46 protein-coding genes, 2 tRNA genes, 3 rRNA genes, 1 pseudogene and 1 riboswitch (2 of these 53 running past the window's edge) are annotated in these 57,671 nt (G+C 43.3%); of the genes and pseudogenes, 5 read left to right on the top strand and 47 right to left on the bottom strand.

All coding sequences use genetic code 11. The annotated features are described in order from the left end of the window. From thrC to ruvB, 5 genes are all read right to left on the bottom strand, one after another. Positions 1-1,372 carry the 5' portion of a threonine synthase gene (gene thrC, locus ACZ49W_RS00820; RefSeq protein WP_464814936.1) on the bottom strand. It extends 125 nt beyond the left edge of the window, so the window shows 1,372 of its 1,497 coding nt (coding positions 1-1,372); the start codon lies at positions 1,370-1,372; its stop codon lies off the left edge, out of view. Positions 1,373-1,488: 116 nt separating this feature from the next. Further along, on the bottom strand, positions 1,489-3,267 hold the full coding sequence (locus tag ACZ49W_RS00815; protein ID WP_464813458.1) for an acyltransferase family protein: 1,779 nt from the start codon (positions 3,265-3,267) through the stop codon (positions 1,489-1,491). Then, entirely contained in the window at positions 3,264-3,644 is a 381-nt protein-coding gene (locus tag ACZ49W_RS00810; RefSeq protein WP_464813457.1) for an MORN repeat-containing protein, read from the bottom strand. The genes ACZ49W_RS00815 and ACZ49W_RS00810 overlap by 4 nt, the downstream gene beginning before the upstream one ends. A gap of 56 nt (positions 3,645-3,700) precedes the next feature. Next, positions 3,701-4,126, bottom strand: coding sequence for a low molecular weight protein-tyrosine-phosphatase (locus ACZ49W_RS00805; RefSeq protein ID WP_464813456.1), 426 nt, complete (start codon positions 4,124-4,126; stop codon positions 3,701-3,703). Between the two features lie 3 nt (positions 4,127-4,129). Beyond that, positions 4,130-5,131: a Holliday junction branch migration DNA helicase RuvB gene (gene ruvB, locus ACZ49W_RS00800; RefSeq protein WP_464813455.1), complete on the bottom strand. Its 1,002-nt coding sequence runs from the start codon at positions 5,129-5,131 to the stop codon at positions 4,130-4,132. 285 nt (positions 5,132-5,416) lie between these two features. Between ruvB and ACZ49W_RS00795 the strand changes: the two genes are divergently transcribed. Next, the gene (locus tag ACZ49W_RS00795; RefSeq protein ID WP_464813454.1) at positions 5,417-6,340 is read left to right on the top strand and encodes a helix-turn-helix domain-containing protein; all 924 of its coding nucleotides are present in this window, start codon (positions 5,417-5,419) and stop codon (positions 6,338-6,340) included. 295 nt (positions 6,341-6,635) lie between these two features. Here ACZ49W_RS00795 and ACZ49W_RS00790 read toward each other — a convergent pair whose 3' ends face one another. From ACZ49W_RS00790 to ACZ49W_RS00770, 5 genes are all read right to left on the bottom strand, one after another. Next, complete coding sequence (locus tag ACZ49W_RS00790; protein ID WP_464813453.1) at positions 6,636-7,547, bottom strand: helix-turn-helix domain-containing protein; 912 nt, start codon at positions 7,545-7,547, stop codon at positions 6,636-6,638. A gap of 581 nt (positions 7,548-8,128) precedes the next feature. Continuing rightward, positions 8,129-9,478: a glucose-6-phosphate isomerase gene (locus tag ACZ49W_RS00785; protein WP_464813452.1), complete on the bottom strand. Its 1,350-nt coding sequence runs from the start codon at positions 9,476-9,478 to the stop codon at positions 8,129-8,131. Positions 9,479-9,742: 264 nt separating this feature from the next. Next, positions 9,743-9,976: a hypothetical protein gene (locus tag ACZ49W_RS00780; RefSeq protein WP_464813451.1), complete on the bottom strand. Its 234-nt coding sequence runs from the start codon at positions 9,974-9,976 to the stop codon at positions 9,743-9,745. Between the two features lies 1 nt (position 9,977). Beyond that, positions 9,978-10,916 carry a DNA cytosine methyltransferase gene (locus ACZ49W_RS00775; RefSeq protein ID WP_464813450.1) on the bottom strand — a complete coding sequence of 313 codons (939 nt, stop codon included), beginning with the start codon at positions 10,914-10,916 and terminating at the stop codon, positions 9,978-9,980. Between the two features lie 101 nt (positions 10,917-11,017). Next, positions 11,018-15,418 (bottom strand): PolC-type DNA polymerase III, encoded by a 4,401-nt coding sequence (locus ACZ49W_RS00770; protein ID WP_464813449.1) that lies wholly within the window; start codon positions 15,416-15,418, stop codon positions 11,018-11,020. A gap of 102 nt (positions 15,419-15,520) precedes the next feature. Here ACZ49W_RS00770 and yaaA point away from each other — a divergent pair, with 102 nt between their 5' ends. After that, on the top strand, positions 15,521-16,255 hold the full coding sequence (gene yaaA, locus ACZ49W_RS00765; RefSeq protein WP_464813448.1) for a peroxide stress protein YaaA: 735 nt from the start codon (positions 15,521-15,523) through the stop codon (positions 16,253-16,255). Between the two features lie 12 nt (positions 16,256-16,267). Here the strand turns inward: yaaA and ACZ49W_RS00760 are convergent, their stop codons facing one another. From ACZ49W_RS00760 to mutS, 26 genes and pseudogenes are all read right to left on the bottom strand, one after another. Next, positions 16,268-17,983 carry an ABC transporter ATP-binding protein gene (locus ACZ49W_RS00760; protein WP_464813447.1) on the bottom strand — a complete coding sequence of 572 codons (1,716 nt, stop codon included), beginning with the start codon at positions 17,981-17,983 and terminating at the stop codon, positions 16,268-16,270. Beyond that, entirely contained in the window at positions 17,984-18,757 is a 774-nt protein-coding gene (locus ACZ49W_RS00755) for a hypothetical protein (protein WP_464813446.1), read from the bottom strand. 3 nt (positions 18,758-18,760) lie between these two features. Then, positions 18,761-19,642 carry an ABC transporter ATP-binding protein gene (locus ACZ49W_RS00750; RefSeq protein ID WP_464813445.1) on the bottom strand — a complete coding sequence of 294 codons (882 nt, stop codon included), beginning with the start codon at positions 19,640-19,642 and terminating at the stop codon, positions 18,761-18,763. Further along, complete coding sequence (locus ACZ49W_RS00745) at positions 19,635-20,060, bottom strand: Msa family membrane protein (RefSeq protein ID WP_464813444.1); 426 nt, start codon at positions 20,058-20,060, stop codon at positions 19,635-19,637. The genes ACZ49W_RS00750 and ACZ49W_RS00745 overlap by 8 nt, the downstream gene beginning before the upstream one ends. Positions 20,061-20,070: 10 nt before the next feature. After that, complete coding sequence (locus ACZ49W_RS00740) at positions 20,071-20,640, bottom strand: CPBP family intramembrane glutamic endopeptidase (RefSeq protein ID WP_464813443.1); 570 nt, start codon at positions 20,638-20,640, stop codon at positions 20,071-20,073. Between the two features lie 11 nt (positions 20,641-20,651). After that, positions 20,652-21,392, bottom strand: coding sequence for an amino acid transporter (locus ACZ49W_RS00735; protein WP_464813442.1), 741 nt, complete (start codon positions 21,390-21,392; stop codon positions 20,652-20,654). A 173-nt stretch (positions 21,393-21,565) separates the two neighbouring features. After that, positions 21,566-22,816: an MFS transporter gene (locus ACZ49W_RS00730; RefSeq protein WP_464813441.1), complete on the bottom strand. Its 1,251-nt coding sequence runs from the start codon at positions 22,814-22,816 to the stop codon at positions 21,566-21,568. 668 nt (positions 22,817-23,484) lie between these two features. Next, a complete protein-coding gene (locus tag ACZ49W_RS00725; RefSeq protein ID WP_464813440.1) occupies positions 23,485-24,120 on the bottom strand; it encodes an NAD(P)-dependent oxidoreductase in 636 nt (211 codons plus the stop codon). 143 nt (positions 24,121-24,263) lie between these two features. Then, a complete protein-coding gene (locus tag ACZ49W_RS00720; protein ID WP_464813439.1) occupies positions 24,264-24,698 on the bottom strand; it encodes an Rrf2 family transcriptional regulator in 435 nt (144 codons plus the stop codon). Positions 24,699-24,771: 73 nt separating this feature from the next. Next, on the bottom strand, positions 24,772-25,335 hold the full coding sequence (gene nrdG, locus ACZ49W_RS00715) for an anaerobic ribonucleoside-triphosphate reductase activating protein (protein WP_464813438.1): 564 nt from the start codon (positions 25,333-25,335) through the stop codon (positions 24,772-24,774). Between the two features lie 13 nt (positions 25,336-25,348). Beyond that, positions 25,349-25,852: a GNAT family N-acetyltransferase gene (locus tag ACZ49W_RS00710; RefSeq protein ID WP_464813437.1), complete on the bottom strand. Its 504-nt coding sequence runs from the start codon at positions 25,850-25,852 to the stop codon at positions 25,349-25,351. Between the two features lies 1 nt (position 25,853). Then, positions 25,854-25,988, bottom strand: a complete 135-nt coding sequence (locus tag ACZ49W_RS00705) for a hypothetical protein (protein WP_464813436.1) — start codon at positions 25,986-25,988, stop codon at positions 25,854-25,856. Between the two features lie 22 nt (positions 25,989-26,010). Further along, the gene (gene nrdD / locus ACZ49W_RS00700; RefSeq protein WP_464813435.1) at positions 26,011-27,897 is read right to left on the bottom strand and encodes an anaerobic ribonucleoside-triphosphate reductase; all 1,887 of its coding nucleotides are present in this window, start codon (positions 27,895-27,897) and stop codon (positions 26,011-26,013) included. Positions 27,898-28,019: 122 nt separating this feature from the next. Then, the gene (locus ACZ49W_RS00695) at positions 28,020-29,609 is read right to left on the bottom strand and encodes a glycosyltransferase family protein (protein WP_464813434.1); all 1,590 of its coding nucleotides are present in this window, start codon (positions 29,607-29,609) and stop codon (positions 28,020-28,022) included. 288 nt (positions 29,610-29,897) lie between these two features. After that, the gene (locus ACZ49W_RS00690; RefSeq protein WP_464813433.1) at positions 29,898-30,200 is read right to left on the bottom strand and encodes a DUF1292 domain-containing protein; all 303 of its coding nucleotides are present in this window, start codon (positions 30,198-30,200) and stop codon (positions 29,898-29,900) included. A gap of 101 nt (positions 30,201-30,301) precedes the next feature. Continuing rightward, positions 30,302-30,721, bottom strand: coding sequence for a Holliday junction resolvase RuvX (gene ruvX / locus ACZ49W_RS00685; protein WP_464813432.1), 420 nt, complete (start codon positions 30,719-30,721; stop codon positions 30,302-30,304). Beyond that, positions 30,718-30,987, bottom strand: coding sequence for an IreB family regulatory phosphoprotein (locus ACZ49W_RS00680; protein WP_464813431.1), 270 nt, complete (start codon positions 30,985-30,987; stop codon positions 30,718-30,720). Before ACZ49W_RS00680 ends, ruvX begins: the two co-directional genes overlap by 4 nt. Positions 30,988-31,128: 141 nt before the next feature. Continuing rightward, positions 31,129-31,527 (bottom strand): transcriptional regulator Spx, encoded by a 399-nt coding sequence (gene spx, locus ACZ49W_RS00675; RefSeq protein ID WP_464813430.1) that lies wholly within the window; start codon positions 31,525-31,527, stop codon positions 31,129-31,131. Positions 31,528-31,830: 303 nt separating this feature from the next. Beyond that, a pseudogene (gene recA, locus ACZ49W_RS00670) lies at positions 31,831-32,872 on the bottom strand (recombinase RecA); the annotation flags it as partial. A 36-nt stretch (positions 32,873-32,908) separates the two neighbouring features. Then, the gene (locus tag ACZ49W_RS00665) at positions 32,909-34,159 is read right to left on the bottom strand and encodes a competence/damage-inducible protein A (RefSeq protein ID WP_464813429.1); all 1,251 of its coding nucleotides are present in this window, start codon (positions 34,157-34,159) and stop codon (positions 32,909-32,911) included. A gap of 29 nt (positions 34,160-34,188) precedes the next feature. Next, on the bottom strand, positions 34,189-34,728 hold the full coding sequence (locus tag ACZ49W_RS00660; protein ID WP_464813428.1) for a DNA-3-methyladenine glycosylase I: 540 nt from the start codon (positions 34,726-34,728) through the stop codon (positions 34,189-34,191). 10 nt (positions 34,729-34,738) lie between these two features. Then, positions 34,739-35,329, bottom strand: coding sequence for a Holliday junction branch migration protein RuvA (gene ruvA, locus ACZ49W_RS00655; protein ID WP_464813427.1), 591 nt, complete (start codon positions 35,327-35,329; stop codon positions 34,739-34,741). Between the two features lie 2 nt (positions 35,330-35,331). Next, a complete protein-coding gene (locus tag ACZ49W_RS00650; RefSeq protein ID WP_464813426.1) occupies positions 35,332-36,558 on the bottom strand; it encodes an MDR family MFS transporter in 1,227 nt (408 codons plus the stop codon). A gap of 21 nt (positions 36,559-36,579) precedes the next feature. Continuing rightward, entirely contained in the window at positions 36,580-37,800 is a 1,221-nt protein-coding gene (locus ACZ49W_RS00645) for an MDR family MFS transporter (RefSeq protein WP_464813425.1), read from the bottom strand. 9 nt (positions 37,801-37,809) lie between these two features. Next, a complete protein-coding gene (gene mutL, locus ACZ49W_RS00640) occupies positions 37,810-39,732 on the bottom strand; it encodes a DNA mismatch repair endonuclease MutL (protein WP_464813424.1) in 1,923 nt (640 codons plus the stop codon). A gap of 97 nt (positions 39,733-39,829) precedes the next feature. Further along, the gene (mutS, locus tag ACZ49W_RS00635) at positions 39,830-42,364 is read right to left on the bottom strand and encodes a DNA mismatch repair protein MutS (protein WP_464813423.1); all 2,535 of its coding nucleotides are present in this window, start codon (positions 42,362-42,364) and stop codon (positions 39,830-39,832) included. Positions 42,365-42,547: 183 nt separating this feature from the next. Between mutS and argS the strand changes: the two genes are divergently transcribed. Further along, complete coding sequence (gene argS, locus ACZ49W_RS00630; RefSeq protein WP_464813422.1) at positions 42,548-44,239, top strand: arginine--tRNA ligase; 1,692 nt, start codon at positions 42,548-42,550, stop codon at positions 44,237-44,239. 101 nt (positions 44,240-44,340) lie between these two features. Here the strand turns inward: argS and ACZ49W_RS00625 are convergent, their stop codons facing one another. The 5 genes from ACZ49W_RS00625 to hisS form a co-directional block, all read right to left on the bottom strand. Further along, complete coding sequence (locus ACZ49W_RS00625; RefSeq protein ID WP_464813421.1) at positions 44,341-44,985, bottom strand: SDR family oxidoreductase; 645 nt, start codon at positions 44,983-44,985, stop codon at positions 44,341-44,343. Between the two features lie 126 nt (positions 44,986-45,111). Next, positions 45,112-45,993, bottom strand: coding sequence for a YitT family protein (locus tag ACZ49W_RS00620; RefSeq protein WP_464813420.1), 882 nt, complete (start codon positions 45,991-45,993; stop codon positions 45,112-45,114). A 15-nt stretch (positions 45,994-46,008) separates the two neighbouring features. Further along, on the bottom strand, positions 46,009-46,956 hold the full coding sequence (locus ACZ49W_RS00615) for a YitT family protein (RefSeq protein WP_464813419.1): 948 nt from the start codon (positions 46,954-46,956) through the stop codon (positions 46,009-46,011). Then, positions 46,946-48,697: an aspartate--tRNA ligase gene (aspS, locus tag ACZ49W_RS00610; protein ID WP_464813418.1), complete on the bottom strand. Its 1,752-nt coding sequence runs from the start codon at positions 48,695-48,697 to the stop codon at positions 46,946-46,948. The genes ACZ49W_RS00615 and aspS overlap by 11 nt, the downstream gene beginning before the upstream one ends. A gap of 136 nt (positions 48,698-48,833) precedes the next feature. Next, complete coding sequence (hisS, locus tag ACZ49W_RS00605; protein ID WP_464813417.1) at positions 48,834-50,114, bottom strand: histidine--tRNA ligase; 1,281 nt, start codon at positions 50,112-50,114, stop codon at positions 48,834-48,836. 118 nt (positions 50,115-50,232) lie between these two features. After that, positions 50,233-50,277: riboswitch (PreQ1 riboswitch) on the top strand. 114 nt (positions 50,278-50,391) lie between these two features. On the opposite strand from hisS, the gene ACZ49W_RS00600 reads away from it, so the two are divergent. Beyond that, positions 50,392-51,378 (top strand): nucleoside hydrolase, encoded by a 987-nt coding sequence (locus tag ACZ49W_RS00600; RefSeq protein WP_464813416.1) that lies wholly within the window; start codon positions 50,392-50,394, stop codon positions 51,376-51,378. A gap of 3 nt (positions 51,379-51,381) precedes the next feature. After that, a complete protein-coding gene (locus tag ACZ49W_RS00595; RefSeq protein WP_464813415.1) occupies positions 51,382-51,927 on the top strand; it encodes an ECF transporter S component in 546 nt (181 codons plus the stop codon). Between the two features lie 275 nt (positions 51,928-52,202). On the opposite strand, the gene ACZ49W_RS00590 is transcribed toward ACZ49W_RS00595, so the two are convergent. The 6 genes from ACZ49W_RS00590 to comGG all read right to left on the bottom strand — a co-directional run. After that, positions 52,203-52,276, bottom strand: a tRNA-Asn gene (locus ACZ49W_RS00590). Positions 52,277-52,281: 5 nt separating this feature from the next. After that, positions 52,282-52,397, bottom strand: a 5S ribosomal RNA gene (gene rrf, locus ACZ49W_RS00585). Between the two features lie 93 nt (positions 52,398-52,490). After that, positions 52,491-55,389: ribosomal RNA gene (locus ACZ49W_RS00580) — 23S ribosomal RNA — on the bottom strand. 120 nt (positions 55,390-55,509) lie between these two features. Then, positions 55,510-55,582, bottom strand: a tRNA-Ala gene (locus tag ACZ49W_RS00575). Between the two features lie 65 nt (positions 55,583-55,647). After that, positions 55,648-57,195: ribosomal RNA gene (locus ACZ49W_RS00570) — 16S ribosomal RNA — on the bottom strand. The 16S, 23S and 5S rRNA genes sit together here with 2 tRNA genes alongside, the layout of an rRNA operon. Before the next feature lie 273 nt (positions 57,196-57,468). Further along, a protein-coding gene (gene comGG, locus ACZ49W_RS00565) for a competence type IV pilus minor pilin ComGG (RefSeq protein WP_464813414.1) crosses the window boundary here: on the bottom strand, positions 57,469-57,671 show its 3' portion. 103 nt of this gene lie beyond the right edge of the window; the window shows 203 of its 306 coding nt (coding positions 104-306); its start codon lies beyond the right edge, outside the window — the gene reads right to left on this strand; it ends in the stop codon at positions 57,469-57,471.

Here is a 57,671-nt window from a genome sequence, read left to right as displayed (position 1 = left end):
AATCATGCAGTTGAAGAACTGCCTTAAAGTCGTCGCTGACTGCTTCTTTTGTCACGCTCTCAACCACCACTCTAGGAAACTTATAAGGGCTAGCGGTTGAAACAATCACAGCAGGTGTTTTATCGCTAGTGCGTTTGACATAATCCTGATAAACAGCTGAAGCTACTGCTGTGTGGGGGTCTTCCACATAGCGGTTTTCTTGATAAACACGATGAATATCGCTAGCTGTTTCCTCCTCAGTTGCAAACCCTGCTAGGAAATCCATTAAAATGGAAAGATTGACTTCTTGCTTGCTCACTGTATAGCTGCCGTTTGCGCTCAATTCTTCCATCAATTCTCTAGTTCTCTCAGCTTGATTGCCTAAGAGGTGAAAAATCAACCGCTCTAAATTAGAAGAAACCAAGATATCCATAGACGGGCTAGATGTTAAATGAAAGGGTCTATTTTTATCATAAATCCCTGTTTGAAAGAAGTCTGTCAACACCTTATTTTCATTAGAAGCACAGACCAACTTGCCGATAGGGACACCGATTTCTTTGGCATAATAGGCAGCCAAGATATTCCCAAAATTCCCTGTTGGAACGCTGACATTGATGACTTGACCATTTTTAATGGCTTTTTGAGCAAGGAGTTGGGCATAAGCATAGACATAATAGACAATCTGTGGCACTAAGCGTCCAATATTCATGGAATTTGCTGAAGATAAACGCATCCCATTTTCCTTGAGGTAGTGGCGCAGCTCTTGATTGTTAAACATTTCTTTGACCTTGGTTTGGGCATCGTCAAAGTTACCTTCTATCCCAATCACATGGGTGTTTTGACCTTTTTGTGTCACCATTTGGAGTTCTTGGATGCGACTAACCCCGCCCTTAGGATAAAAAACGATGATCTCTGTTCCAGGAACATCTGAAAAGCCCGCCATAGCAGCTTTTCCCGTATCCCCAGAAGTCGCCGTTAAAATAACAATCTTATCACTAACCCCCTGCTTTTTAGCTGCTGTGGTTAAAAGATGAGGCAAAATGGATAAGGCCATGTCTTTAAAAGCAATGGTTGAGCCGTGAAAAAGCTCTAAATGATAGGTCTTGCCCACCTTGACCACCGGTGCAATTACTGGCGTATCAAACTTATCATCATAGGCTTTTTGAACGCAGTCGCTAATCTCCTCTTCCGTAAAATCATCAAAAAAAGCAGATAAAATCAACTGGGCCACTTCTTGATAAGAAGCTTCTTTCAACTGATGAAAGTCTAGATGAATCTGAGGAAGGCTAGTGTGGGTGTAAAGTCCGCCGTCACTGGCCAGACCTTCCAAGATGGCTTGACTCGCCTTCACACGATGGTTGCTGTTTCTAGTCGATTGGTAATATTGCACGATCATTCTCTCCTTCAATTTCTAAAACTTTTTCTATTATAGCATAATAATCAGACAATTTTAGTGAAATGAACCACTTTCTGCAAAAAAAATCTGGTTTGACACCAGATTTTATCTTATTATTTCTTGGCTGGTTGTTTGGCGACCTGTCTAATCGCCTTTTCAATAGTCGAAACATAGAGATTGGCACCTGTACTATTGGCATCGGAGTAGTGAACCCCATCTGTTCCTCCCCAAATACTTGGGTGATCCAAGGCTTCTTGATACCAGTCGGCAACAGCGACATAGCTGTATTTCTTAGCGAGGCTAACCTCGTAGTCCCTCATCCCTTCAATCCGACTATCCTTGGAATTATAAGGGGTCACAAGGACCAAACGATGCCCTTTAGGCAGGTCGTCAATGAAAGGTTGAAGGGCTGCTTCATAATTATCAACTGAGTTGACCCCAATCGCTAAGACAAGCGTCTCAGGTAGGCTTTTACTCTTGATTTGATTTTTAAAAATCTTGTAGGCTTCGGTAAAGTTACGACTGACAGCCGCGTCCAACTGAACATCAGGGAGGAGCTGAGCAAAAGCATCGCTCGACCGAAGGGCAACTGAGTCCCCAATCACCTCTACACTGCTTAAAGCATTGGCATCACCTGCTAACTGCGTATGGGTTTTGTTGAGGTTGGTTCTAGCCTGCAGCAAAGAGCTGGCCTGTAAGTCGCGCTCAAATTTTCCAACGGAAGGCGCAAATACGATGATCCCGATCGTCACTAGGGATAACAGTGCCCCAGCACTAAGCAATCTCTTGCGATAAGGCGTTAGAGAAAGTGTGCGCCCAAAGAGCGTCACTTGCTTGCCTGCAATATACGGTTCAATCACATAGAAAGATAAGGTCGAACAAATCATCGACAAGACCACTGTAACTATAACCGCCGCAAGATTGGGCATGATCTGAGAAAAGATAATATAAAACGGCCAATGGAACAAATACATGCCATAACTAATATCTGCCAAATAGGTAATTAGACCAGGCTCTCTCAAACGCGGTGTTTTTTCATGCAAAACGCGCGCCGCATAAATCATCAAACAGCTAAACAGACTGGCTAGCAAAAAACCAAAGAAATAGGTCATCTTGTGGTTAAAGTCAAGCGCTATCCCAAGCGTGACCAAGAGCCCCAAGCTAATCAACAGCTGCAACACACTCCTTGCCACTCCCCAGCGCGATACCACACTCTTAAAGGCAGAAGTCGTTTCTTTCACACCAGAAAAGGTCGCACAAATCGCTCCCAAGAAAAATGGGAAGCTATGACTCAGCGTTGAGAAGTAAATCAAAGACACATTGTCCACAAAAAAGGTGCGGATAAACATGTGCAGAAAACTAGCTAAAAACAAGCCACTTGAAACTAGAAAAATCGAACTTCTAAAGTGTTTAACACTGCTTTTTTGCTTACTCAACAGCCAAACCAAAAAGCCCCAAATCAAGTAAAAATGAACCTCAATGGCCAAACTCCATGTATGAACAAATAAGTGTGGAATAAACTGACTTTCGTAGCTACTTCCAGTCAAAATTTCATAGATATTGGTGGTAAATCCTAAACTGGCTGCAATCTGATGACCAATGTCAGCGACAAAATCTCTTCTTATTAAAAAGGTGAATGGCATGACTAAAAGAATCATCAAAACCAAAGGGGGAACAATCCGATAAAAACGCCTCCGATAGAAACTAAAGAGTTTAATCTTTTTGTCCCTGCCATACTCATCAATCAAGAGAGATGTAATCAAAAAACCAGAAAAGGTGAAAAAGACATCAACCCCTATAAAACCACCTGGCAGGCTATTTTTAAAAAAGTGATAAATCAAGACCAAAAACAGCCCTGTAATCCGCACCAAAGAAAACCATTTTATTCTCATTTTTGATAAATCCCCTGCTTAAACGTGCCCTTATAGACCTTTTTATCCTTGGCAGTTAGCGTTCCTTTGCCGTCCGCCTGACCATTTTTAAAAGAACCTTCATAGCGCCATCCTTTTGAAGAGATGAATTTTCCCTCACCATTGAAGGCACCATTTAAAAAAGACCCCTCATAAGTATCTCCGTTGGCATACTTTAGCTTCCCTTGGCCATTCATGCGGTGATTGACAATATCCCCATTATAAGTAATTTTCCCATTTTGATAGGTCAGGACCCCTTGACTTTTTTTAGGAATGAGGAAAACACTCGCTCCCAAGACTAAAATCAAGAGGCAAACCACTAGCTCGACAAGCCCTCGACTTATTCTTCTTTGTTTCATCTTTTTCTCCTTACGACCAGTTGATTGCTATCAAAAAAGCGCTACGTTTCTCAGAATCAAAGTTTCTTTAGCCAGCTCTCACAAGCCTGTTTTACCAAGCGATAGGTTTCTTCAAAATCACCCGTGTACCAAGGGTCTGGGATACCACCTTCTATAAAGAGGTGAATCTTATCATCATACCGTCCCTTAGAAAGCGCCAATAAATCCTTTAGATTGGATTCATCCATGGCGAAAATCACGTCATAATCCGCCAAATCTTGTTCTTTAATCTGTTGAGATGTTTTGCTTGCAGAATAGGGAATGTGATACTGGTTTAAAATCGCCTGCGTTCCTCTGTGAATAGGGTTGCCGTGCTCCCAACTAGACGTCGCTCTACTTTCAATGACCAAATCATCGCGATCTTTGGCTAAATCCTTCATCACAAACTCAGCCATCGGGCTTCTGCAAATATTGCCCAAACAAACCATGACAACTCGCTTCATATCTTACTCCTTTTCTTGAATGGCGTATCCTAGATGGGCATAAGCCTTAGGGGTGGCCACACGACCTGTTTTGGTCCGCATCAAAAATCCTTTTTGAATCAAGTAAGGTTCGTACATATCCTCGACGGTCTCTCTTTCTTCTGCAATATTAATCGCAAGGGTCGAAAGACCAACAGGTCCACCCTGATACAACTCAATCATGGTGCGTAGAATCTTTTGATCCACATAATCAAGCCCTTCTTCATCCACATCTAAAAGTGCCAGTGCTTCTGAAACAATGTGAGCATTGATGCTGCCATCTCCCTTGATTTGTGCATAATCTCTCACACGCTTCAAGAGACGATTGGCAATTCTGGGCGTTCCACGACTACGCCTTGCTAACTCAATAGCCGCTTCGTAAGCGATTTCGACCTCAAAAATATCTGCCGTGCGCTCAACAATTTCCGTCAAATCAGCCAATTCATAATACTCCATGTGCCCATTGATACCAAACCGTGCTCTCAAAGGATTACTGAGCATCCCAGCGCGCGTCGTTGCACCAATCAAGGTAAAAGGGGGAAGTTCTAGGTGGATGCTTCGACTGGTTTCTCCAGCACCAATCATAATATCCACATAAAAATCTTCCATTGCACTATAAAGAACCTCTTCGACAGCCATGGGAAGCCGATGAATCTCATCGATAAACAAAACATCCCCTGGACTAAGATCGTTCAAAATGGCAACAAGATCACCAGCCTTTTCGATAGCAGGACCTGACGTTTGTTTCAGGCTACTCCCCAACTCGTTTGCAATCACAAAAGCCATGGTCGTCTTTCCAAGCCCTGGAGGCCCAAAAAGTAGCACATGATCCAAAGCCTCATCTCGGTGTTTTGCAGCTTCAATAAAGATTTCCAGTTGATTTTTAACCTTGTCCTGACCGATATACTCTCTAAAGAACTGAGGTCTTAATTGACGCTCAACCAATTCTTCCTCAGGTAAGGCGTCTTTTCCTAATATTCTATTCATGCTCATATTATAACAAAATCTACACACCTCAACAAGTTTGGGTAATATTTTGTCATAATCTTTCGGTTTGTTTGGAGAATACCAGCCATTCCTCATCTCAAATCACAAACAAAATCACCCATCATAGTATTCGTACAATGTAAGTAGTTTCTAACATCATTTTTTAGACTAATTTTTTTGATAAAAAACAAAAAAGTTCGTCTTTCTTGCATTTTTCTCTCCTTTTTAGTAGAATAAATCTTACATCAATTTAAAAAATTAATAAAAGAATAAGAGAGGAAGAAAATGATTCGCATTGGTAAAAGAGTTCGAACATTACGAGAAGCAAAAGGGCTCAGTCGTGAGGAATTTTGCGAAGACGAATCCACCCTCTCTTCGCGCCAGCTGGCCCGCATCGAAAACAATCAATCTAATCCTAGTCTAGTGAAAGTCGGTTACATTGCCAGTCGGCTAGGCATTAAAGTTTCTGAGTTAATTGATGAAGAAGAGTTAGAGTTGCCAAAACGCTACAAAGAGTTGAAGTATCTGATTTTAAGAACGCCAACCTATATGAGTGAGGAGCGTTTAAAAATACAAGAAGAGTGGTTTGATGAAATTGCTAGTGAATTTTATCATAATTTATCAGAAGAAGAACAATTAGCTGTCGATTGTATGCAAGCTTCTGTTGATGTTAGTGTCAGCCAAGACATTAACTTTGGAGTTGGGCTACTTCATGAATATCTAGAACAAATTAAAAAGAAAAAGACCTATTCGGTCAATGATTTGCTATTGATTGATTTATATCTCACTTGTGTACAAATTTCAAATCTTGATCAAGAATATTTTGATCCATCTTTCTTTAAACGCTTGAAACAAAATTTAATAAAAAATTCTGAAAAAATCGAGCTAGATGAACTCTTCATTCTTAATAATACGCTTATTATAGTTTGTAGCACCTGTTTATTAACTCAAAGATTTGAACAAATGGATAAAACCTTGATAGCCATTAGAGAAAATATGACAAAGATTCAAGATTTCCAAAAAGCGCCTGTTGCTTATTTGTTGGAGTGGAAATATAGCCTAATCCACTTAAAAGATAAACATCGTGCCCTCGGAGCCTATGAACAAGCTCTTTTCTTTGCTAATATGATTGGAGAAGATTTTTTAGTTGAGCGCTTGAGTCAAGAGTGGGAAGAGGATTGTCAGAAGTTTGAAGAAAGAGATATATGAGTTCAACAATAAAAAGACAAACACAAAATGATGTTTGTCTTTTTGAATAAGTGATGTCCATATGAAACTTAATATGGAGTATGACGACGCTTTACAAATAATAAATATACGAGGATTTATTAGCTTAGCGATGCCACCAAACTCCTAAAAAACATGTAGTTATTAAACTCAATGTAGTGAGTAAGCGTAGTCCGTAAAATTTAATTAAATGTTTCATCTTAAAATCTCCTTTTGTTATTTGATTGATGAATCTAGTATATCTTGAAAAGAAAAAAAGGAACAGGACATAATTGTCCTATCCCATTTCCTTATAATCTTTTTCCCATTCGTTTGATAAGCGTTGAATTAAGAGTTTATCTCCGACTATTTCAGAAAATGTAATTGCTTTTTGATATGAAGATTGTGCTTTATCTTTATCTTTTTTATGAAATAAATAGTATTTCCATTCTAGTAAGTTGACGATGGGAGCTTTTTGAAAATCATGAGTATTTTTCATGTTTTCGTGAATCGTTTCTAGTATTTCCTCCATTTGTTCAAACTGTTTTATCATTAAATTTGTACTGCAGACCATAATGAGAGTTTTATTTAAAATGAAAAGTTCACTCAATTCAATGGTTTGAGACTCTTTCAATAAATTTTTTCTAAGTCGAGCAAAGAAATTAAGATCAAACACCTTTGCACTAAATGCAGAAATTTCGGCACACGTTAAATAAAGATCGATCAAAATTAAATCGTTGACAGAATAAGTTTTCTTTTTCTTAATTTGTTCTAGATATTCATGAAGCAGACCAACTCCAAAGTTAATGTCTTGGCTGACACTAACATCAACAGAAGCTTGCATACAATCGACAGCTAATTGTTCTTCTTCTGATAAATTATGATAAAATTCACTAGCAATTTCATCAAACCACTCTTCTTGTATTTTTAAACGCTCCTCACTCATATAGGTTGGCGTCCTTAAAATCAGATACTTCAACTCTTTGTAGCGTTTTGGCAACTCTAACTCTTCTTCATCAATTAACTCAGAAACTTTAATGCCTAGCCGACTGGCAATATAACTCACTTTCACTAGACTTGGATTGGATTGATCATTTTCGATACGGGCTAGCTGGCGTGAAGAAAGGGTAGATTCGTCTTCACAAAATTCCTCGCGGCTGAGCCCTTTTGCTTCTCGCAATGCTCGAACTCTTGCTCCAATATGGATCATGCTCTTTCTCCTATTATTCAAAATTTTTAATCAGTATCATATTCATTCTACTATAAAAACAGATAAAGCGCAATAAAGACGAATATTATTTATTTTTATAGCCCACAAAGATAGGATAAAAGAATCATTAGAAACTACTTGCACCATAATAATGCGCTTTTGATTGATTAAAAGAGATATTTTGAGTTCACACTGTAGATAAACATCTCAAAAAATTTTTATCTTTCACTAGCATGGTAACATATATCCTTACTATTCAAATTTTTGGAGAGCTTTTTCTCACTCTTTACTCAACTGCTAAAAAGTCTTGTCCCATCTGCGAGCTAGCTGTGCGAAAAAAGAGTAGATTCGTCTTCGCAAAATTCTTCACAGCTGAGCCCTTTTGCTTCTCGCAATGCTCAAGCTCTTGCTCCAATATAAATCGTTGACCTTTCCTCTTTTCAATTGATATAAAATTCATTTTACTAAAAACAAGGGATGAAGGCAATAAAGATGGAGGGGTTCTCTGACTTCTCATCCATCTACTTAAAGATAAAGAAAACTCGAATGTTTGAGGTTAACATTCGAGTTTTGTTCTCTTCTTACAGACGAGCGTTCAATTCTTGGCTCAAGTCTTCAAAGCCTGGTTTACCAAGGAGGGCAAACATATTTTTCTTATAGGCTTCAACGCCTGGTTGGTCAAATGGATTGACACCATTGAGGTAGCCAGAAAGGGCAATAGCAATTTCAAAGAAATAAATCGTATAACCAAGGGTATAAGCATCTTGATTTGGTAGCGTGAGGAAAAGATTTGGTACTCCACCGTCTGTGTGGGCAAGAAGCACTCCGTCTGTGGCTTTCTTATTCACAAAGTCAACGTCTTTGCCTTCTAGATAGCCAAGACCATCAAGATCTTCACTTTCTGATGGGATAAGAATATTCTTGCGCGGTTTGTCCACACGAATCACGGTCTCAAATAAGTTGCGGTAACCTTCTTGGATGTATTGACCAAGCGAATGAAGGTCGGTTGAGAAGTTGGCTGACGTTGGGTAGATACCTTTTTGATCCTTACCTTCAGACTCACCAGCTAATTGTTTCCACCATTCTGCAAAATACTGAAGAGATGGTTCATAGTTGGCAAAAATTTCAGTGATATAGCCTTTGCGGTAGAGGATGTTACGAAGGGCAGCGTAGCGATAAGCTGCATTTTCAGAGAGCTTGTCAGACTGATAAGCTAGACGTGCTGCTGCCGCACCTGCCATAAGAGCATCAATATCTGCACCAGAAGCCGCAATCGGTAGCAAACCAACAGCTGTCAAGACGGTGAAACGCCCACCGACATTATCGGGCACAACAAAAGTTTCCCAACCATTAGCATCTGCTTCGACCTTAACAGCACCCTTCTTGCGGTCAGTCGTGGCATAGATACGCTTATTAGCTTCTTCTTTGCCATATTTTTTAACCAAGAGTTCCTTGAAGACACGAAAGGCAATCGCAGGCTCTGTGGTGGTTCCAGACTTGGAAATCACGTTAACAGAGAAGTCCTTATCTGCCACATACTCCACCAAGTCTGCCAAGTAGTTGGAAGAAATAGAGTTTCCAGCATAAAGGATTTGTGGTGCTTTTCTTTCTTCTTTACTTTGTAAATTTACAAATGAATGGCTCAAAAAGTCAATGGCAGCACGCGCTCCAAGATAAGAACCACCGATACCGATGACAACCAAAACCTCACTGGTTTCTTGAATTTTCTTAGCAGCTGCTTTGATACGGGCAAACTCTTCCTTATCATAGTCTTCTGGTAAGTTCAACCAGCCGGTCATCTCACCACCAGGGCCTGAGCCATCACGTAAGATAGCATCAGCAGCGCTCACTTGTGTTTGCATATAGTCTAACTCATGCTCACCCACAAAATGACCCAAGACTTTAGAATCATTAAAGTTAATATGTGTCATAGTCGTTTCCTCCATAAAAATCTGTCTCTTTTATCATACCGTTTTCTAGCGTTTTTTTCAATCTTTTTTGTGAGAAAGAGAACAAAAACTCTGATAAAAACCAAACAGCGAGATCGCATTCACCAAAGACAGAACTAAAAATCACAACAACCTGTCACCACCGCCACGATGCTAAGCAACACCGCATTTGAAATCTCAACATGGTATTTAAAAATTTTGTGAAAGCTTATCTTTGATTCTTAATTTTATACGATTATTCCAATATCATTCAATAACCTGGTGAGTATTCTTAACAATAGAAAAGGTCTTTGATTTTTCAAATGTCTTCTTTTTTAGTTCTTCAAATAAATCATCTAACTCTGCATTTGTTGCAATGACAAACCCATCTAATCCATTGTAATCATCATCCTGTCTGCGTCTTGTTTTTACTTCTTTTTGAGATAAGGTGACTAACAAACAAATCGAATGGTTTAAAACATTCTTCGTTTCTCCACTCATCCTAAGCTCCTAAATTCAAAAGCAATTGATAAGGACGATGTTTGACATCATAAGTTTTTTTCATTTCGTCCGGTACTGCAACAGAATTCCCAAATTGTCGATACATCTGTGTTCTTGAAACAGTAACTTGAAAATCTTCTGGAAATCCCATCAGACGTTTACATTCTAATTCAGACAATAAGCGAAGCCCGGTCTTTCCATCTCTAACAAAAGTTCCAGTTAAACGTTGAATTTTATGATAAGTAGAGACTAACGTTTTAGCTTGATTTTGTGACTCCTTATCAATGACTTGAGGCTTCCCATCATCTTTTTTAAATAGATAGGTTTCTTGTAAATGCTTTGAAATGCTATACCCTTCTGGATTTTCTTCCAAAATAGAACCGACAGCTACTCTAGATGTTTCTCCCTTTGGAAAAACAAATTGTCCTATCTCTAAATCTTTATGAAACCCAACCAATAATACTCTTTTTCTCGTCTGTGCCAAACCAAAATGTTTAGCATCCAACACGTCATAAAAGACTTGATACCCTGCTGTTTCCAAAGATTCTAAAATCACTTCAAACGTTTTGCCATTTTCAATTGTCAATATTCCAGGAACATTTTCTAAAAGAAACATAGACGGCTGATGATATTGCAAAATACGTAGAATTTCAAAGAATAGATTTCCTTGTGTTTCATGATGAAACCCTTCTCTCTTTCCGATATGAGAGAAAGGCTGACAAGGAAAACCTCCCAATAAGAGATCATGTTCTGGAATTTCCGATGATTTTATTGTCGTAATATCACCAAATGGTTTCTCTCCGAAATTTGCCTGATAGGTTTTTTGGGCATATTTGTCCCATTCTGATGAAAATACACAAATCGTTCTATCATCTTCAAATCCTTTGCGAATCCCTCCAATTCCTGCAAATAGATCAATAAAGCGAATTTCTTTTTTCATTGTACTCCTTTCTATTGCTATTCTCTCAATCACTGAGTGTAAGTTAGGAACTTCGAAAAAAAGATAAACATTCCTCGGCAGAAAATGCCTTCCTTCAAATCTTACATAAAATCATCAAACAAGCTAAGTTGATTGTCTTCAGGGAGGTTACCAAGGATTCCCATTTCCCCCATTTTATCAACGAGGGTCGTCGATAAGCCGCCTCGTTTGCGCAATTCAGTTTTGGAGAGAAATTCGCCCTCCTCACGCGCTTTGACAAACTGTTTGGCCACACTTTCGCCCAGACCATCCATGGCAATCAGTGGCGGAATCAAGGTATCTCCCTCAATCAAAAACTCGGTCGCATCGCTCTTATAGAGGTCCAAGTGACCAAAGACAAAGCCACGCTCTAGCATTTCATTGACAATCTCCAAGGTAGTAAAGAGATCCATCTCCACCTTGCTGGCTTCATTCGCCTTACGCTTCTGGCTGATTTCCTCCATCCTGCGCTTGACGGCCTCAAGACCTGCACTCATGGTCTTGAGTTCAAAAGCCTTGGCCCGGATGGAGAAATAAGCACAATAATAGTAGAGAGGATGATGCACCTTGAAATAAGCCACCCGAAGCGCCATCATCACGTAAGCTGCCGCATGGGCCTTGGGGAACATGTACTTGATCTTTCCACAAGACTCGATATACCAGTCTGGCACTTGATTGTCCTTCATGGCAGTGATGTAGCCTTCTCTTTCTTCCTCAGAAATCTTGAGCCACATACCCTTTCTCACCCGCTCCATGATGTTAAAGGCCATCTTGGGCGCAAGCCCTTTATGCATGAGGTAAACCATGATGTCATCCCGACAACCGATAACCGTTGACAGGTCGGCAATCCCTTTTTTAATCAAATCCTGCGCATTGCCAAGCCAAACGTCCGTCCCGTGGGATAGACCAGATAGCTGCAAAAGTTCCGCAAAAGTAGTCGGATGCGTTTCATCCACCATGCCACGAACAAAGCCCGTTCCAAACTCAGGAATTCCCAACATGCCTGTTGCCGTTCCGATTTGCTCCTTGGTAACCCCTAGCACTTGCGTTCCTGAAAAGAGAGCCATCACTCCCTTGTCATCCATAGGAATATCTAGTGGGTCAATCCCTGACAAGTCCTGCAATTTACGAATCATGGTCGGATCATCGTGACCGAGAACGTCGAGTTTCAAGACATTTTCATCAATATCATGGAAGTTAAAATGGGTCGTCTGCCACTCAGCAGTTACATCATCTGCTGGATACTGCACTGATGTAAAGTCATAGACCTCCATATAGTTAGGAATTACAACGATTCCCCCTGGATGCTGACCGGTGGTCCGCTTGACCCCTGCTGCTCCTAGGGCGAGACGATCGACCTCGGCATCTCGGTAGAAATGATGATAATCGCGCTCAAACCCCTTAACAAAACCATAAGCTGTTTTTTCAGCCACCGTACCCACCGTACCAGCCCGAAAGGCATATTGTTCTCCAAAAATATCACGAACATCCAAATGGGCACTGGCCTGATCTTCCCCAGAAAAGTTCAAGTCAATATCTGGAACCTTATCCCCGTCAAAACCAAGGAAGGTCTCAAAAGGAATATCCTGACCGTCTTTGCGATAAGGACGATTACAGTCTGGACAGAGCTTATCTGGAAGGTCAAAACCTGAACCATAAGAACCATCCGTGATAAACTCAGATCGCTGACAAGACGGACAAACGTAGTGAGGTGGCATAGGATTGACCTCAGTAATCCCAATCATGGTCGCGACAAAACTAGAACCGACCGACCCTCGACTTCCGACCAAATAGCCTCGTTCATTGGATCGTTGCACCAGCATCTGAGAACTGAGATAGATTACCGCAAAGCCATTCCCCAAGATAGAGGTCAACTCTTTTTCAATGCGCCTATCAATAATATCAGGTAAAGGATTGCCATAAAGCTCAAAGGCTCGTTCATAGGTCAGACGCGCCACCTCTTCTTCTGCCCCCTCGATATAAGGGGTGTAGAGGTCTTTTTTGACCACCTCAATATCCTCAAAACGATCCAACAGTTGCTTAGGAGCCGTCACAACCAAGTCATAAGCGAGATCTTCGCCCAAAAAAGCAAACTCATCTAACATTTCATTAGTGGTTCTAAAATGAGCATCTGGAAGTGGAGCAGGCCTTGCATCTTCACCTCGCCCAATAGAACGGTTAATCATGGCACCTTGTCCCAGACTTCTAACGATAATCTCACGATAGATAGCATCTTCTGGCTCGAGATAATGAACATTACCGGTTGCAATAACAGGTTTGTTTAAACGTCTTGCTACCTCAATCAAGTCCTTGATGATGATTTGGACTTGCGCTTCATCTTGGATGGTTTCACGCGCCACCAAAGGAGCATAAAGGGCTGGCGGCATGACCTCAATCACGTCATAATACTGGGCAGCTTCTAGACCTGCTTCTAGACCATGAGAGAGGACCGCATCAAAGACCTCCCCTTCCGAGCAGGCACTACCTACCAGGAGTCCCTCACGATGTTCTTCCAAGACCCCTCTTGGAATCCGTGGCACTCCTGAAAAATAGACGGTGTGCGACAAGGACACCAGCTTAAAGAGATTTTTTAGCCCAACTTGATTGGTCACATAAAGCGTGGCATGCTTGACACGCGCCTTTTGGTAGGACGTTTCATCGATGAGCTTACTGTTTAGCTCCAAGAGATTGGTCACACCACGTTTTTCAATCGCTTCTTGCAAGAAAATAAAGAGCAAGCGACCAGTCGCTTCTGCATCGTAGTTAGCCATGTGATGATGCTCTAGACTAACTTGGAAACGCTTAGTCAAAGGCCCTAGACCATGTCGCTTAAACTCTGGATAGAGATTGCGCGATAACTCCAAGGTATCAATCACAGGTTGGGTAATCTTAGGTAAACCATACCGCTCATAATTGGCGTTTAAAAAGCCCACGTCAAAGGTCGCATTATGGGCTACTAGAATAGAGCCCTCACAAAACGCTTGAAAAGCCTGTAAGACTTCCTTGATGGGCTTGGCATCCTTCAAGTGATGGTCGGTAATGCCTGTCAAATCCGTCGTAAACTGACTGAGCGAGTGACCTGGATGGATAAACTCATCGAATTGCTCGACGATATTATTCTTATACATCTTAGAAGCCGCAATCTGGATAAGAGAATGATGCACCGCAGAAAGCCCCGTTGTCTCCACGTCAAAGACCACATAAGTCGCTTCATTCAAGCTTTGATCGATGGGGTCGTAGGCAATGGGCACACTATCTTCCACCAGATTGGCCTCCATGCCGTAAATCATCTTGATGCCCGCTTTTTTTGCCTTGTGATAAGCATGAGGGAAACTTTGAACATTACCGTGATCGGTGATGGCAAGCGCCTCGTGACCGAATCGAACGGCTGTGTCAATCAGATCTTCCACCGCTGGCAGAGCGTCCATGGTGGACATGTTGGTATGCGCATGAAACTCAATGCGCTTTTGCCCTTCTGGCATCAGGTCTTTTCTAGCTTCGTGGACGATTTCCTTCACATCTTGAACATTCATGGTCAGGGTCTTAGTGAACTGATTATGCTCGATATTGCCACGAACGCGCAACCAAGCGCCTTTTTTAATCATGGCAAATTTTTCCAATTCCTCATCATCTCTAGCCCAACGCTGCATAGCAAAAGAAGAGGTGTAGTCGGTCATCTTAAAACTAATGATATGACGACCTGTCTTGGTCGTGCGTTTCTCCACATCAAAGACCACCCCTTCAAAAATCAAGTGATTCTCCTCTGTTTCGACCTCAATCATAGGAGTCACCGCTCCCTTATCTAATGCCTTGGAGCGACTAGACGAAGAGGAACGCTCCGCATAAGCCGGACGACTCGCTACCTCGACTGGAGGCGCTGGCTGACTCTTTTCTAGCGAAGCCAGTTGTTCAGCGACCTGTTTATTGGCCTCTTCCAACCGCTCTTTGCGACTACTCTCAAAAGCCTGCGTCAGCTCCTTGGTCAAGCTCATATCATCCACCAGCTCAACCATCAAAGACCCAAAGCCAAAATCCTCAAATTGCTTTTTGAGATTGGGCAGATGCACCGCCTTAAAATGCTCCTGATCCAAAAAAGCAGGCACAAAAATAGACAGACGACCATCCGCATAAGTCACCGACAAGTTGGCAAAAGAAGACTTAAAGCTCGGATCACTACAAGGTCCAAACTCAAAAGCTAGGGGGTAATACTGCTGAATCTCTTCCTCACGAATAGGAGCAAAAACCCCTTCTATCTGCAAGGTCACACGAATCCCCAGCTGCTCAAAGGTCTGAACCAGATGCTCACGAAACATACGATAAGTATCAGCCTCCAAACGTTCTTGAAAAGACAGGGTAAAGTCCCACCACCTAGACACCGAGTGCACCTTGACCTCTACAATATCCGCAGACAAAAAGGCACTTGATGTTTGAAGCTCAAGTGGCAAACCAATTTGATCCATAAGTTGGTGAAACAGAGCTGACATAGTCGCCTCCTTTTTTCGTTTATGCCCTATTGTACCATAAATTCCCCATTCTTTCTAACATCTATTGTCTAAAGAAAGCAGCTTTTATGATACAATAGCAGTATGAAAATCTTAATCCCAACCGCTAAAGAAATGACCCAAACCCATCCCGTTAAAGGAAAGGCCTTATCCGAACAAAGCCAAATCATCCTTGAGTCCTTGATTCAAGCATCTGTTGAGGATCTCAGCCACATCTACGGAATCTCTAATCAAGCCGCTCAAAAAGAAAAAGAGCGCCTTGATCTCCTCAAAACAGATCAAGCCCTAGCCTACCCTGCTATTTCTCTCTTCAATGGTCTCATGTACCGGCAAATTGAGCGCGATTTCACTTCTCGTGAATGGGAATTCCTAACCGAACACGTCTTCATCACCAGCAGTTTTTACGGTATCGTTCCTGCCCTTTTTCCCATGAGCCCTCACCGGCTGGATTTTCACACCAAGATCAAACCCAATGGACAATCGCTCAAGGCTTTCTGGCGCAAGGATTACGACGAATTTATCACTGAAGAACCCATCTTATCTCTTCTTTCCAGTGAATTTGAAGCAGTCTTTTCTCCAAAGATTGCCCAAACCTTTATCAAGGTCAGCTTTTTTGAAGAAAAAGACGGCAAACGCAAAAAACACTCCACCATCTCCAAAAAAGGGCGCGGACTCCTGCTCAACCAAATCATCAAGCAAAACCTAACCACCCTTGATGCCCTCAAAAACCTGACCTTTGACGGCTTTGCCTACCAAGAACAAAGCTCTAATCCACAAGAACTGGTCTTTGTTAGAAACCTAGATACCGCAAAAAAGTGAGTTCGCCACAATCTAACTCACTTTTTGTTTTTCCATCAAAAATTGTTGGTACAAAGAACTGCGCATCAGCAAGTCCTCATGCCGACCAAAATCAGCAAGGCGACCCTCTTTATCCAAGACCAAGATGGCATCTGCTTCTCGCACGGTGTGTAGCCTATGGGCAATGGTCAAACGAGTCTTGCCTTTCGTTAGACGGTCAATCACCCGACTAATACTCGCCTCCGTTACTCGGTCTAGACTTGCCGTCACCTCATCCAAGAGATAGATCGGATGCTCCAAAAGAAGCGCTCGCGCAATATTAAAGCGCTGTTTTTGTCCTTCCGATAAGCCAATACCACTGTCTGAAATCTCTGTATCTAGCCCTTTTTCTAAGTCCTCAACCAATGAAGACAGCCCCAAGGTCTCAAGAACCAAGCGTAAACGCTCCTCAGATACATCTTGATTCTTCCCATAAAAGAGATTGTCCCTAAGCGTCCCATGAAACAAGGTATTCTCCTGAGGAATATAGGCTAACTGACGGCGCAGAGCCTGAGACGAGTAGTCTTTTAGTTCTTTATCTCCAATCAAAATCCGCCCCATATAGTCTGTTTGAAACTGCATGAGCAGTTGAAAAATAGTGGACTTCCCAGCCCCACTTGGCCCCACAAGTGCAATATGACTTCCAGCAGGCACTTGAAAAGAAAGGTTGTCAAAGACGTTTTCTTGATCGTAGGAAAAGCTCACCCCCTCAAAACAAATAGCCGCCTGAGACAATTCTTTTGTTCCTTGGTCCTCTTCTTTTTGCAAGTCTAACACTTCTTCTAAACGCCTTGATACACTTCTAAACTCAGATAAGTCTGGCAAGCTAGACACCAAATCCGTCACAGGATCAATCAACTGCATCAGATAGAGGACAAAGGTTGTCAAAGTACTCATGGTCATGTGGCCTTTTGTCACTTCCACACTAGATACCCCCAGCATCAAAATGATAAAGCCCATCAACAAACTATTGACCACAGCATTTTGAAAAGCACAAAGACCAATAATGCGTTTAAAACTCGCTGTCAAGTCATTAAAAGAAGCTCCCATCATCTTCGTTTCATGCTGCTCTCCAGCCAAGGCTTTCATCAAACGAAAATGACTAAATTTGTGACTCATGCGACCCGAAATCTCACCAAGACGTTCTTGATAAGCGGTATAATGCTTCTCCAAAAGATGCCCAATCGGAAGCATAACCCCAAGCAAAATCGGAAGGAGTAACAGGCTAAGAAGCGTCAAAGACGGACTAATCTCAAACAGAAAGTAAACCGACCCTCCAATCACAAGCAGATTGAGCAAAATATTGGGCAGCACTGTCGTCACAAGGGACAACACATTAGACAAATCATTGGTCAAACGGCTAGCCAAATCCCCAGCCGCATAGCGGTCCAGATCCTTGACTGAAGTCTTGACCAAGCCTTGATAGGCCTCCTTTTGCAGACTATTGAGTGCCCTCGCTCCACAAGACCCGATAAGGTACTGGGCCACCCCCTGCATGAGATAGACCGAGAAGAAAAAGACCAGCAAAATGCCTAAAGCACTCGGATCACCCATCAGCTCTGATAAAAACTGATGATCCAGTAACTTCCCGATCAGTTGCGGGATCAACAGACCAAGACCAGTTCCAACCGCACTCAGAACCAATCCAAAAAAGAACTTAGATTTGGGCAAAAAGCTAAACAATAACTGCGCTAACTTCAGATTTTTCATCTAAAACTCCGTCTTCTTAAATTTACGCGCCCCAAATGGTAGCAAGATACTACTATATAAAAGCGTCACGCCCACCATTCCTAGTACACCAAACAAAGGACTAATGGTCATTTCTTCTATCAGACCTCCATAGCCACTTGGAAAGAGCAAACCAAGAGGGCCTCCAATCATCGCAAAGATAGACATGACAATGCTAAGTCCAATCGCAAGAAGTAGGGTCGCGCCTTGCTTCAAATAAAGACAAGCCAGAGTTGCGACACTCACAGAAAGAAAACTTTTCATCAAAAGAGACAAAAGCATCGTCACACTATAACGAGTCTCTTCCCAAGATTGCCCCCAAAAGTTAGGAGAAGCAATCGGCATGTGAATGACACGTGTATAGTAAACCACCAAACTCACTAAAAAATTGATTCCAAAGAAGAGCAAAACCACAATCAACAAGGAAAAATACTTAGAGAGGAAAATATCCCGTCGCCTCAGGTCCTTGTATAAAAACAAGGTATGGTCCTCGATTTCGCGCTTAAAGACCGAAATGGTCAAAAAGTAAAGCGCCAAGGTCGGTAACATCAAACTATCAATCGAATAGAACATGATTCCCCAATAAGAGAGGAAACTATACTTATGTCCATCTTCAATGGATAGCTGCATAAAATTAGACTCTCCAAAGAAAGAACCAATGAAGTAAAGCACCGTATAAAAAGCGAACAAGAGAAAGATTTTTGTTTCTCTACGCTTCCATACAGTTTCAAAAACAGCTGGAAATACTTGTTTCATTTTTTATCCTTTCATGAAAATATCTTTGAGATGATTTTCTTTGATATCCACTTTTGTAATCAAGTCTTGCTCTGCCAAGATGCCAAAAATCTTGTTTAGTTTCTCTGCATTTGTCTTGGTCGAAATCTCCAGAACTGTCCCATCCAAATCAACATCATCATCTAAGAGAGGCAGAATTGGCAAAATGAAATCCCAATCCCTTTCTCCATCTAAATGCACCATGATGCTTGGGTGTTCCTTCCCTGAAAAACTATCGGCTAATTTACCATCTTCGATATAAACATAACGGCTACATAGGGCCTCAAGCTCTCCTAACTGATGACTGGAAATCAACATCGAAATCTGGCGCTCACTAGACCACTGCTTTAAGATGTCAATCAACTTTTGTACACCAATCGGATCGAGTCCGACAAAAGGCTCATCCAAGATGAGAAAGTCTGGCTCTGCCACCAAGGCAATAGCAAGGGCTGTGCGCTGTTTCATCCCAAAGGAGAAACCTTTGGGCTTACGGTTTCTAGACTCCCATAACTCCACCAACTTCAAAGTCGGTTCGATATTGTCATACAAATCGGTCTTACCATGAAGCTTCAAGTAAAACTTGAGGTTATCTAGTACCGTCATCTCAGGATAAAAGACAGGGTCGATCATAATCCCAAAGTCATCCAAGACATTGTCCCTGCTATGGATGTCCTCTCCTTTATAGGTGATGGTTCCTTGGGTCGGTTTGAGCGATTTAGCCATGAGTTTCATCAGAGTGGATTTACCTGCACCATTTTTGCCAATGAGACCTACAATCTCGCCTTTTTGAATCTCCATAGAAACATCGTCTAAAGAGTAAAAGTCATTTCCTGTAAATTGTTTTGAAAGATTACTGATTTTAAGCATGTTGAACTCCTTTTTTCATCTGTTGTGATTTTCTAATAAAGTAAGTGAGGGCTGAGCTTGCGCTATAAACAAAAACCATAAAGAAGAGTTGGGTTTGTTCAAAGAGATTCTCCGCTATTTCAACGGTCAAGTCCTCTTCTGTTACCGAATGCAACTCAACAAACTGCAACCAAGTGCCATTTTCTCTACTCAGATAAGCAAAAGCCAAAAAGAAAAACATGGACAAAAAAGGAAGTCCTATGGCTGACAACAACGTCGAGCGTGATGTTTTTTGATGATAAGTCATCCAAGCGTTAAAGCCAATCGGCACAAAATAAAGGAGCAATAAAAATACAGGCATGGGTAAAACTAACAAGAATTGCGTCAGAAAAAAGAATAAGAGCAGATAAAACACAAGAGATAAACTAAAGATTAACATGAAAAACTCCTTAAAGTGTGGAAACTACTAAATTATAAAGCCAATGTCCAGAAATAGCATACTGTAAACCAAATCGTAATGACAAAATTGAAAAGAAAAGACCAAGAGGCGTGCGAAGTAAAAGATTGTCCATCAAAGGGTAGTTGGCGTGAAGCACCACTCCAAACAACAGCGAGGTCGATAGAATCGACAACTCACGCGAATAATCTTTGCGCAAAATCGTATAAATGATAAGGCGAAATAAGACTTCCTCACACAAAGACACAATCAACTGATGCAGATATTCATCACTATGGATAAAAAAGTGATTGAGCAAGAAAATCAGTCCAGCTAAAATAAGGTACTGCTTAACATCAAAACGGACTTCACTTTGCTCAGCCAGATGATAGGGCTTTTTAGCTAACCAATAGGGAATCACGATAAAACCAAGAGGCATAAAGACCGCTAGGGAAAGCAGATAAAGCGTTGGAAGGTGGGCATGGACACCTAAAAACAAGACAGAGGTTCCCAAGCAGTAAATCAAGGCTGCTATAGTGATAAGACCCAAAGCCCAACCTATTCCTCTAAATGAAATCGTCATGATAGTCTCCCTTAAAATTCAACTCGTTTAAATTGGTTCAAGCCTTTGAGATAACAAAAACCAAAATAGCAAATGAACAAAACCAAAACCCCAACTAAGGAAACAAGCAAATTGCCTTTAAGCCCTGCATAATAAAGGGGAGCCAAATATCTTAATCCTACTAAAAGTGGTGCTGTAATCATATTGAAGAGAAAGAAGAGTCCCGATAAAACAGCAACAATGGTTTTAGAACGAATAGAAATCAAAGACACCAAGGCAATCACGATGACCCCCAAAAGCAACTGTGTCCCAATCACTAGTAAGCCTTGAACGAGAGTTGTCGCATCAGATGGGAAAAAAGCACCTGCTTGATTTAATCTCGGAACCACAAATAAATAATAAGTGATAAGAGAAGTGACAGCCGTTGCTAAAAGATAAAGTCCATAAAGAATGAAAAGTGCAATCAACTTGGCATCAAAAATGCGCTTACGATTCATATCCTTATAGAGAAAGAGAATCTTGCTATCAATCTCCTCTCGAAAGACCGATGAGATAATCAGCGAAAAGATTAGCATCGGAAGCAAGAGGCGAAACTGCACCTCAAGAACTGTCTGTAAAAAGGAGAAAAAATCTTTTGTATAATCAGCGCTTCCCAAGGACTCCATGGATGAAGACAACAGAGGCACCAATGCAGGTAAGAGACAAAAGGACAGAAAAATTTTAGCTTCCCTTTTGCTGATAATGGAATGAAAAATAGAATAAATAAGTGTCATCAGGTTCTCCTTGTGTTTATAATCTACCAATCAGATAGAGACTAAATACCAAGTCTAGCCTCCATCCGATTGATAGCAACCAACCTTAAAAGATGGTTGCTACTTCAAGATCTTTTTTAATTTTTATATAATCTTTTGTTGCAATAGAAGGTGATCAATCTTAGAAACGAAAATCAAAAACTCTCCGAGACATTTTCTCGTTTTTGCTTCTTACTAAGATAAAAGGCAAGAAAAGCAAACAACACAAAACAAATCCAAGTTAAGGAGAGATTAAAAATGGCCAAACTTGAGAAAATCATCACTCCAAGAGGTACTGACATGGTAAAAAGAAGAGAAATGAAGTTACTCGTTTGTGCCAATACTTCTTCAGGCAAATTTGACATAAGCAGACTTCCAATTTTAGGCGTAATCTTCCCAGAAATATACATAGTAAAAGAAAGAAAAACTAATCCAAAAAGAGAAAATCCAAAAAGGTTCATTAAACCAACTAAAAAAATAGAAAAAGTAGAGGTTGTAAGAAGAAAATTAAGAGATTTCTTGGAAAAATAATCGTTCGGCAGAAGGCTACTAATAATAACTCCCAAAACTAAAACTAGCTGAACCATAAAAAGCGACTGACTATAAGTTAAGAAAGGAAAAGGATTGTTGAGCAAAAAGATATTGTATATGGAGCCCAAAGCTCCTCCCAATCCATTGATAATGAGAATACTTGCCATAACAGCTGTAAAATGACTATTTTCTTGTTGCTCAAAAATCAATCTCAAATTTTGGTAAAGTTGTTTAAAAGTAATAATAAGTGATTTTTTCTCCACAGAAGATATAGCTGAACGATCTATATCACTAACATCTTTTTTGATGAAAAAAAGTGAGAGAGAAGAAAAAAGAAAAAATAGAGCATTGATAGCTGCCACTAATTCATAATGGTTCCCTGCAAGAGTGAGAAGGAATAGCCCAAAAGCTTGCCCTAAAATGGAGGAAGCATAGGTCAAAAATTGAGAAAAAGAGTAAGCCTCCATTAAGTCTCCTTGCTTAACATAACGTTGTTGGAGAGGCATTCTCAAACCACCGGCATAATCACTAATAATATCACTAATAATATTAATTAAGCAAAGGCTAGAAAAAGCAAACAAAATTGGAAAGTGAAGTAAAAAAGCTATAGAACTAAAAAGAATGGCCTGCACAAAACCGCAAAAGATTAGATTTCTGAATTTTTTAGGAGTCTTATCTGCTACAATTCCCACAAAAACAGTGAAGAAAGTTGGAACGAGTAAAATAAGATTTGCAATTCCAACAAAATAATTTGCTTGAGGCAGAGTTGAAGCATAAATAATAAAAACTAAGTTAAAAATAGCTGCCCCAAATGAATTGAAAAAACGAGACAAAGCTAAAACGCCAAAAATTGTATTTCTAAACGCCAGTTTCATAATGATGTTCTCCTTTTTATAGATAGAAAATTACTCTAAATAGGAATTACAGTGTTATAAATCTGTTTGTAGTTTTCAATAGTAGCAGAAATATGAATCTTAAATCCAAAAAAGGGAAGACTTTCTTGATCGATCTTACTATAATTAAAAATTAAACATTTTTCTCCTCCTAGCTTTTTTGAGAATGCAGATAAAACTTCTCACAAAGAGAAGTTAATTATCAATATATTTTATCTTCCTAGACAATAGAATGTAATTGTCGTAATAACCTCATTCTTTCTAGCTGGCAGTTTATTAAGTTGATGAACAAATTGTGTCATAGCTTTTTCTCCTTTCTAAAACTTTATCAGGTAACCCTGTCACTTAAAATATTCGTAAATAATCTCTAAAATTGTATATCAGATTTATACTAGTTAGTTGGGCAATAAAAAGTAATGGTAATGACTTCATTTTGCTTAGCTGGCAGTTTATTAAGTTGATGAACAAATTGTGTCATAGCTTTTCCTTTCTAAAACTTTATCAGGTAACCCTGTCATTTAAAGTATTCGTAAATCAATTGAAAAGAATACTTTGTATTAAGAAAAACTCTTCTAAATTAAGTAGCTCTCCTACTTTATCTATTCATTAAACATGAAAAAAAGCTTGACGAAATGTCAAACTTTTTTAGATTATTTGCCAAGGACGCTAATGCGCTCTTTGAAATGCTGGCCTTTTTCGATTTCATCCACGAGGGCTACGGCATAGTCAGCGTAGCTAATCATGCTTTCGCCCTTATCATTGAGGGTAAAGATCTCTCCAGCTAAAATATAGTCACCTGTACGATCACCATCCGCTCTAAAATCAGCAGCTGGGCTGACAAAAGTCCATTTCACATCATCACGCTTGCGTAGTACCTCAAGGGCATCGGTCTGAGCTTTGGCAATGGGATAGTACTCAGCTGGAAAATCAGGCTGATTAAGTAACTGTTTGGTCTTTTCTGGATCAAGGTAAAGGCTACCTGCCCCACCAACTACCAAAAGACGCTTGCTCGTCCCAGATAAGAGATCTGAAAGGTAGGTCATCCCTTTACTATGTAGAGGGAGCGTTTCAGGTGTCCACGCGCCAAAGGCATCCACAATCACCTCAAAAGGCGCTAAATCGTCCTTGGTCAAGGCAAATAAATCCTTTTGCACATACTGTTGAGCGAGGGAGTGATTTTCCTCACCCCGTGCAAATCCAGTCACCTCATGCCCACGTGTTACCAATTCTTCTACAACTAGACGGCCAACTTTTCCATTTGAACTAATCACTGCTACTCTTGTCATATTATTTCTCCTTTTTCTTTGTTGTCATATAAATCATTACAACTTATAAATAAAGTTTACCGCATTTTAGTTGTCATGTCAAGTATTACAACGGATTTTTTTAAAAAAGTTTGGAAATCGTATTCCAAACCTTATTTCTTCTATTATTCTTTCAAAAACTGGCTAGCATCTACCATCACATCTGCTAGGCTCATGGACTTTAGTTGGCGCTCCAAGGCTCTTTGTGCCTCATCCAAACGACTATCCAACAAATCATGGATATGACGCCCCACTAGACAAGCTGGATTAGGTGTTTCATGAAAATGAAAGAGTTGGTTATCCTTGACACTCTCAACAGCTTGGTAAACATCAAAAAAGCTGATGGCTTCAGGTTCTCTCGCCAAGTTAGCCCCACCTTGACCACGTTTGACAGTGATCAATCCTGCTTGCTTGAGCTGAGATAGAATGGTTCTGATAATGACAGGATTGACCCCGATACTCCTGTAAAGCACTTGGCTGGTGACTTTTTCCTGCTCCTGATACTGAGCGATGTAAATCAAACTGTGTAGGGCAATGGTCATCCGACTTGAAATTTGCATGTATCTTCTCCTTTGTCTCTACTATACAAAAAAAGAGTTGTCATGTCAACGCTGACAACTCCGATCCTTTCGCTCAGTGAGCGTCCTCGAGTTTGTCCCAAAGAATCACATGACCAGCGTCTAGGGACTTTGCCACATCAATGATACGCTGATTAGACGAGCCTCGAAACTGCAAAGAAAGGTCTTTCTTAGTCAAATCAAATCGCCCATCCACCAAAATATCCACATAAGACAGCAACTCTAGTTTATCCTTGGTTTCAAGCATCAACTCTTCCCAAGTATAGCCAGTCCATGACCAAATGTCTTTTTCTGGCAGTTCTTGTCGCACACGCTTGACTAAAGGAAGGAGAATCCCCGTGTTTAAAAAAGGTTCTCCCCCTAATAAGGTCAACCCTTGAACATAAGGGAGAGCCAGATCTGCCATAATTTGTTCTTCTAATTCTTGAGTATAGGGAACACCAGCTTGAAAGGACCAAGTGGCTTGGTTATAACAGCCCTGACAATGAAACAAACACCCAGAAACATAAAGAGAATTGCGAACACCTTCACCATCAACAAAATTAAAGGCCTTATAATCCATGATACGACCTTGACTGAGGTCTTCGCTGCGCCATTCTTGTGGTTTTGGGTTATTCATCTAAGCAACTCCTTTACTCTTCTTGTTTGATCCAGTAACGTTGCGTTTCCCTTCGGCTGTCCTCATAGCGACCACCACAAGCCAAAATCGTCCGACTGCTCGCTGCATTACTCTCATGGCAGGTGAGCAAGACGTCCTTGATATTTTTTTGTCTGGCTAGTGCTAAGCCTAAACGCAACTGCTCTTTGGCATAACCTTTTCCTCGCTCACTGGGACGAATGGAATAGCCAATATGACCTCCGTGCTCCAGTAGGTGATCATTAAGACGCAAGCGCAAGTGAAGAAAGCCCAAGGGACGATTGGTCTTATCAAAGGAAACTAACTGAATCGCAGGAACATAGCCTGCTTTTAGCCCAAGCCCCATCTCAGAGCGAGCATTATTCTCCAGCCAACCTTCATAGGAAAAATCATCCGTCTGATACCAGCCCCCATCATGAGGCGAATTTGCCTTTGTAAACTCTTCCATCATCTCAAGGATGGCTGCTTTATCCTCTAAACGTGGACGTCTTAATTCCATCTTATTTCTTTTTTTCTAAAAATGCTTGCTTTAGGGAGGCGATACGACTCTTCTTATCAGATCTGCCTGTGGAGTGTTTCTCATGAAAGCGCTCGACCTGACGTTTCCCTTTGTCATCTAATTGGTATTTTCCCATTTTTCTTTCCTTTCTATTCTATTTAAAGTGATGAGCTGTTCATGTGTTTGACACGCGCTGTAATTTCCTTATGCCTGCCTGCGACCATGGGACGTGCCTGCGGATTGCCTAAATAACCGCAGGTTCGTTTGACCACATCAACAGTCTTTGGATCGGTGTTGCCACAAGAAGGACAGCGAAAACCACGTGCTGTCGGCTCAAACTCACCTTCAAATCCGCACAACTCACAATGGTCAATGGGCGTATTGGTTCCAAGATAGCCCACCCGATCATAGGCGTAATCCCACACCGCTTCAAGCGCCTTAGGATTTTGTTGCAAAACAGGGTATTCACAATAATGAATAAAGCCTCCCGTTGCGCCTGCTTTGGGATAGTCTTTTTCAAAATCTAATTTCTCAAAAGGCGTTGGATTTTTCCTCACATCATAATGAAAACTATTGGTATAGTAGCCCTTATCCGTGATATCCTGAACCAAACCAAAGCGGTCTGTATCAAGCCTACAAAAACGGTCTGTTAAGCTCTCTGACGGCGTAGAATAAACGGAAAAATGATAATCATAAGTAGCTGAGCACGTCTCACAAAAGGACTTCATCTTTCGGATAATCTCTAGCGTCAATTCCTTAGCCGCAGCATCTTTTTCCCAATTAGGACCATAAAAAAGCGTCGCCACTTCATAAAGACCGATATAACCCAGAGAAATGGTTGCCCTGTGCTGATTAAACAAACTATCCACACTCTCATCATCACGAAGAGCTACACCAAAGGCACCATATTGGTACAAAATAGGGGCATTTTGTGGTTTGGCTTCCTTGACCCGTCCAATCCGGTAAACCAAAGCCTCCTTGGCTAAGTCCAGCAAATTCTCAAAATCCGACCAAAACACAGCCAAATTCCCCTTGGCTTTTAAAGCTAATCGTGGCAGATTGAGAGTCACGACTCCTAAGTTCATCCGACCAGCATTGACTTCCTTGCCATTTTCATCCTGCCAGCCTTGCAAGAAAGAACGACAACCCATGGGCACTTTGAACGACCCCGTCAAAGAAACAATCTGATCATAAGACAAGACATCTGGATACATGCGCTTAGTCGCACACCTAAGAGCTAGCTGCTTGATGTCATAGTTAGGCGAACCTTCCTCCAGATTTAGCCCACGCTTGAGGGTGAAAATCAACTTTGGAAAAATAGCGGTTCGCTTGCTCTCACCAAGCCCTTCCATGCGAATGGTTAAAATAGCTTTTTGGATCTCTCTTGAAAACCAATCCTCACCCAAACCAAATCCCAAGGACGTAAAAGGGGTTTGACCATTGGAGGAAAAGAGCGTATTGATCTCATACTCCAAACTCTGCATAGCATCGTAGATATCTTTTTTAGTCTTTTCATAAGCATAAGCCTCTTGCTGGTCCAAAGACACCCAACGCTTCGCCTCTTTTAGGTGCTTGTGAAAATTCATCTTGGCATAAGGCGCTAACACCTCATCCACCCGGTCAGCCGAACAACCACCATATTGTGATGAGGCAACATTGGCAATGATTTGAGCCATCTGAGCCGTGGCTGTTTGAATGGATTTTGGAGAAGTGACTTGGGCATTGCCAATCTTAAAGCCCTTTTCAAACATGCCCTTAAAATCAATCAAGCAACAATTCGTCATCGGAGTATAAGGGCTATAATCCAAATCGTGAAAATGCAAATCACCCGATTCGTGAGCTTCTCGGACGGCCTTTGGCAACTGGGCTAATCCGATGGCTTTAGCCACCGCCCCTGCTGTCAAATCGCGTAAGGTATGAAAGACCTGACTATCCTTATTGGCATTTTCATTAACCACGGCTTCTTCTTTTGCCATCAAGGCAGAAAGTTCGGATAGAATCGCCTCTTTTAAGGCTGGCTCTTGTTCTACATCTATTCTTGTCATCGCAGTTTCAGCCTCCTTTTCTAAAGCGCTTTGTTTTGTCATTCACAAAGTCTATTATAATACTTTCTCAAAAAAAATCAATATCTTGTGTTTCTTTTTCTTCAAAACACAAGATATTGATTTTACTTCAGCTGATAAAGGGTAAATTGGGTGATGCCATTCGTATCTACCTTTTGATAATGTTCTTTTAAATCACGTGATAGAGAATCAGGAAGGCTAATCTGTTGATTGATGACCAGATAGGTCGCCTTATTTTGCAAAAAGGCATCCTCTACGGCTGATTGATACTCGGGTAAGCTAGCATAAGTCGTCATCACACTAAATGGTGAACTGGATGGCAAACCTGTTTCTTGATACACTTGAGCACTGGTATTCCAGACAGATAAGGTCTGATTTTTCTTCACCTTATCGTTTAGTGTCTGAGCTAGAGCTGTCCGCTCCTCAATGAGATTGTAGCCTAAGACTTGTGGGATCAATTGTTGACCAAGGGCTAAGATCAAAAGCAGATAAGGCAAATACAGACACGCTCGCATCCAGCCACCAAAGGACGTCCACGTTACCGAAGACACTTGACGATGAGAGCTGCTCTGTCGTTTGCCCTTTCCTTGCACATAAAATGCAGTCAAAAGCAAGCTATACGGTAGGTAATCCAGTGCTTGGACTGGTGAGAAAGTTCTTGAACCTAAGGCATAGCCTAAAAAGACCAGAAGGAGGACAAAGAGCAAGATCTTAAGACTCTTTAAGGTGCTGGTTTCTCGCCAATGTGACCAAAACCCAAACATTCCAAATAGCCCACCCATCAGCACAAAGAGCAAGAGCTGATAGCCAAGACTAAAGAGTAAATCTTCATTTTGCACCGGTAAGGTGAAAAGGTGTTGACCGTAAGCCTGAGAAAGAGAAGGGGTCAAGATTTGGAAATTGAGAATAAAATACCCCACCCCATAATAGACCACAACCGCCCCTAGTAACATGGCAAGCAGGCGATAAACCCCTCTAGCCACTTGACGCTTGTAAAAAGAGTAACCTATCATCACAAGAAGCGACAAGCCCCAAACAAAAAGTGTTCGTGGTTCGATTAAAATACTAACCGCACTCAAAAGCCCATACAGGATAAAGGATTCGTCTGGTGTGTCTTGACTGAGGAATTTGGCCAAAAAATGCAAACCAATCAAGACAAAGGGCTGTGCCAACTGAATGGGATAGACCCCGCCAAATCCTAGAGTCGCATTAAACAGATAAAACAACAAGGTCCCTGCAAAAGCCAAGCTAGCTTGATTACTCAACTGGGCAAGCAAACGATACAGATACGTTCCTGAAACATAAAGGGCTAAAAATAAGGGCAAGAGCATCCAGAGAGAAGACCCCAAAATCTGACTCGCTGCTAACACCGCATAATACAAAAATCCACCTGTCGCAAACAAATCACTATAAGGAAGAAGGCTTCCCTTTGCAAACATCAAACCAGTATAGAGCTGCTCAGAATAGTTCGCTGTTTCCAGATGAAACACACTTGGTAAAACACCCAAAGCAGCCGCTAAAAGACTTGCCAACAAGAGATAAAACGGCTCCCAACCAGACGGTCGATAATGCATCCCCAAGCCTCTTGGGCGTTCGTGTTTTGTTGTTTCTTTGACCGGTCTTTGACGCTCCCTACGACTACGTCTATATGGTGAAGAAGGCACGTCAACCTTCTCTTCTTCATGTTCTTTCACATAGATACCTCATTTTCAATAATGTTCTTCTTCCAGTATCTCAAAATTTTAGCATTTCGTCAATTTCTTACAAATCCTAGCATATTTTTTAAGCTCTTTAAAGGTGTGATAAGTTTTTTTGTCATAATCTTTCAAAAACAAAGCTTCTTCTTGACTAACTGGTCTTTTTCTCATACTTTTCTATTCGAAAAACGATGGGAAAACCAAGTCCTCTCCTACTGCTATAAATATAAAAAAGAGAGAACCAAATGATTCTCTCTCTTTAAAAAGGTGTCAAAAAATTGACTGTTACCCCTCATCAAGGAAGCTGTTGAAGACTTCTTCGATCATATTCCATTCGTCTTCAGCATCTTCAGGAATAGGCTGGAGATCTCCTTCTGTACCGTCTTCATTTTCTGTGTAAGAGTAGGCTTGGATCTCCACTTCTTCGTCTGAATCACTCGCTCCAACAGGAACAAGTAAAACATATTTTTTCCCAAATTCTTCTTGACCATCGATGGTCATTAAGATTTCAAATAAACTTTCATTGCCTTGATCATCCACTAAGGTAATCACTTCGTGTTCATGATCGTGGTCGTGATGATGTGTCATGGTTTTCTCCTATCTTTGATGAGGATGTCCTCATTAGTCTTTGTTTTCTTCTTGATGTTCTTCTTCGTTACCGTGATGGAAAATCATAGCTGTCACCTCCTTTAAAATAAGCGGTCCAAATAACCTTGTAAAATCAGCTGAGCGGCTAACTTATCAATGACTTTTTTGCGTTTATTTCGACTCACGTCTCCTTGTTCAATCAAGAGACGCTCCGCTTCAACAGTCGTCAAACGCTCATCTTGATAGTCAACGACAAGACCAAAAGTCTCCTCGACTAACTTGCCGTAGGCTTGACTTGCTTCTACGCGCGGACCGCTAGTATTGTTCATGTTCTTAGGCAGACCAATCACAATCTTTTCAACCTGATAGCTCTTGATAATTTCACCTAAACGCTCTAAGCCAAAGATTTCTTTTTCCTCATTGATGGGAATAATCTCGAGGCCTTGGGCTGTAAACCCTAGTGGATCACTGATAGCCACACCGACTGTCTTTGAACCGACATCTAATCCCATGATTCTCATAAGTTGTCAATCCCATTTCCTTTGAGGTAATAGCGCACAAGCTCTTCAACAATCTCGTCACGTTCGTATTTGCGAATTTGATTTCTGGCATCATTATAGCGAGGAACATAAGCAGGATCCCCACTAAGGACATAGCCAACAATTTGATTGATCGGGTTATAGCCTTTTTCGTCCAATGAGCGATAGACAGCTGTCAAGGTTTCACTGATTTCCTTTTTGTTGCTATCATCTAATCGAAATCTTACGGTATCACTTGTGAATCCCATATATGTACACCTTCTTTCTCATGATAATCTATTCTTACATTATACCTTATGTTTCAACTTTACACAAGAAGAACCCTTTAAACGTAATCTTATTGTTACAAAGGAAAGAAGACCAGAGCAACTGATCTTCTTTTGTTCTTCTTACAAGGCAGCACGTAATCTCGCTTCTGCATTTTCAACATTACGAATCGAACGTGGTAGAAAAGCTCTGATATCGTCTTCTTTATAACCGACTTGAAGGCGCTTTTCATCAATCAGGATGGGACTTTTCAAAATCCGTGGATTTGCCTGAATAACATCAATAACCTGACTCACACTAAGGTCATCAATATTGCAGTTAAGTGCCTTAGCATAGCGGTTCTTGGAAGAAACAATGCTCTCCACACCACTTTCAGTCTTCATTAAGATATTTAAAATTTCTTCTTTGGTGAGGGGTTCTTTGGCCAAATTTTGCTCCTTGTAGGGCAATTTATGGGCATTTAACCAAGTCTTTGCTTTTTTACAACTTGTACAGCTTGAGATCGTATAAATTTTAATCATGTCCACTCTCACTTTCTTATCACAGTGCTAATATCATTATATCATATTTTTGTCAAATAGAAAGTAGGACTTTAGACCGATTTTAATCTTCCAAATCTAACTCGTCATCATCTTCCAAGTCGAGCTCTAGCTCATCAAGAACCAATTCCTCTTCATCTTGAGTATCGTCTGCTTCGATGTCCTCTTCGACTTCTTCTTTTTTCTTGCCTTTTTTGCTTGATTTTTTCTTGCCCTTATCTTCTCCAGCAGCTAGGGCTGTAGCTTCCTCATCAAGAAGATGGCCTTCTTTGGCAAGCGGTAAATCATAGTGTTCTCTGACCTTGTCATCAATTTCTTGGTAAATTTCTGGATGTTCCATCAAGTATTTCTTGACATTTTCGGTTCCTTGTCCCATCTTCTCCCCATTGTAAGAGTACCATGAACCAGATTTTTTGATAATATCAAGGTCAACAGCAATCTTAATCAACTCACCAGTTTTGGAAATCCCTTCGCCATACATGATGTCAACCAAGGCTTCCTTGAAAGGGGGAGCAATCTTGTTTTTCACGACCTTAATCTTGGTCTCACGTCCTAGACGAACACCTTTTTGTTCACCAGTTCCTTCGATTTTATTGGTCGTACCACGGACATCTAGACGCACAGAAGCATAAAATTTGAGCGCCCGACCACCTGGTGTTGTTTCTGGACTACCAAACATGACCCCAACTTTTTCACGCAACTGGTTGATGAAAATGGCAATGGTCTTGGTCTTATTGATCGATGCAGAAAGTTTGCGCATAGCCTGACTCATCATCCGAGCTTGTAGGCCCACCTGACTGTCCCCAATGTCACCATCAATCTCAGCACGTGGCACCAAGGCTGCTACCGAGTCAATCACGACCAAATCTACCGCTCCTGAGTCAATCAACTGCTCAGCAATCTGTAAGCCCTGCTCTCCAGAGTCTGGCTGTGAGAGGAAGAGGTCTTTGATATTAACTCCGAGCGCTTCTGCATAGGCTGGATCAAGGGCATGCTCCGCATCAATAAAGGCTGCAATTCCACCTTGTCTTTGTACCTCTGCTACGGCGTGGAGGGCAACGGTTGTCTTTCCTGAACTTTCTGGACCATAAATCTCAATAATCCGTCCTTTAGGATACCCCCCTGCGCCAAGGGCAATATCAAGCGCCAAGCTTCCTGAACTGATGACCTTGACCTTTTGCTCCGCACGGTCCCCAAGACGCATGATCGATCCCTTACCAAAGTCCTTTTCAATGCTAGCTAGGGCTTTATTGAGCGCTTTTTCTCGCTCTTCTCCGTAACGTTTATAAATCTCTTCTAATTTTTTTGGTTTTTTCTTTTTAGCCAATCTTGTCTCCTTTTCTTGCGAAAACTTATCTAGTTATTATACCATATTATCCTTGGATAATAAAGCCCGACGTACGAGGTCAAAGCCTTCCAAAACAGCAATCTCACGAAGGATTGACCGAGGCCTAGAACCCAGCTCCAGTCGCTTTGCAAACACCTTATCTCGAGTGGCTAGACCTAGATAAACTGTACCAACTGCCTGACCTTCTAGCTCATCTGGACCAGCTACTCCCGTCAGCGACAGGGCGAAATCTGCTCCTGTTTTTTCCCTTGCCCCTTGGGCCATTTTTTCTGCGGCAAAAGAGCTCACCACACCATGTTGCTTCAAGCCTTCTAGAGGAACCCCCAACATTTTGGACTTTTCTTCCATGCTGTAAGTAACAAAGCCACCTTTAAAGACCTGAGAAGCTCCAGCTTGAGCGACCAATGTCGCTTGAAACAGTCCTCCCGTTAGGCTCTCAGCAGCACTCAAGGTTTTGCCCTCTTTTACCAAAAGCTGATAGACCACCTGAGCCAGACTATTGTCCTCACCATATCCGTAACAATACTCTCTAAGCTTTCCTCTAGAGAGAATCGCCTCCTCTAAAGCATCTAAACGCTCATCAGCAGCTCTTTGATGGCTAGCTTTTGTCGATAGGCGTAGGGTTACTTCACCTGTCTTGGCGTATGGAGCTATGGTCGGATCTACCTGGTTCTCAATCAAATCAGCAATCTGGGTAACTAAGGCGCTCTCTCCAATCCCAAAAAAACGCAAGACCCTTGAGTAAAGCGGCCGATCGCCACTTAACAGAGGCATCAAGGAGGCACGTACCATCGGTTTGAGTTCATTTGGTGGTCCAGGTAAGACCACATAAGTCCGCCCTTTTGCCTCTACTAAACCGCCAACGGCTAATCCTGTTGGATTGGGAAGGGGGATACTACCTTCCAGTAGCTGAACTTGCCGATAATTGTTGGCGCTAAAGATTTTGTGGCGGCTTTCAAAGAAAGATTCCATCTTTTCTTTACTCGCTTCATCCATGACCAAGGGTCTATCTAAAAACTGGGCTAGGGTCTGCTTGGTCAAATCATCATCCGTTGGTCCCAGCCCCCCGCAGAGGATAATCAGGTCGCTGCGCTCTTTTGCGATCTGCAAAACCGACAATAAGCGCTCCTTATTATCCCCCACAGCGGTTTGAAAATACACATCAATCCCCAAATCCGCTAGTCTTTCTGAGAGAAACTGACTATTGGTATTCGTAATCTGACCAGTTAGAATCTCCGTCCCAACCGCGATGATTTCTGCTTTCATGACGACCTCCTACTAGATTATTCGTTTTTTTAATAAAATGTATCCTTGGTTTGATAGCTACAATCCGCTGCATGCCCATTAAAGGCTCCAATCGCTTGCAAGAAGGAAAGGGCAGTTGTCGGACCAAAGAAAGACATGCCTCTTTTTTTCAAGGTTTTAGCTAATTGCTGGGCAACTCTTTCTTGGGATTCTCCCTCCTGCGCTTTTAAAAAGGACACCAGATAGGCATCAAAACTGCCAAACTCTTCTTGCAGTCCTTGGATGACTTGCGCATTGGTAACAGTGGCTGCTAATTTTTTTCGGTGGCGAATGATATTAGGATTCTCTAGCAGCTCATCAATCATGCTACTTGTCATCTGCGCCACTTGGTCAATGTGATACTGATGAAAGGCCAAGCGAAAGCTAGATCGTTTCTTAAGGACTGTCAGCCAAGATAGACCTGACTGGTAGGTCTCAAGACAAAGGCTCTCAAACAAATGGCGATCATCATGCACGATCTTGCCCCATTCATCATCATGGTAGGCTTGATACAAGGGGTTATCTAGCGGGACCCACGCGCAACGTTTCATGCTGCCTCCTTTATTTCATCAACATTTTAAGAGCAGACTTGACATAATACTCCGATGTCTCATCTGTCCCTTCAAAGAACGTTTTGATTTTCTTGATTTCTGCTGCCTTATAACCCAAAGCAAGCAGAGCCTCCATGGCTTCTTCAAGAGCGAGATTGGTGCTTGGTCTAGCCTGCTGGGTCGGCTGATTTGCCCCTAAGTCTAGCGGCATCTTGCCTTCTAAATCTAAAATCATCTGCTGAGCTGTTTTTTTCCCAATTTTAGGAAACTTAGTGAGGTAGGTAATATTTTTATCTGCAATCGCCTGCACCAACCCTTCATGGTCATCGGCTGCGATAATAGCTAGAGCAGACACAGGTCCAATCCCTGAAACAGAAATCAAACGTAAAAAGAGGTCTTTTTCCTCTTGACTAGTAAAACCATAGAGCAACTGAGCGTCCTCACGCACCACTTGATGGGCGTAGATTAGAACATCTTCACCAACACGACTGGCATAGACATAGGGATTAGCCACATGAAAGAGATAAGCAATGCCACCTACCTCAAGAATCAAGAGATTGGCACGTAAGCCCACAATTTTTCCTTTAAAATATTCGTACATGATTACTCCTTAATTCCATGTATTTTGGCTGAATAAAGGGTCAAGCCAAGCCCTATCACGACCACGAGGGCAAAGAAGAGTTGGACACCTAAACTCCCCACCCAAGCACTCAAGCTCAGCATGCTACTGGCTAACATAGCACCTAGAGGATAAAAGATACTTAAAAAGCCCGTGTATGACCCAATTTTATTGTCATCCATCATCTCCACTCGAAGCACCTGACTAGCTGGGACATTAATCATCTCCCCAAAGGTGTAAATGACAGTCGCTAAGGAAATCCAGTAAAGGGTCTGACTATTCATAGCCATCACAAGACCCAAGCTAAAGAGCGCCACACCTAGGATATACTGAGGAAGCAGCTTCATGCGCTTGGTGGCTTTTTCGACCCTGGTCATCAAAAGCACCACCATGATGGTGTTAATCATAACCGATAAGCTCAACATCTTAGGTCCTGTAATAGTCCATCCAAACAGCGAAATAGACTGAAAGCTTTTGGCAAAATGATAGGGCAGATAAGCATCAATCTGTTGATACATAAAGGTCAAGCTGGTACTCCCCAAAGCGTAGAGCAAAAAGATACGATCCTTCATGACCTCACCATAATTTTTAAAGACTGCCTTGAGATTCCCTCCATGCTCAAAGGTCATCTGGCTAGGCTTGGTCTCCTGAAAATAATAATGCACAAAAATATAGCGAAAGAGAGCAAAAAAAGCATAGACAACCAAAAGCAAAAAGAAATGCTGCTCATAAAACAAACCAGCCACAGCTGACCCTAACATAACAGCAATATTGGTCAACCAATAACTGATGGTATAAACATAGCGACGATTGTCCTCGGTCGTCAGATCGATAATCATGGCGCTGTAAGCAGGATAAGACACACTAAACCCGACATTGACCAACAAGAAACCAATAAAAGCCAACTGAGGAAGTTGATGGTCTGGAATATTACTAAAAACAGCAAGGATAAAACCAAAGAGCATGCTCAGGTTTGCCCCATCTAGCATAGCCTTTCTCCCCCAAGCGTCTGCTAGATGCCCACCATAAAGGGTAGTGAGGAAATTGACCACCTGCACCACCATCAGTAAAATCCCAGCCCAGACGGCACCAAAAAAGTGGCTATAATAAAGCGCCATAAAGGGGAAAATGCTACTAGATAACAGGGTCGATAAAAAACTAATGCCTTCTTGTATTTGAATTTGTTTGGGTAATTGAAAAAATGCCTTCATTTAATTCTAATATTCCTTTCTTTATGAATGTCTGTGCTTAACAGCGTAGTAGGTCGCTAGATAACCTAAACACACAACGAGGATAAAAAAGAGCACCGCACCAAGGCTTCCGACCACACCACTAAGTGAGACCATCAGACTAGCAAGGATTTTCCCAACGGGATAAAACATCGCCAAAAAGCCTGAATAAGAACCGATTTTATCCTCCTTCATCATCTCAATTCTAAGCACTTGACTGGCAGGGACATTGATGATTTCCCCCAAGCTATAAAGCACCGTTGCTAAAATGAGGGGAATAAACTGGTCAAACATCATGGATAAAAACATGCCAAAAGAAAAGCAAAAAAGCCCTAGACTGTACTGAACAAAGAGAGGAAGACCTTTCGTCTTCTGACTGATAACAGTCATCAATACCAGCACCATCAAAGTATTTATCATGACTGAAAGACTCAGCATCTTAGGACCTGTGATGGTCATCCCAAAGACCTGCGTCACCTGAAAGGTCCGCTCAAAATGAACGGGCAAATAAGCATTGACCTGCTGAAAGATAAAGGCTAGACTGGCACTCCCCAAGGCATAGAGCAAGAAAATGCGGTCTTTTACAATTTGACCATAATTGCGAAACAAAGACAGCACGCCATGTCCGTGTTCAAACACCAACTCATCTGGCTTGGTTTCTTCAAACTTGAGCCAGACAAACAGGTATTTGAACAAGGAAATCACGCCCATGACAAGCAACAGCACGAAAAAATGCGCCTCATAAAATAGACCAGCGAGGGCTGAGCCAATCATAATGGCCAGATTAACCAACCAGTAACTAATGGTATAGACATAGCGGCGATTGTCCTCTGTCGTCAGATCAATCACCATGGCACTGTAAGCCGGTGCACTAAAATTGGTCATGCTATCAATCAACAGAAAACCAAAAAAAGCTAAGACAGGCATGGGATGATGGGGTAAGTTGGTCAAAATAGCCAAGAGATAACCCAAAGCGGTCAAGAGATTCCCTAAATCTGCCACCTTTTTTCGTCCCAGGCTGTCGGTCAAATGCCCGCCGTAAAGACCAGCTAGAAAGCCAATCACCTGCGTCAGCATGAGCAAGATACCCGCCCAGACTGCTCCAAAGTAACGGCTATAATACAGCGCCATAAAAGGAAAGACACTGCTTCCGATGACCTTGGTCAAAAAATTGATTCCTTCGCGCCACTGGATTTGCTTGGGCAGTTGAAAAAATGCCTTCATTCTTGCCTCCTAATACTTGCCCAGTTCTCTAAGGCTGGTGTGATTTTCCTGAATACGACGGAACATCTTTTCCATATCGCCCTTGGAAAAATGTACCAACACCGGTCTGCCGTGGGGACAATTATAGGGATTTTGACACTGGGACAGCTGAACTAAGAGATGGCGCGCAGAGTGTTCATCAAGGCTATGATTGGCCTTGATGCTACGCTTACAGGACATCATGATGGCCAGGTCTGCTCGGTAATCCTTGATGGACACCTGATTGGTCAAAAGCAGCATGTCACACATCTCATAGACCCCCGATTCGATCTCTTCTTCCTTAAACCAGATGGGGTGCTCACGCAGGATAAAGGTCTGGTCGCCATAAGGCTCTAAATGGATACCCACTTGGTGAAGTAGGGGCATTTTTTCCTGCAAGCGCAGGGTATCTGCCTTTGAGAACTCAAACAGATAAGGAACCAAGAGCTGCTGGAGGCTATTATCTACCTCACCGATTTTTTCACGGTAGTATTCATACTTGACCCGCTCTTGGGCTGCGTGTTGGTCGATGATGTACAGCCCTTCTTTGCCTTGGGCAAAGAGGTAGGTCCCGTGCATTTGACCAAAATACTCCAATTCTGGAAAGGTGGAGTTGCCTTCTTGTTCCAAACGTTCTCTTAGCCTAGACCACTTGGCCTTGTCTAGCTTCGATAAGTCTGGATGCTCCCTATCCTCTAGCTCATCTTCCTTGCGACTAGCATAGTGAAGATGGTCTGACACAGGGGCGGGTAGGGGTGCTGAAAAGACCTCTTCAATCTCAGGTGCTTTTGGCTGGACGAAAAAGTCCCCCTTTTCCTTGTCATAGTAAAGCCCAGAAGCCTGTAGCGACAGACTGGTTTGTTCAGGTTTATGGGTTCTTCTGGTGCTTGATTTGGCGAGATTTTCTAGAGCGTCTGGGATGAGTTCTTGCTGGCTGAGACTTTCTCTGATTGCTTGACTAATCAAGGTGGTCAATTCTTTTTCTTTGGATAGTCGCACCTCCTGCTTGGTCGGATGCACATTGACATCCACCAAATAAGGATCCAACTGAATATCGATGACCGCAAGCGGAAAACGTCCCACCATGAGTTTGGACCCATAACCATCTAAGATGGCACGATTGAGCAGAAAATTTTTGATGTAGCGGCCATTGATTAAAAGGGTCACATAAGAGCGATTAGCACGGGTCAACTCGGGCAAACTCACATAACCCGACACCTCAAAATCTAGGTCAGAAGCGCTAATTTCAACCATCTTTTTAGCCGTTTGTAGCCCGTAGATCCCAGCTATGGTCTGGCGCAAATCCCCACTGCCACTGGTTTTGGTCAGCTCTTTTCCCTCACTGATTAGGGTAAAGGCAATCTCTGGATGGGCTAGCCCCAGACGATTGACCACATCAACAATATGACTGAGTTCGTTTTGCAAAGTCTTAATGTACTTGAGTCTGGCTGGGGTATTGTAAAACAAATCTTGGACGGTAATGCTGGTTCCTCTCGCCTTTTTGATGGGGGTTTGTGATTGGATATCTCCCCCTTCAGCTACCAGCTCTAGCCCTTGGCTTTGCTCTTGGGTCGCTGTTTGAATCGTCAGCCGACTCACCGAAGCAATAGAGGGCAAAGCCTCCCCTCTAAAGCCAAGGGTCTTGATGCGAAAGAGATCCGCTTGGTTCTTGAGCTTGCTGGTGGCATGGCGCTTCAAACTAAGAGGCACATCCTCAGCCAGCATGCCTTCGCCGTCATCAATGATTTGGATGGACTTTAGCCCTGCTTCTTCGATGCGAATGGTAATGGCGTGACTGCCTGCATCAATGGCATTTTCCAACAATTCCTTGACCACACTGGCAGGTCGTTCAATCACTTCTCCTGCTGCAATTTGGTTGGCCAATACTTGAGGGAGTTCGATAATATTTGCCATGCTAACCTCCTGTTTCTTTATTCTCCATTATATCACAAATCCCTGATAAGGACTGACAATGCAAGGGATAAAAAAGGGGACACCTGCCCCTTTTGTCTTATAAATCTTGTTTTAATTGATAGAGTAAATTCATGGCCTCCATGGGTGTCAATGCCAAGACATCAATAGCTCTTAGCTTATCTAACACCGGATGGTCAGCTGCTGCTTCATCAAATAAGCTGATAGGCTCAAAAGCCTTGAGCTCCTGCTCTTTGTCTGACAGAGGTGACACACTGGCTGCCTGACCTTCCAAATCAGCCAGAATCACATCTGCTCGCTCAAGCACAGATTGCGGCAAGCCTGCAATCTTGGCCACATGTATGCCGTAAGATTGGTCCGCAGGACCTGGCTTAATCTTATGCAAAAAGATGACCTCCCCCTTGTCCTCAAGGGTCGCCACATGCACATTGACCAAACCACTCAAAACCTCATCAAGAGCTGTCAATTCATGATAATGGGTAGCAAACAAGGTCTTGGCCCCGATCTCATCGTGGATATACTCGATGATGGACTGAGCCAGCGCCATCCCGTCATAGGTCGCAGTCCCTCGACCCAACTCATCAAAGATAATCAAGGAATGCTTTGTCGCCCGCTTGATAGCTTGATTGGCCTCCATCATCTCCACCATAAAGGTGGACTGCCCAGAAATCAAATCATCCGCTGCCCCGATACGGGTAAAAATCGCATCAAAAATCGGCAAATCCGCTGAAGCCGCTGGGACATAAGATCCAATCTGTGCCATGATACTGGTCAGAGCTAGCTGGCGCATATAAGTCGATTTACCACTCATATTTGGCCCAGTGATCAGCTGTAACTGGGTTTTTTCCTCAAAGACAATACTATTTGGGATATATTCTCTCGTTCCCATCACGCGCTCTACCACCGCATGCCTGCCGTCTTTGATGGCAATCGCATGCCTTTGATTGAAGCTAGGCCTTACGTAATGATAGGTTTCAGCCACCACTGCTAAGCCCTGCAAGACATCGATGGTCGCGATTTGCTTAGCCAAATCTTGCAGGCGTTGGATATATTTTTCCACCTGCGCACGAATACTCATAAAAATATCGTATTCTAAACTGGACAATTTTTCCCTAGCTTCTAGCATGTCCCCTTCTAACTTAGCGAGCTCTTCTGTCCCGTAGCGTTCAGAATTTTTCAACGTGGCTTTTCTAAAGAAATGCTCAGGTACCGCAGACAAGTAGGAATTGGTCACATGAAAATAGTAGCCGTCCTTACGATTATAGTCAATCTTGAGGGTGGGAATACCACTTCTCTCTTTTTCCTTGGCTTCTAACTCTGCGATCCAACTCGTCCCCTCACGCAAAATCTGACGGTAATAATCCAAACGCTCATCAAAGCCTGCCTTAATGATGTCACCCTCGCTCAAGGTGGTCGGAGCATCTTCTGAAATGGATGAGAAAATCAAACTCTCAAGCTCTGGTAAAGCGTCCATTTGCCCAGAAAAATCTAGCAAAATCTCGCTATCAAAAACCTCCAAAAGTGCCTTAATGACAGGAACTTGACTAAGGGTTCTGCCTAACTGCAAGAGGTCCTTAGGTGTTGCCCGACCAAAAGACACCCGACTAGCCAAACGCTCAATATCATAAACCCCTTTTAAGCTCTCGGTCAATTCACTCCGCTCAAAAAAATGCCCCAAAAAAGAGGTGATAATCTCCTGCCGCCAAATGATGGCCTCAGCACTGACCAAAGGGTGGTTGATCCAAGCCCGCAAAAGACGGGTCCCCATAGCTGTCTTGGTTTCATCTAGAAGCCAGTAAAGACTGCCCTGCTTTTTCCCTGTCCTAGCATTTTCTAGCAAATCTAAGCTCGACTTGGTGGCATAGCTCATCTGCAGATAGTCTTTCACCTCATAGTGACTGAGGGCCTGTAAATGGAGCAGATCACGTTTTTGTGTCGTCTCGATATAAGCAAGGAGCTTACCAGCAGCGAGGCGCTCCACCTCTGAAATATCAGCTGGAATGAGGTTGGACTCTTCCCTAGCCTCTGTTTGAAAAGACAAGACCAGATTCATCTGTTTGGTCAAGACTTCCTCTTCCTCTGCGCTTAAGGCACATCCTACGACCACCTCACGCGCCTTGAGATTAAGAATTTCACTTCTCACCATGGAAAAATCAGCTAGATGGGTACTAAAAAACTCGCCCGTTGACACATCCATATAAGCTAAACCATAGCGCTCTTTCCATCGATCGATGGCAACGAGAAAATTATTGTACTGACTATCACTCGTAGCAGTCCCTGGGGTGATGACCTGCACCACCTCACGCCTGACGACCCCAATAGCTTGCTTTGGGTCTTCCATTTGCTCAGCAATAGCCACCTTGTAGCCAAGTTCAACCAAGGTATCAATATACTGCTGCGCCGAGTGGTAGGGCACACCTGCCATGGGAATGGGATTCTCCGCATTTTTATTGCGACTGGTTAGGTTGATCTCTAGCAACTGGGCTGCCTTTACCGCATCCTCATAAAAAAGCTCATAAAAATCGCCCATCCGAAAAAGCAAAAAGGCATCGGGATAGTCTTGCTTAATCTCCAAATACTGTTTCATCCCTGGAGAGAGGGTTTCTTTTGCCATAGGACCTCCTGTTTGCTGTGACAAAAAAAGATATGAACAAGCGTTCTACCTTTGTTTCTTGCGTCTTTGCTTTCCATTATACCTTATTTCAGCCAAAAAAGACAGATTTTCCCTGCCTCTTCCCTCGTTTATTCTCAAAGAATATGGTAAAATAAGGTAACAATATAAATTGAGGAGAGACTTATGGATACCAAACACGTCGTTGCCCAAAAACTCCATCAAGTTCTACCAGAACTGGATGAAGCAGCTATTTTAGCCCTACTTGAAAAACCAAAATACAAAGACATGGGAGACATCGCTTTTCCAGCCTTTAGTCTTGCTAAGGTCATGCGAAAGGCTCCCCAAGCTATCGCTAGTGATTTGGCTGAAAAAATTGATACCGCTGGATTTGAAAAAGTCGAAGCAGCTGGACCTTATCTTAACTTCTTCCTAGACAAGGCTAGCATCTCTAGCCAAGTCCTTAGTGATGTGATCGAGCAAGGAACTGCTTATGGCTCTAGCCAGCAAGGTCAAGGAAAAAATATCGTTATTGACCTTTCTAGCCCTAATATCGCTAAACCCTTCTCTATCGGACACTTGCGCTCTACCGTTATCGGAGATAGCCTATCTAACATTTTCCGAAAACTTGGCTATAACACCGTGAAAGTCAACCACCTCGGTGACTGGGGCAAACAATTTGGTCTTTTGATCGTCGCCTACAAGCTCTGGGGAGACAAGGCAGCCGTTGAAGCCAATCCTATCACAGAATTGCTCAAACTCTATGTGCGCATCAATGAGGAAGTCAAAGAGCACCCAGAATACGATGATGAAGCGCGTGCTTGGTTCTTAAAACTCGAAAATGGCGACAAGGAAGCGACCGAATTATGGCAATGGTTCCGTGATGAGAGCCTGGTTGAATTCAACCGCATCTACAAAGAACTTGATGTGACCTTTGACAGCTACAACGGTGAAGCCTTCTACAATGACAAAATGGATGAAATCATCGATATCCTCACCGAAAAGAACCTCCTCCACGAATCAAAAGGCGCACAAGTCATCGACCTTGAAAAATATGGAATCGAACACCCTGCTCTCATCAAAAAATCAGACGGTGCTAGCCTTTACATCACTCGTGACTTGGCTGCTGCCCTCTACCGCAAACGTACCTATGATTTTGCCAAATGTGTCTATGTGGTCGGTCAAGAACAATCTGCTCACTTCAAACAACTCAAGGCCATCCTGTCTGAGATGAACTATCCTTGGAGTGAGGACGTGATTCACGTTGCTATGGGACTCGTGACCAAGAACGGTCAAAAACTCTCCACCCGTAAAGGGAATGTCATCCTGCTTGAGCCAACCATCCAAGAGGCTGTCAACCGTGCCCTCACTCAGATCGAAGCCAAAAATCCTAACCTACCAAACAAGGAAGAAGTGGCCCACGCTGTCGGAGTCGGCGCCATCAAATTCTACGACCTCAAATCTGACCGCCTCAACGGCTATGACTTTGACCTTGATACCATGGTGTCCTTTGAAGGGGAAACAGGTCCTTACGTTCAGTACGCACATGCACGGATTCAGTCTATTCTCAAAAAAGCAGACTTCAAACCAGATATGACTGCCGCTTACAGCCTCAATGATTCAGAAAGCTGGGAAATTATCAAACTTCTCCAAGATTTCCCACGCATGGTAGAACGTGCAGCTAGCCTCTACGAGCCATCTGTCATTGCCAAGTTTGCGATTAGCCTCGCCCAAAGCTTTAACCGCTACTACGCCCATACCCGCATCCTAGATGAGGACCAAGACCGCAATAGCCGTCTCGCCCTCTCTTATGCTACCGCCCAAATCCTCAAAGAAGCCCTTAGCCTTCTCGGCGTAGAAGCACCAAACGAAATGTAAAAAAGACACCATCATAGCTGTAAAGCTGTGGTGGTTTTTATCACCAAAATCAAAAATGAGAGAAAGCAGCAGCTTTCTCTCATTTTCTTTTTTAAAGCCATTTACATAAAAGCAGGCTTATCCCCATCACTGCCCGGTTTATCGATTCCGATATTCTCACGAGAATAGAGCTCTGGATGTTTTGCGATTTCAAGAGCAAGGGCAGCCACACTGCGTCTTGAGATTTCTGTCCCCTTAAACGGCTCATCACGCAGGGTAACCTCATAATCCACCTCAGGAGCATTTGTCAACCAAGCTGGGCGAATAATGGTGTAGTCAAGGCTAGATGCCTCAATCACACGCGCCGCTGCCCGATATGGTGGCAGATAAGGGCCAATCATATCTGCGTTCCAACGACCAAAGGCACCTGGAACCTCATCTAAGATACCAAGCGTGGTCACAAAAGCAAGGCGCTTGACCCCTGCTTCTGGCATAACCTTGACCAAGGTCTTAGCAAAAGCCTCCATCTCCCCTGCTAGGCTGGCAAAGACAAAATCCACACCAGTAAGCGCAGGCAGAAGAGCTGCCTCATCACTGGCACTGCCTTCAAAAATTTTCACTCGGTCGCCTGCCAAATCAAGGTCTAAATCCGCTAATTTTTTCGCATTTCTCAAAAACAAATGCAGTTCTGCATCGGTTTCTTTCAAAAAAAGAGCAATAGCTTCCATCCCAATCCGACTGCTGGCACCAACAATAGCAACTTTCATATTCTTCTCCCATCACAGATTTTTTTACTATTAAGAGTTATTTTATCTGTTTCTTCCATTCCTGTCAAGAAAAATGCAAATCCTTTCACAAGAAAATGCTTACCGAAAATCGGCAAGCACTTTTTGTTATGATTCTAGTTTTCCGTAATTTTTTCTAAGGATATTAAAATCCGAACTCACTACCTCATCCACCTCTAAAACGGAGATAAAGGCATCTGGATCGTAGTCTGCCACGATGCGCTTGACATCCCTGACTTCACTCGGGTTTAGCACCACGTAGAGGACCTTGTGGGGATGACCAGAATAAGCCCCCTCACCTTGCAGGTAAGTGACCCCACGATTGATCTGAGTTAAAATCTCAGATGCAATCTTCTCAGACTGCCTACTAATGATAATCATACCACGGATGGTGTAACCACCATTTTGAATAATGGTCACAATCTGACTAAAGACAAAGCTGGCAATCAAGGTATAAACCATGTGACGAATATCAATATAGGTCAAGGACGCCAAAAGAATCACAATATCTGCTAGCAACAGGGTCTGACCAATCTGAAAGCCGGTCTTTGCCTCCACGACCTTAGCCACAATATCCGTTCCCCCTGTGGTCCCACCGTAGCGAAAGACCAAGCCAGAGCCAATCCCTGCAAAAATCCCAGCCAAAAGGGCAGCAATCAAAAAGTCATGTTCCAAATCCACAGCGACCGGTACCCGCTGCCAAATCCAGATAAAAACAGAAAGCAAAACTGTCCCATAAATGGTCAAAAGCAAGGACTTACGCCCAAAGGTCTTAGCACCAAGAATAAAGAGAGGAATATTGATAAGTAGCGAGCTATAAGCAGGATTGATGCCAAACAAAGAGTAAAGAATCAAGGTAATCCCTGACACGCCACCTTCTGCTAAGTGATTGGTCATGTTAAATTTAACAAAGCCAAAAGAATAAAAAGCAACCCCAATAGCGATAAACATTAAATTTTTTAGCGATAATTTTGGCTCATGGTGTGTCATAGCCCCCTCCTTCTTCTAACGGTCATCATCCACAAAACGACCAATAATATGCACATCAGCTGAGACAGACACAAAGGCTTTCGGGTCTGTTTTTTTCATCCAATATTTAAAATCTGAAAACTCTGCACGGGTAATCACCGTTAGGAGAATGACTTTTTTCTCATGATTGTAGGTACCTTCTGCATCATTGATACAAGTCACTCCGCGGTGCATTTTCTTATGAATCATCCGTGTCACTTTCTCACCTTGACTGGTGATAATCATGGCTTGCATCTTCTTTTGCTTGGTAAAGAGGGCATCCGTCACTCGGCTGGTCACAAAAATAGCCACTAATGAGTAAAGCGCATGTTGCCAACCAAACAAGATCCCCGCCAAAATCATAATCAAGCCATTGACCACCATGGAGATATTACCGACGTCACGTCCCGTCTTTTTTCTCACATACAGGCTGATGATATCCGTTCCCCCGCTTGAGATGTTTTGGCGAAAGCTATAACCAATCCCCACACCCAAGAAAAGCCCCCCAAAAATCGCATTGATAATGGGATCGCTACTCAATCGAATCGTCGGAACCAACTGAATAAACAAGGAACTTAAACTGACCGTAATAAAGGTGAAAATGGTAAATTTTCGGCTCAATTGAAACCAAGCCAAGACCAAAAGCGGCGCATTTAAGAGATAAAAGGCCAGTGAGAGCGGAAAATCAAAGCCAAACAGCCGATGGCTAATCGCCGCAAGAACCTGAGAAAGTCCCGTAACCCCACTAGAATAGACCCCTCCAGGTAGGAAGAAAAAATTCACCGCAATACTGGACATGAGGCCGTAAAAGAGAGCTGCCGAAAATTTTTCAGCATAGCGCCCCCTCGAGACCTCCCTGACCAGACGTGATAAGCCTAGCTTTTTAGCCAGACGTTTGAGCGTAAATCTCAATTTTTTTAACAAAGATGCTTTTTTAGTCTTCATAATCCAATGTTTGAAGCGCCAACTCATCCAATTGTTTTTCTGAAACTTGGCTCGGTGCTTGAGTCATTGGATCTGTGGCCTTATTATTCTTAGGAAAGGCGATAACCTCACGGATATTGTCCTTACCAGCTAGCAACATGACAAAGCGGTCAAGACCAATGGCCAAGCCACCGTGTGGCGGGAAACCATAGTCCATGGCTTCTAGGAGAAAACCGAACTGTTCTTTGGCTTCTTCTTTAGAAAAACCAAGGGCTGTAAACATGCGTTCCTGTAAATCTCGTTGGTTAATCCTAAGGCTACCGCCACCTAGTTCATAACCATTGAGGACAATATCATAAGCAATAGCTCGAACCTTAGCCAAATCTCCCTCCAACTGGTCTTCGCTATCTTTAGTTGGTAAGGTGAAAGGATGATGAGCGCTCATGTAGCGTCCCTCTTCTTCAGACCATTCAAACATCGGCCAATCCACCACCCATAGGAAGTTATAGCGGCTCTCATCAATCAAGCCTAGTTCTTTTCCAAGACGCACCCTAAGAGCCCCCAGCGTGCTATTTGCTACCTCTAAGCTATCTGCTACAAAGAGAACCAAGTCATTGTCTTCCAATTGTAACACATCTTTAAGCCGTTCCTCTACTGGTGTGAGGAACTTGGCAACTGGACCATTGAGGCTGCCTTCGACTTGCTTGACCCAAGCAAGACCCTTAGCACCAAACTGTTTGGCCATTTCGGTCAATTTATCAATATCTTTACGCGAATAGTGGTCTGCTGCGCTCTTCACCACGATAGCCTTAACCGCAGGAGCTTCTGAAAAGACCTTGAAGTCTAGCTCCCTCACATACTCCGTCACATCTTGGAGCAACATCTCAAAGCGGGTATCTGGCTTGTCAGACCCATAAAGACTCATGGCTGTTTCATAGGTCATACGAGGAAATGGCAACTGCACCTCTAGTCTCTTGGTTTCCTTCATCACACGAGCAATCATGCCCTCTACCAAGTCTTGAATATCTTTGTCAGATAAGAAAGAGGTCTCCAAATCCACCTGTGTAAACTCTGGCTGACGATCCCCACGCAAATCCTCATCACGGAAACACTTGACAATTTGATAATAGCGGTCAAAACCAGCGTTCATCAAAAGCTGCTTGGTAATCTGAGGACTTTGAGGCAAGGCGTAAAAATGTCCCTTGCTCACCCGACTTGGCACCAAATAATCCCTCGCCCCTTCTGGTGTGGACTTGGTCAACATGGGTGTTTCCACATCGATAAAGCCTTGCTCATCCAAATAATTGCGAATGCTGTGGGTCACCTTGGCGCGCAATTTAAAGTTTTCCAGCATCTCTGGACGACGCAAGTCCAGATAACGGTAGCGAAGACGCATATCATCGCTGACCTCAACCCCATCTTTGATTTCAAAAGGCGTGGTCTTAGCGGTATTTAAGACCGTCAAATCCCGGACTTGCAACTCCACTTCACCAGTTGGCAGTTCTTGATTGGCCACTTCACGCGCAACCACAAGACCCGTCACGCTGATGACATACTCACTTCTCAAACTATCTGCGAGTTCAACAACTTCAGGAGCTGCTGTTTCTGGATTGATGACCAGCTGCATGATGCCTTCACGGTCACGCAAATCAATAAAAATCAAGCCACCTAGATTTCTTCTTTTGGCTACCCAGCCTGTCAAAGTTAATTCTTGTCCGATTTGGTCTGGTCTCACCAGACCTGCATACATGGAACGTTTCATATTCTGTCACCCTTCAAAAAAAGTAGTTGCTTCTATTGTACCATAAAGCCCCCAAAAGGGCAGTATGTTTTGAGATTTTTCTTGACAAGAAAAAGACAAACCCTGCTCGTTTTGGGTCTGTCTTTTGACTTGATTTTTAGGCTTCAAATTTTTCTAAAATAGCTGCAAAGTTCCCCATGAGCTCTTCTAGACTCGCCTTTACCTCTTGTCTGGTTGCATTATCTTTGACCACCACTTGATTGGTGCTTACTTCTTCTTCACCGAGGGTCACAATATAACGTGCCTTAAATTGGTCAGCTGCCTTGAACTGAGCTTTCAGCTTACGTCCTAGATAATCCCGCTCTGCCACATAACCTTGATTTCGAACGCCTTCCACCAAGGCTAGCGCAACAAAATTCGCCTCCTCTCCCAAAACAGCAACATAAAGGTCCAAAGGTACCTCCTTTTTTGCCCCCTTATCCTGTTTTTCAAGTACCAGAAGAACCCGCTCCATGCCAAGACCAAAACCAAAGGCTGGGGTTTGTGGACCACCAAAATACTCCACTAGCTGGTCATAACGTCCACCAGCACAAATGGTCAACTCTGTTCCTTCAACGCTCGTCATAAACTCAAAAATCGTGTGGTTATAGTAGTCTAGCCCACGCACCATATTAGGGTCAATCACATAAGCAATCCCAAGAGCATCTAGCATCTGACGCACTTGTGAGAAGTGTTGTTGGCTCTCCTCATCTAAGTAATCCAAAATAGACGGTGCTCCCACCAGAGCAGCCTTGTCCTCTTTTTCCTTACTATCCAAAACCCGAAGAGGATTTTCCACCAAGCGCCGTTGACTGTCTGCTGATAATTGATCCTTTAGAGGGGTCAAATAGTCAATCAAGGCCTGACGATAGGCTGCTCGACTAGAACTGGTCCCAAGTGTATTGAGATGAAGCGTCACATCATCAATGCCTAACTCTTGAAACAAGGCATGCGCCATGGCAATGGTCTCAACATCCGTTGCTGGATTTTTAGAACCAAAACATTCTACACCAATTTGGTGAAACTCACGCAATCTTCCAGCTTGAGGGCGCTCATAACGAAACATCGATCCCATATAATAGAGTTTAACGGGTTTTTGCACTTCTGGTGCAAACAGCTTATTTTCCACATAAGCCCGCACCACAGGAGCCGTTCCTTCTGGACGCAGCGTAATATGACGCTCTCCTTTATCGTAGAAATCATACATTTCCTTGGTCACAATATCCGTCGTATCTCCAACAGAGCGGCTAATCACCTCATAGTGCTCAAACATTGGCGTTCTGATTTCCCCGTAGCGGTAACGTTCAAACGTGCGTCTTGCCGTGTCTTCCAAATATTGCCACCTCAAAGAAGATTGAGGTAAACTATCTTGTGTGCCTTTTGGCTTTTGTAATCTCATGGTCTTACTCCTTTTCTTCCTCTATTTTACCATATTTATTCTTTTTCATCATGAGAACTTGCTAAGATGGCGCACTCATGGTACAATAACAACATCACAATCAGAAAAAAATCATTTTTCTGGACTGGTTCGCAAACTTCCCAGAATAAAAAACTAAAGTACCTTTTTAGAAAAACAAAGCGGTCAATAGCAACACCGCCTTATTTGAGGAAGAAAGAGAATCAGGGATACTATCAAAAGATATATCCCTTTTTATTGTGTTAGAAAGAAGGTTTCTATGACAAAACAAAGCATGATTATTGACTGTGACCCTGGTATTGACGATAGCTTGGCCCTCCTTTATGCCATTAAACACCCTAAAATAGAGGTAGTTGCCATTACCATTACCGCCGGAAATTGCCCACTTGAACTCGGTATTAAAAATGCCTTGACCATTTTAGAGCGCACCAATCGTTTAGATATTCCAATCTACGCTGGTGCAAAGGCACCCTTGGTAAGAGAGTTCATCTCAGCTCAGGACACCCATGGTGAAGACGGTCTTGGAGAAATCTATCACCAACTCCTTGATGATTATCCCATTCAACCAGAAAGCGCGACAGACTTTCTAGCCAACTATTTCAAAAATCCGACTGATACTAGCCTTGTCGCACTTGGTCCCTTAACCAATATTGCCCTCGCTCTTGAAAAAAATCCTAAACTGGCTCAGCATGCCAAACGTTTTGTCAGCATGGGAGGGACTTTTAAGTCACATGGAAATTGTTCCCCAGTTGCCGAGTACAACTACTGGTGCGACCCCCACGCTGCCCAATCTGTTTTTGCCACAGCCAAAACTACTACCGAAATGGTCGGACTCGATGTCACTCGAAAAATTGTTCTCACCCCTAACTTATTAACCTATATGCACCGCATTAATCCTGAAATGACTAGCTTTATAGAAGCAATCACTCGCTTTTATTTTGACTTTCATTGGCAGTATGAACATATCATTGGTTGTGTCATTAACGATCCTCTCGCAGTCGTTTATACCCTTAATGATCAAGTCTGCCAAGGATTTGACAGTTATACTGAAATTGTGACATCTGGTCCCGCTCTTGGACAAAGTATTGTTGATCAATTTGATTTTTATCACAAACCAGCCAACAGTCATATTCTAACACAGGTTGATGTTTTTCGTTTTTGGACGGATTTTCTCAGTACCTTATTAGATTATCCAAAAGAAAAGATCGCAACCGATCTGATCACTTTACAGTTAGGAGAAGCTTAAAACATGACGTTTAAAACCCGACACCTCACCTTCATGGCTATCAGCATTGCCCTAAATCTTTTACTGAGCAATCTCGCTCTCTTTCTCAAATTACCTATCTATCTGGATACCATTGGCACATTATTTATGACCATCAGCTATGGACCTCTCCTTGGTATCCTAACCGCCCTCTTGACGGCTCTGATCAACGCCATCACCACGGATATCTTTGCCCTTTATTATGCACCAGTTGCCATTAGTCTTGCTCTTCTAGCTAGTTTCATCATTCCAAAATCAACAAAGCTAAAGCCATCTCAGCTCTTTCTCAAAAGTCTGCTGCTCTCCCTTCCAGGGACCGCTATTGCAGCCTTGATAACAGTCCTGCTTTTTCACGGCATCACCTCCAGCGGCTCTAGCCTCATCGCGCAAGTCTTGCATCACCTTGGACTCAACCTCACCACCAGCCTCATCATAACCCAAGCCTTAACAGACTATTTAGACCGCCTTCTCTCTTTATTTTTCACTTTAAAACTCATCACACTTATCTCTCCACAGAAACACAAAGCCTAAAATAATTCCTATCAACATCTGATAGGGATTTTAGATTGAGTCTATCATAACTTTAGAACTTATATCACCAACGTCCTCAAACTTCCTTCTTCCAACACTAAACGCGAAACCACAAACAAACTCACCTAAGATGTCAAACTCCGAGCCTTTTGATTCTACAACTTCAAAAAAGAGAAAACCAAAAAAAGAGAGAACGCATTTGGTTCTCCCTCCTTGCTCATCATAGATCAGCCATGGAAAATAAAAAAAGCCTTGCTTACCAAGGCCTTCCTCTACTCCGCCAGTAGGACTCGAACCTACGACATCATGATTAACAGTCATGCGCTACTACCAACTGAGCTATGGCGGATTAACGCTAAGCAACGACCATATCTCACAGGGGGCAACCCCCAACTACTTCCGGCGCGCTAGGGCTTAACTGCTGTGTTCGGCATGGTTACAGGTGTATCCCCTAGGCTATCATCACTTAACTCTCTAAGTCGCTTAATCGACTCAAAATTGAATACCTTATCATTATAACAACTTCTAAACCAACTGTCAATACTTACTTTTCATCACTTATCTAGGATAAGTCCTCGAGCTATTAGTATTAGTCCGCTCCATTGCTCACACAACTTCCACTCCTAACCTATCGACCTGATCTTCTCTCAGGGCTCTTACTAACTTAACGTTATGGGAAATCTCATCTTGAGGGGGGCTTCGCACTTAGATGCTTTCAGCGCTTATCCCTTCCCTACATAGCTACCCAGCTGTGCCTCTGGCGAGACAACTGGTACACCAGCGGTAAGTCCACTCTGGTCCTCTCGTACTAGGAGCAGATCCTCTCAAATTTCCTACGCCCGCGACGGATAGGGACCGAACTGTCTCACGACGTTCTGAACCCAGCTCGCGTGCCGCTTTAATGGGCGAACAGCCCAACCCTTGGGACCGACTACAGCCCCAGGATGCGACGAGCCGACATCGAGGTGCCAAACCTCCCCGTCGATGTGAACTCTTGGGGGAGATAAGCCTGTTATCCCCAGGGTAGCTTTTATCCGTTGAGCGATGGCCCTTCCATACGGAACCACCGGATCACTAAGCCCGACTTTCGTCCCTGCTCGAGTTGTTGCTCTCGCAGTCAAGCTCCCTTATACCTTTACACTCTGCGATTGATTTCCAACCAATCTGAGGGAACCTTTGGGCGCCTCCGTTACCTTTTAGGAGGCGACCGCCCCAGTCAAACTGCCCGTCAGACACTGTCTCCGATAGGGATCACCTATCTGGGTTAGAGTAGCCATAACACAAGGGTAGTATCCCAACAGCGCCTCCAGCGAAACTGGCGTCCCGCTCTCATCGGCTCCTACCTATCCTGTACATGTGGTACAGATACTCAATATCAAACTGCAGTAAAGCTCCATGGGGTCTTTCCGTCCTGTCGCGGGTAACCTGCATCTTCACAGGTACTAAAATTTCACCGAGTCTCTCGTTGAGACAGTGCCCAAATCATTACGCCTTTCGTGCGGGTCGGAACTTACCCGACAAGGAATTTCGCTACCTTAGGACCGTTATAGTTACGGCCGCCGTTTACTGGGGCTTCAATTCATACCTTCGCTTACGCTAAGCACTCCTCTTAACCTTCCAGCACCGGGCAGGCGTCACCCCCTATACTTCATCTTACGATTTCGCAGAGAGCTGTGTTTTTGATAAACAGTTGCTTGGGCCTATTCACTGCGGCTGACCTAAATCAGCGCCCCTTCTCCCGAAGTTACGGGGCCATTTTGCCGAGTTCCTTAACGAGAGTTCTCTCGCTCACCTGAGGCTACTCGCCTCGACTACCTGTGTCGGTTTGCGGTACGGGTAGAGTATGATACAACGCTAGAAGCTTTTCTTGGCAGCGTGACATCACTCACTTCGCTACTAAACTTCGCTCCCCATCATAGCTCAAGGTTATAGGTACAAGCATTTAACTCATACCACCCCTCACTATTTAGACGTGCTCTTCCAATCGCACGCTTGAGTTAGCCTTCTGCGTCACTCCATCACTTCATACTCTAGTACAGGAATATCAACCTGTTGGCCATCGGATACACCTTTCGGTCTCTCCTTAGGTCCCGACTAACCCAGGGCGGACGAGCCTTCCCCTGGAAACCTTAGTCTTACGGTGGATGGGATTCTCACCCATCTTTCGCTACTCATACCGGCATTCTCACTTCTATGCGTTCCAGCGCTCCTCACGGTACACCTTCACCACACATAGAACGCTCTCCTACCATACCATAAAGGTATCCACAGCTTCGGTAAATTGTTTTAGCCCCGGTACATTTTCGGCGCAGGGTCACTCGACTAGTGAGCTATTACGCACTCTTTGAATGAATAGCTGCTTCTAAGCTAACATCCTAGTTGTCTGTGCAACCCCACATCCTTTTCCACTTAACAATTATTTTGGGACCTTAGCTGGTGGTCTGGGCTGTTTCCCTTTCGACTACGGATCTTAGCACTCGCAGTCTGACTGCCGACCATAATTCTTTGGCATTCGGAGTTTATCTGAGATTGGTAATCCGAGATGGACCCCTCACCCAAACAGTGCTCTACCTCCAAGAATCTTAATGTCGACGCTAGCCCTAAAGCTATTTCGGAGAGAACCAGCTATCTCCAAGTTCGTTTGGAATTTCTCCGCTACCCACAAGTCATCCAAGCACTTTTCAACGTGCCCTGGTTCGGTCCTCCAGTGCGTCTTACCGCACCTTCAACCTGCTCATGGGTAGGTCACATGGTTTCGGGTCTATAACATGATACTAACTCGCCCTTTTCAGACTCGGTTTCCCTACGGCTCCGCTTCTTCCACTTAACCTCGCATCATATCATAACTCGCCGGTTCATTCTACAAAAGGCACGCTCTCACCCATTAACGGGCTCGAACTTCTTGTAGGCACACGGTTTCAGGTTCTATTTCACTCCCCTCCCGGGGTGCTTTTCACCTTTCCCTCACGGTACTGGTTCACTATCGGTCACTAGGGAGTATTTAGGGTTGGGAGATGGTCCTCCCAGATTCCGACGGGATTCCTCGTGTCCCGCCGTACTCAGGATTCTGCTAGGTATAAAGACTATTTCGAATACGAGGCTTTTACTCTCTTTGGCTCATCTTCCCAGATGATTCTTCTATATTCTTTAAGTCCACATCGCAGTCCTACAACCCCGAAGTGTAAACACTTCGGTTTGCCCTCCTGCCGTTTCGCTCGCCGCTACTCAGGCAATCGCTTTTGCTTTCTCTTCCTGCAGCTACTTAGATGTTTCAGTTCACTGCGTCTTCCCTCCTCTACCCTTAACAGGTAGGGATAACAGGCATAACCTGTTGGGTTCCCCCATTCGGACATCTCTGGATCAGCGCTTACTTACAGCTCCCCAAAGCATTTCGTTGTTCGTCACGTCCTTCATCGGCTCCTAGTGCCAAGGCATCCACCGTGCGCCCTTACTAACTTAACCTTATTTTTTGACTCTACTCTTAAGTCTCGTATTACAGCGTTTCGGTTTATTTTCTTGTTACTATTTGATATAGATATTCAATTTTCAATGGACTAAACTTAGGATAACAAATGTACCCTATGGAGCCTAGCGGGATCGAACCGCTGACCTCCTGCGTGCAAAGCAGGCGCTCTCCCAGCTGAGCTAAGGCCCCACAAGACCTCTCAAAACTAAATAAGAACCAAGTAAATCCGTTCCAGTATCTCTACTGTTCCTTAGAAAGGAGGTGATCCAGCCGCACCTTCCGATACGGCTACCTTGTTACGACTTCACCCCAATCATCTATCCCACCTTAGGCGGCTGGCTCCTTACGGTTACCTCACCGACTTCGGGTGTTACAAACTCTCGTGGTGTGACGGGCGGTGTGTACAAGGCCCGGGAACGTATTCACCGCGGCGTGCTGATCCGCGATTACTAGCGATTCCGACTTCATGTAGGCGAGTTGCAGCCTACAATCCGAACTGAGACTGGCTTTAAGAGATTAGCTTGCCGTCACCGACTCGCAACTCGTTGTACCAGCCATTGTAGCACGTGTGTAGCCCAGGTCATAAGGGGCATGATGATTTGACGTCATCCCCACCTTCCTCCGGTTTATTACCGGCAGTCTCGCTAGAGTGCCCAACTTAATGATGGCAACTAACAATAGGGGTTGCGCTCGTTGCGGGACTTAACCCAACATCTCACGACACGAGCTGACGACAACCATGCACCACCTGTCACCTCTGCTCCGAAGAGAAAGCCTATCTCTAGGCCGGTCAGAGGGATGTCAAGACCTGGTAAGGTTCTTCGCGTTGCTTCGAATTAAACCACATGCTCCACCGCTTGTGCGGGCCCCCGTCAATTCCTTTGAGTTTCAACCTTGCGGTCGTACTCCCCAGGCGGAGTGCTTATTGCGTTAGCTACGGCACTAAGCCCCGGATAGGGCCTAACACCTAGCACTCATCGTTTACGGCGTGGACTACCAGGGTATCTAATCCTGTTCGCTACCCACGCTTTCGAGCCTCAGCGTCAGTTACAGACCAGAGAGCCGCTTTCGCCACCGGTGTTCCTCCATATATCTACGCATTTCACCGCTACACATGGAATTCCACTCTCCCCTTCTGCACTCAAGTCCCGCAGTTTCCAAAGCGTACTATGGTTAAGCCACAGCCTTTTACTTCAGACTTACGAAACCGCCTGCGCTCGCTTTACGCCCAATAAATCCGGATAACGCTCGGGACCTACGTATTACCGCGGCTGCTGGCACGTAGTTAGCCGTCCCTTTCTGGTAAGTTACCGTCATAGTGTGAGCTTTCCACTCTCACACCCGTTCTTCGCTTACAACAGAGCTTTACGAACCGAAGTCCTTCTTCACTCACGCGGCGTTGCTCGGTCAGGGTTGCCCCCATTGCCGAAGATTCCCTACTGCTGCCTCCCGTAGGAGTCTGGGCCGTGTCTCAGTCCCAGTGTGGCCGATCGCCCTCTCAGGTCGGCTATGTATCGTCGCCTTGGTAGGCCTTTACCCTACCAACTAGCTAATACAACGCAGGTCCATCTCTTAGTGACGCTCTTGCGCCTTTCAAACCTATGCCATGCAGCATAAGCTGTTATGCGGTATTAGCTATCGTTTCCAATAGTTATCCCCCGCTAAGAGGTAGGTTACCTACGCGTTACTCACCCGTTCGCAACTCATTAGAGAGAAGCAAGCTCCTCTCCTCTGCGTTCTACTTGCATGTATTAGGCACGCCGCCAGCGTTCATCCTGAGCCAGGATCAAACTCTCGTTTAAATCTTACTCATGCTATTGCTAGCTTTTTCTTTATTGACGGGTTACTTCGTGTAACCCTTACTTGGTTGTTTCTTATTTAGTTCTCAAAGGTCTTTTGCGCTCTCTCAAGCGACAACTACTATATTCTAGCAAACTTCAGCACAACTGTCAATACCTTTTTTAAACTTTTTTTAGCTTTTTTTCTCCAGATCTTAAAAACCTTAGAACAACTGGGATTTAAGCAGGAGCCTCAAAGCTCACAATCTAAAAAACAGCCTTGCGGCTGCTGTTATCTCACTCTTTTTGATAAAACTGGTAGGTATAAGTTTCGCCATTTTTTAATCGAACCAAAATTTCTTGCTGATGATCTTTTCCTTGTTTCTTGGTTTGTCCCGTAGTAAAGGTCAAGGTCTCTTGATTTTTTTCTTCCAGAGCTAATTGGGTCATGAGATAGGCGCGACTATTGTCCTCTAGTGAGGTCAACTCCTTTTGGTGAT

The sequence above is a fragment of the Streptococcus sp. STR1/CE/0325 genome (genome assembly GCF_055386095.1).
This window is presented reverse-complemented; position numbering and strand designations above follow the sequence as displayed.

What these genes read in the sequence shown, in the direction of transcription:
- nrdG (WP_464813438.1), bottom strand. Translation starts at nt 25,335, where the DNA reads ATGAATAACCCAAAACCACAAGAATGGCGCAGCGAAGACCTCAGTCAA.
- mutS (WP_464813423.1), bottom strand. Translation starts at nt 42,364, where the DNA reads ATGGCAAAAGAAACCCTCTCTCCAGGGATGAAACAGTATTTGGAGATT.
- ACZ49W_RS00785 (WP_464813452.1), bottom strand. Translation starts at nt 9,478, where the DNA reads ATGACACATATTAACTTTAATGATTCTAAAGTCTTGGGTCATTTTGTG.
- ACZ49W_RS00690 (WP_464813433.1), bottom strand. Translation starts at nt 30,200, where the DNA reads ATGACACATCATCACGACCACGATCATGAACACGAAGTGATTACCTTA.
- aspS (WP_464813418.1), bottom strand. Translation starts at nt 48,697, where the DNA reads ATGAAACGTTCCATGTATGCAGGTCTGGTGAGACCAGACCAAATCGGA.
- ACZ49W_RS00780 (WP_464813451.1), bottom strand. Translation starts at nt 9,976, where the DNA reads ATGAGTGGAGAAACGAAGAATGTTTTAAACCATTCGATTTGTTTGTTA.
- ACZ49W_RS00600 (WP_464813416.1), top strand. Translation starts at nt 50,392, where the DNA reads ATGACAAAACAAAGCATGATTATTGACTGTGACCCTGGTATTGACGAT.
- ACZ49W_RS00645 (WP_464813425.1), bottom strand. Translation starts at nt 37,800, where the DNA reads ATGAAGGCATTTTTTCAACTGCCCAAGCAAATCCAGTGGCGCGAAGGA.
- ACZ49W_RS00815 (WP_464813458.1), bottom strand. Translation starts at nt 3,267, where the DNA reads ATGAGAATAAAATGGTTTTCTTTGGTGCGGATTACAGGGCTGTTTTTG.
- hisS (WP_464813417.1), bottom strand. Translation starts at nt 50,114, where the DNA reads ATGAGATTACAAAAGCCAAAAGGCACACAAGATAGTTTACCTCAATCT.
- nrdD (WP_464813435.1), bottom strand. Translation starts at nt 27,897, where the DNA reads ATGACAAGAATAGATGTAGAACAAGAGCCAGCCTTAAAAGAGGCGATT.
- spx (WP_464813430.1), bottom strand. Translation starts at nt 31,527, where the DNA reads ATGATTAAAATTTATACGATCTCAAGCTGTACAAGTTGTAAAAAAGCA.
- ruvB (WP_464813455.1), bottom strand. Translation starts at nt 5,131, where the DNA reads ATGAATAGAATATTAGGAAAAGACGCCTTACCTGAGGAAGAATTGGTT.
- ACZ49W_RS00730 (WP_464813441.1), bottom strand. Translation starts at nt 22,816, where the DNA reads ATGAAACTGGCGTTTAGAAATACAATTTTTGGCGTTTTAGCTTTGTCT.
- ruvX (WP_464813432.1), bottom strand. Translation starts at nt 30,721, where the DNA reads ATGAGAATCATGGGATTAGATGTCGGTTCAAAGACAGTCGGTGTGGCT.
- argS (WP_464813422.1), top strand. Translation starts at nt 42,548, where the DNA reads ATGGATACCAAACACGTCGTTGCCCAAAAACTCCATCAAGTTCTACCA.
- ACZ49W_RS00725 (WP_464813440.1), bottom strand. Translation starts at nt 24,120, where the DNA reads ATGACAAGAGTAGCAGTGATTAGTTCAAATGGAAAAGTTGGCCGTCTA.
- ACZ49W_RS00680 (WP_464813431.1), bottom strand. Translation starts at nt 30,987, where the DNA reads ATGGGATTCACAAGTGATACCGTAAGATTTCGATTAGATGATAGCAAC.
- ACZ49W_RS00735 (WP_464813442.1), bottom strand. Translation starts at nt 21,392, where the DNA reads ATGACACTTATTTATTCTATTTTTCATTCCATTATCAGCAAAAGGGAA.
- ACZ49W_RS00805 (WP_464813456.1), bottom strand. Translation starts at nt 4,126, where the DNA reads ATGAAGCGAGTTGTCATGGTTTGTTTGGGCAATATTTGCAGAAGCCCG.
- ACZ49W_RS00720 (WP_464813439.1), bottom strand. Translation starts at nt 24,698, where the DNA reads ATGCAAATTTCAAGTCGGATGACCATTGCCCTACACAGTTTGATTTAC.
- ACZ49W_RS00745 (WP_464813444.1), bottom strand. Translation starts at nt 20,060, where the DNA reads ATGTTAATCTTTAGTTTATCTCTTGTGTTTTATCTGCTCTTATTCTTT.
- ACZ49W_RS00650 (WP_464813426.1), bottom strand. Translation starts at nt 36,558, where the DNA reads ATGAAGGCATTTTTTCAATTACCCAAACAAATTCAAATACAAGAAGGC.
- ruvA (WP_464813427.1), bottom strand. Translation starts at nt 35,329, where the DNA reads ATGTACGAATATTTTAAAGGAAAAATTGTGGGCTTACGTGCCAATCTC.
- ACZ49W_RS00615 (WP_464813419.1), bottom strand. Translation starts at nt 46,956, where the DNA reads ATGAAGACTAAAAAAGCATCTTTGTTAAAAAAATTGAGATTTACGCTC.
- ACZ49W_RS00795 (WP_464813454.1), top strand. Translation starts at nt 5,417, where the DNA reads ATGATTCGCATTGGTAAAAGAGTTCGAACATTACGAGAAGCAAAAGGG.
- ACZ49W_RS00760 (WP_464813447.1), bottom strand. Translation starts at nt 17,983, where the DNA reads ATGAAAAATCTGAAGTTAGCGCAGTTATTGTTTAGCTTTTTGCCCAAA.
- ACZ49W_RS00810 (WP_464813457.1), bottom strand. Translation starts at nt 3,644, where the DNA reads ATGAAACAAAGAAGAATAAGTCGAGGGCTTGTCGAGCTAGTGGTTTGC.
- ACZ49W_RS00755 (WP_464813446.1), bottom strand. Translation starts at nt 18,757, where the DNA reads ATGAAACAAGTATTTCCAGCTGTTTTTGAAACTGTATGGAAGCGTAGA.
- ACZ49W_RS00775 (WP_464813450.1), bottom strand. Translation starts at nt 10,916, where the DNA reads ATGAAAAAAGAAATTCGCTTTATTGATCTATTTGCAGGAATTGGAGGG.
- ACZ49W_RS00620 (WP_464813420.1), bottom strand. Translation starts at nt 45,993, where the DNA reads ATGACACACCATGAGCCAAAATTATCGCTAAAAAATTTAATGTTTATC.
- ACZ49W_RS00770 (WP_464813449.1), bottom strand. Translation starts at nt 15,418, where the DNA reads ATGTCAGCTCTGTTTCACCAACTTATGGATCAAATTGGTTTGCCACTT.
- ACZ49W_RS00740 (WP_464813443.1), bottom strand. Translation starts at nt 20,640, where the DNA reads ATGACGATTTCATTTAGAGGAATAGGTTGGGCTTTGGGTCTTATCACT.
- ACZ49W_RS00660 (WP_464813428.1), bottom strand. Translation starts at nt 34,728, where the DNA reads ATGAAACGTTGCGCGTGGGTCCCGCTAGATAACCCCTTGTATCAAGCC.
- ACZ49W_RS00625 (WP_464813421.1), bottom strand. Translation starts at nt 44,985, where the DNA reads ATGAAAGTTGCTATTGTTGGTGCCAGCAGTCGGATTGGGATGGAAGCT.
- ACZ49W_RS00595 (WP_464813415.1), top strand. Translation starts at nt 51,382, where the DNA reads ATGACGTTTAAAACCCGACACCTCACCTTCATGGCTATCAGCATTGCC.
- ACZ49W_RS00665 (WP_464813429.1), bottom strand. Translation starts at nt 34,159, where the DNA reads ATGAAAGCAGAAATCATCGCGGTTGGGACGGAGATTCTAACTGGTCAG.
- yaaA (WP_464813448.1), top strand. Translation starts at nt 15,521, where the DNA reads ATGAAAATCTTAATCCCAACCGCTAAAGAAATGACCCAAACCCATCCC.
- ACZ49W_RS00710 (WP_464813437.1), bottom strand. Translation starts at nt 25,852, where the DNA reads ATGGAATTAAGACGTCCACGTTTAGAGGATAAAGCAGCCATCCTTGAG.
- mutL (WP_464813424.1), bottom strand. Translation starts at nt 39,732, where the DNA reads ATGGCAAATATTATCGAACTCCCTCAAGTATTGGCCAACCAAATTGCA.
- ACZ49W_RS00705 (WP_464813436.1), bottom strand. Translation starts at nt 25,988, where the DNA reads ATGGGAAAATACCAATTAGATGACAAAGGGAAACGTCAGGTCGAGCGC.
- ACZ49W_RS00750 (WP_464813445.1), bottom strand. Translation starts at nt 19,642, where the DNA reads ATGCTTAAAATCAGTAATCTTTCAAAACAATTTACAGGAAATGACTTT.
- ACZ49W_RS00790 (WP_464813453.1), bottom strand. Translation starts at nt 7,547, where the DNA reads ATGATCCATATTGGAGCAAGAGTTCGAGCATTGCGAGAAGCAAAAGGG.